The 57,671-nt window shown below is 64.3% G+C and carries 44 protein-coding genes (2 of these 44 running past the window's edge); 24 read left to right on the top strand and 20 right to left on the bottom strand.

Annotated features, from left to right (window positions below; translation table 11 throughout):
* Positions 1–2,030: the 3' portion of a molybdopterin-dependent oxidoreductase gene (locus tag P3T42_RS01230; RefSeq protein WP_429304932.1), read on the top strand. Its footprint begins 2,197 nt before the window's first position; 2,030 of the gene's 4,227 nt are visible here — the last part of the coding sequence; its start codon lies off the left edge, out of view; it ends in the stop codon at positions 2,028–2,030.
* 103 nt (positions 2,031–2,133) lie between these two features.
* Here P3T42_RS01230 and P3T42_RS01235 read toward each other — a convergent pair whose 3' ends face one another.
* Both P3T42_RS01235 and P3T42_RS01240 read right to left on the bottom strand, forming a co-directional pair.
* Positions 2,134–4,068, bottom strand: coding sequence for a tetratricopeptide repeat protein (locus P3T42_RS01235; RefSeq protein WP_429304933.1), 1,935 nt, complete (start codon positions 4,066–4,068; stop codon positions 2,134–2,136).
* Between the two features lie 94 nt (positions 4,069–4,162).
* Positions 4,163–5,389, bottom strand: coding sequence for a hypothetical protein (locus P3T42_RS01240; RefSeq protein ID WP_429304934.1), 1,227 nt, complete (start codon positions 5,387–5,389; stop codon positions 4,163–4,165).
* A 225-nt stretch (positions 5,390–5,614) separates the two neighbouring features.
* Here P3T42_RS01240 and P3T42_RS01245 point away from each other — a divergent pair, with 225 nt between their 5' ends.
* Positions 5,615–7,546 carry an alpha/beta fold hydrolase gene (locus P3T42_RS01245; RefSeq protein WP_429304935.1) on the top strand — a complete coding sequence of 644 codons (1,932 nt, stop codon included), beginning with the start codon at positions 5,615–5,617 and terminating at the stop codon, positions 7,544–7,546.
* A gap of 107 nt (positions 7,547–7,653) precedes the next feature.
* Here the strand turns inward: P3T42_RS01245 and P3T42_RS01250 are convergent, their stop codons facing one another.
* The 4 genes from P3T42_RS01250 to P3T42_RS01265 form a co-directional block, all read right to left on the bottom strand.
* Positions 7,654–9,087, bottom strand: a complete 1,434-nt coding sequence (locus P3T42_RS01250) for a nicotinate phosphoribosyltransferase (protein WP_429304936.1) — start codon at positions 9,085–9,087, stop codon at positions 7,654–7,656.
* A gap of 71 nt (positions 9,088–9,158) precedes the next feature.
* Positions 9,159–10,196 carry a bifunctional nicotinamide-nucleotide adenylyltransferase/Nudix hydroxylase gene (locus P3T42_RS01255; protein ID WP_074299222.1) on the bottom strand — a complete coding sequence of 346 codons (1,038 nt, stop codon included), beginning with the start codon at positions 10,194–10,196 and terminating at the stop codon, positions 9,159–9,161.
* A 167-nt stretch (positions 10,197–10,363) separates the two neighbouring features.
* Entirely contained in the window at positions 10,364–10,522 is a 159-nt protein-coding gene (locus P3T42_RS01260; RefSeq protein ID WP_171991698.1) for a hypothetical protein, read from the bottom strand.
* A gap of 91 nt (positions 10,523–10,613) precedes the next feature.
* The gene (locus tag P3T42_RS01265; RefSeq protein WP_429304937.1) at positions 10,614–10,868 is read right to left on the bottom strand and encodes a DUF4148 domain-containing protein; all 255 of its coding nucleotides are present in this window, start codon (positions 10,866–10,868) and stop codon (positions 10,614–10,616) included.
* Between the two features lie 426 nt (positions 10,869–11,294).
* Here P3T42_RS01265 and P3T42_RS01270 point away from each other — a divergent pair, with 426 nt between their 5' ends.
* Positions 11,295–12,590 carry an MFS transporter gene (locus P3T42_RS01270; RefSeq protein ID WP_074299218.1) on the top strand — a complete coding sequence of 432 codons (1,296 nt, stop codon included), beginning with the start codon at positions 11,295–11,297 and terminating at the stop codon, positions 12,588–12,590.
* A gap of 121 nt (positions 12,591–12,711) precedes the next feature.
* On the opposite strand, the gene P3T42_RS01275 is transcribed toward P3T42_RS01270, so the two are convergent.
* From P3T42_RS01275 to P3T42_RS01290, 4 genes are all read right to left on the bottom strand, one after another.
* Entirely contained in the window at positions 12,712–13,869 is a 1,158-nt protein-coding gene (locus P3T42_RS01275; RefSeq protein ID WP_074299216.1) for a porin, read from the bottom strand.
* Positions 13,870–13,913: 44 nt separating this feature from the next.
* Complete coding sequence (locus P3T42_RS01280) at positions 13,914–15,221, bottom strand: MFS transporter (RefSeq protein ID WP_074299214.1); 1,308 nt, start codon at positions 15,219–15,221, stop codon at positions 13,914–13,916.
* Between the two features lie 58 nt (positions 15,222–15,279).
* Positions 15,280–15,933: a hypothetical protein gene (locus P3T42_RS01285; RefSeq protein WP_429304938.1), complete on the bottom strand. Its 654-nt coding sequence runs from the start codon at positions 15,931–15,933 to the stop codon at positions 15,280–15,282.
* A gap of 104 nt (positions 15,934–16,037) precedes the next feature.
* Positions 16,038–17,018: a LysR family transcriptional regulator gene (locus P3T42_RS01290; protein ID WP_429304939.1), complete on the bottom strand. Its 981-nt coding sequence runs from the start codon at positions 17,016–17,018 to the stop codon at positions 16,038–16,040.
* A gap of 307 nt (positions 17,019–17,325) precedes the next feature.
* Here P3T42_RS01290 and pgm point away from each other — a divergent pair, with 307 nt between their 5' ends.
* From pgm to P3T42_RS01305, 3 genes are all read left to right on the top strand, one after another.
* A complete protein-coding gene (pgm, locus tag P3T42_RS01295; protein WP_429304940.1) occupies positions 17,326–18,993 on the top strand; it encodes a phosphoglucomutase (alpha-D-glucose-1,6-bisphosphate-dependent) in 1,668 nt (555 codons plus the stop codon).
* A gap of 224 nt (positions 18,994–19,217) precedes the next feature.
* The gene (locus P3T42_RS01300) at positions 19,218–19,388 is read left to right on the top strand and encodes a hypothetical protein (protein ID WP_171991697.1); all 171 of its coding nucleotides are present in this window, start codon (positions 19,218–19,220) and stop codon (positions 19,386–19,388) included.
* Between the two features lie 91 nt (positions 19,389–19,479).
* Positions 19,480–28,185, top strand: a complete 8,706-nt coding sequence (locus P3T42_RS01305) for a GH36-type glycosyl hydrolase domain-containing protein (RefSeq protein WP_429304941.1) — start codon at positions 19,480–19,482, stop codon at positions 28,183–28,185.
* Positions 28,186–28,281: 96 nt separating this feature from the next.
* Here the strand turns inward: P3T42_RS01305 and P3T42_RS01310 are convergent, their stop codons facing one another.
* The 8 genes from P3T42_RS01310 to P3T42_RS01345 form a co-directional block, all read right to left on the bottom strand.
* Positions 28,282–28,428, bottom strand: a complete 147-nt coding sequence (locus tag P3T42_RS01310; RefSeq protein ID WP_171991696.1) for a hypothetical protein — start codon at positions 28,426–28,428, stop codon at positions 28,282–28,284.
* 146 nt (positions 28,429–28,574) lie between these two features.
* Positions 28,575–29,048, bottom strand: a complete 474-nt coding sequence (locus tag P3T42_RS01315; protein ID WP_074299205.1) for a hypothetical protein — start codon at positions 29,046–29,048, stop codon at positions 28,575–28,577.
* A 92-nt stretch (positions 29,049–29,140) separates the two neighbouring features.
* Positions 29,141–29,524, bottom strand: a complete 384-nt coding sequence (locus P3T42_RS01320; protein ID WP_253190183.1) for a hypothetical protein — start codon at positions 29,522–29,524, stop codon at positions 29,141–29,143.
* A 99-nt stretch (positions 29,525–29,623) separates the two neighbouring features.
* Complete coding sequence (locus P3T42_RS01325; RefSeq protein WP_074299201.1) at positions 29,624–29,908, bottom strand: gamma-butyrobetaine hydroxylase-like domain-containing protein; 285 nt, start codon at positions 29,906–29,908, stop codon at positions 29,624–29,626.
* Entirely contained in the window at positions 29,905–30,900 is a 996-nt protein-coding gene (locus P3T42_RS01330) for a HEAT repeat domain-containing protein (RefSeq protein ID WP_429304942.1), read from the bottom strand. Before P3T42_RS01330 ends, P3T42_RS01325 begins: the two co-directional genes overlap by 4 nt.
* Before the next feature lie 146 nt (positions 30,901–31,046).
* Positions 31,047–31,292 carry a 4Fe-4S dicluster domain-containing protein gene (locus P3T42_RS01335; protein ID WP_074299197.1) on the bottom strand — a complete coding sequence of 82 codons (246 nt, stop codon included), beginning with the start codon at positions 31,290–31,292 and terminating at the stop codon, positions 31,047–31,049.
* Positions 31,293–31,303: 11 nt separating this feature from the next.
* Complete coding sequence (locus P3T42_RS01340) at positions 31,304–33,043, bottom strand: fumarate reductase/succinate dehydrogenase flavoprotein subunit (RefSeq protein WP_429304943.1); 1,740 nt, start codon at positions 33,041–33,043, stop codon at positions 31,304–31,306.
* The gene (locus P3T42_RS01345) at positions 33,040–33,810 is read right to left on the bottom strand and encodes a GntR family transcriptional regulator (RefSeq protein WP_429304944.1); all 771 of its coding nucleotides are present in this window, start codon (positions 33,808–33,810) and stop codon (positions 33,040–33,042) included. Before P3T42_RS01345 ends, P3T42_RS01340 begins: the two co-directional genes overlap by 4 nt.
* A 277-nt stretch (positions 33,811–34,087) precedes the next feature.
* On the opposite strand from P3T42_RS01345, the gene P3T42_RS01350 reads away from it, so the two are divergent.
* From P3T42_RS01350 to P3T42_RS01360, 3 genes are all read left to right on the top strand, one after another.
* Complete coding sequence (locus P3T42_RS01350; RefSeq protein WP_429304945.1) at positions 34,088–35,128, top strand: ABC transporter permease; 1,041 nt, start codon at positions 34,088–34,090, stop codon at positions 35,126–35,128.
* On the top strand, positions 35,122–35,946 hold the full coding sequence (locus tag P3T42_RS01355) for an ABC transporter ATP-binding protein (RefSeq protein WP_429304946.1): 825 nt from the start codon (positions 35,122–35,124) through the stop codon (positions 35,944–35,946). Before P3T42_RS01350 ends, P3T42_RS01355 begins: the two co-directional genes overlap by 7 nt.
* 86 nt (positions 35,947–36,032) lie before the next feature.
* Positions 36,033–37,067 (top strand): ABC transporter substrate-binding protein, encoded by a 1,035-nt coding sequence (locus P3T42_RS01360; protein ID WP_074299189.1) that lies wholly within the window; start codon positions 36,033–36,035, stop codon positions 37,065–37,067.
* A 100-nt stretch (positions 37,068–37,167) separates the two neighbouring features.
* Here the strand turns inward: P3T42_RS01360 and P3T42_RS01365 are convergent, their stop codons facing one another.
* On the bottom strand, positions 37,168–37,485 hold the full coding sequence (locus tag P3T42_RS01365; protein WP_429304947.1) for a hypothetical protein: 318 nt from the start codon (positions 37,483–37,485) through the stop codon (positions 37,168–37,170).
* Positions 37,486–37,698: 213 nt separating this feature from the next.
* On the opposite strand from P3T42_RS01365, the gene P3T42_RS01370 reads away from it, so the two are divergent.
* From P3T42_RS01370 to P3T42_RS01395, 6 genes are all read left to right on the top strand, one after another.
* Positions 37,699–37,977: a transposase gene (locus P3T42_RS01370; protein WP_074299186.1), complete on the top strand. Its 279-nt coding sequence runs from the start codon at positions 37,699–37,701 to the stop codon at positions 37,975–37,977.
* A 206-nt stretch (positions 37,978–38,183) separates the two neighbouring features.
* On the top strand, positions 38,184–39,041 hold the full coding sequence (locus P3T42_RS01375) for an EAL domain-containing protein (protein ID WP_429304948.1): 858 nt from the start codon (positions 38,184–38,186) through the stop codon (positions 39,039–39,041).
* A gap of 292 nt (positions 39,042–39,333) precedes the next feature.
* Positions 39,334–41,739 carry a YjbH domain-containing protein gene (locus P3T42_RS01380; protein WP_429304949.1) on the top strand — a complete coding sequence of 802 codons (2,406 nt, stop codon included), beginning with the start codon at positions 39,334–39,336 and terminating at the stop codon, positions 41,737–41,739.
* Between the two features lie 20 nt (positions 41,740–41,759).
* Positions 41,760–42,485: a hypothetical protein gene (locus P3T42_RS01385; protein ID WP_074299179.1), complete on the top strand. Its 726-nt coding sequence runs from the start codon at positions 41,760–41,762 to the stop codon at positions 42,483–42,485.
* 385 nt (positions 42,486–42,870) lie between these two features.
* A complete protein-coding gene (locus P3T42_RS01390; RefSeq protein ID WP_429305247.1) occupies positions 42,871–44,397 on the top strand; it encodes a mannose-1-phosphate guanylyltransferase/mannose-6-phosphate isomerase in 1,527 nt (508 codons plus the stop codon).
* A gap of 361 nt (positions 44,398–44,758) precedes the next feature.
* On the top strand, positions 44,759–45,838 hold the full coding sequence (locus P3T42_RS01395; RefSeq protein ID WP_429304950.1) for a sugar transferase: 1,080 nt from the start codon (positions 44,759–44,761) through the stop codon (positions 45,836–45,838).
* Positions 45,839–45,933: 95 nt separating this feature from the next.
* Here P3T42_RS01395 and P3T42_RS01400 read toward each other — a convergent pair whose 3' ends face one another.
* Positions 45,934–46,320, bottom strand: a complete 387-nt coding sequence (locus tag P3T42_RS01400) for a hypothetical protein (RefSeq protein WP_429304951.1) — start codon at positions 46,318–46,320, stop codon at positions 45,934–45,936.
* 164 nt (positions 46,321–46,484) lie between these two features.
* Between P3T42_RS01400 and P3T42_RS01405 the strand changes: the two genes are divergently transcribed.
* From P3T42_RS01405 to P3T42_RS01445, 9 genes are all read left to right on the top strand, one after another.
* Positions 46,485–47,660, top strand: coding sequence for a polysaccharide biosynthesis/export family protein (locus tag P3T42_RS01405; protein WP_253190182.1), 1,176 nt, complete (start codon positions 46,485–46,487; stop codon positions 47,658–47,660).
* Entirely contained in the window at positions 47,660–48,115 is a 456-nt protein-coding gene (locus tag P3T42_RS01410; RefSeq protein ID WP_429304952.1) for a protein-tyrosine-phosphatase, read from the top strand. The genes P3T42_RS01405 and P3T42_RS01410 overlap by 1 nt, the downstream gene beginning before the upstream one ends.
* Positions 48,112–50,328, top strand: a complete 2,217-nt coding sequence (locus P3T42_RS01415; protein ID WP_429304953.1) for a GNVR domain-containing protein — start codon at positions 48,112–48,114, stop codon at positions 50,326–50,328. Before P3T42_RS01410 ends, P3T42_RS01415 begins: the two co-directional genes overlap by 4 nt.
* Before the next feature lie 6 nt (positions 50,329–50,334).
* On the top strand, positions 50,335–51,615 hold the full coding sequence (locus P3T42_RS01420; protein ID WP_083640553.1) for a glycosyltransferase family 4 protein: 1,281 nt from the start codon (positions 50,335–50,337) through the stop codon (positions 51,613–51,615).
* A complete protein-coding gene (locus tag P3T42_RS01425; protein WP_429304954.1) occupies positions 51,591–52,874 on the top strand; it encodes a glycosyltransferase family 4 protein in 1,284 nt (427 codons plus the stop codon). Before P3T42_RS01420 ends, P3T42_RS01425 begins: the two co-directional genes overlap by 25 nt.
* Positions 52,865–54,283: a hypothetical protein gene (locus tag P3T42_RS01430; protein ID WP_429304955.1), complete on the top strand. Its 1,419-nt coding sequence runs from the start codon at positions 52,865–52,867 to the stop codon at positions 54,281–54,283. Before P3T42_RS01425 ends, P3T42_RS01430 begins: the two co-directional genes overlap by 10 nt.
* Positions 54,280–56,235 carry an HAD family hydrolase gene (locus P3T42_RS01435; RefSeq protein ID WP_429304956.1) on the top strand — a complete coding sequence of 652 codons (1,956 nt, stop codon included), beginning with the start codon at positions 54,280–54,282 and terminating at the stop codon, positions 56,233–56,235. Before P3T42_RS01430 ends, P3T42_RS01435 begins: the two co-directional genes overlap by 4 nt.
* Complete coding sequence (locus P3T42_RS01440; RefSeq protein WP_429304957.1) at positions 56,223–57,515, top strand: oligosaccharide flippase family protein; 1,293 nt, start codon at positions 56,223–56,225, stop codon at positions 57,513–57,515. Before P3T42_RS01435 ends, P3T42_RS01440 begins: the two co-directional genes overlap by 13 nt.
* Before the next feature lie 78 nt (positions 57,516–57,593).
* Positions 57,594–57,671, top strand: the start of a protein-coding gene (locus tag P3T42_RS01445) for a glycosyltransferase family 2 protein (protein ID WP_429304958.1). 858 nt of this gene lie beyond the right edge of the window; the window shows 78 of its 936 coding nt (coding positions 1–78); the start codon lies at positions 57,594–57,596; its stop codon lies off the right edge, out of view.

A 57,671-nucleotide genomic window follows, 5' to 3' on the forward strand; every position in this document is an offset into this window, starting at 1 on the left:
CGGACGATTCCAGAGACTCAGACCACATCCACTCCGGCATCGAAACCGCAGCCCCGGCGCTCGCGGACGATGTCAGTTCTCCGAAGGAAAGGGACATGTCCCGAATCGACGCCCTCGTCAACCTGCTCGGTTTGCCGGACATGCCGGCGCCCCGGCTCGACGACGCTCAACGTGCCTACGTCGCCGGCTTTATCGGCGGCTTGCGTGCAAGCCCAGGCGGACTCGCGGACGGCGTGCCGGTGCTGCCGGCCAGCGCGCCGCTGCCGGTGTCGACGCGGCTCTGGTTCGACGGGATGCTCGCGGGTCTCTACAGCCGTGCCGATGCGGGTACACCGTCGCCGGGCGGCGCGCCACTCCTCGCGTCCGACGCAGCCCTGTCTTCATCCGCCGTGCGGATTGCGCGGACGCGGCCGAAGGTGCTGCTGCTGTGGGCCTCGCAAACCGGCAACATCGAATCGCTGACGGAACGGTATGCGACGCAGTTGATGGAGTCGGGCTTTGAGATTCGCACCACCTGTATGGCGGATTACGACGTCGCCGCACTGGCCAAGGCGCAATATGTGCTGTTGATGTCGAGCACGTTCGGCGACGGCGATCCACCCGACAACGGCGCGAGTTTCTGGAGCGCACTGAAGGCCGAGCACGCGCCGCGCCTCGATAATCTGCGCTACGCGGTGCTGGCGTTCGGCGACCGCAACTACGACGCGTTTTGCGGACACGGCATGGCGCTCGATACGCGTCTCGCGGAGCTGGGTGCGGTGCGCCTGCTGCCGCGCGTCGATTGCGACACGGAGTTTCAACCTGCTGCCGACGCGTGGCTCGAACGGATCGTCGCGCGTATCAAGGAGGAAGACGCCGCGCTTCACGACGTGCCGGCAGACGGCATGATCCCGTCGGTCCTGCCCGGCGCGCTGGCTACCAAGGCGCATCCCGCGGCCTCGCGGCTCGTGACGAATTTGCGGCTTAACAAGCAGGGCGCGTCGAAGGACACGCGGTACTTTTCATTGTCGACCGGCGACTCGGGCCTTGAGTACGAAGTCGGCGATGCACTGGGCGTGTGGCCGAGCAACTGCCCGGAACTTGTCGACGAGCTGATTGGCCTGAGCGGGCTCGCGGCGGATACGGCGGTCCATGTCAGCGGCGCCGGGGAGATGCGCCTCGCCGACGCACTCGGCAAGCACTACGAAATTGCCCGTCCCAGTCACGAAGCGCTGGCGTTCATCGCCTCTCGCGATTCGAGCGGCGCACTCGGCGCCTTGCTCGCCGAAGACCGCAAGGCGGATCTGAAGAAATGGTTGTGGGGCCAACAGTTGGCCGACGTGCTGCACGAGTTTCCCGTGACGCTGACGGCGCCGGAGTTGCTCGGCGTGCTTAAGCGCCTGCAGCCGCGCCTCTATTCGATTGCGTCGAGTCCGAAGGCTCATCCGGGCGAAGTCCATCTGACCGTGTCCGCGGTTCGCTACAGCAATGGCCGGCGCCAGCGCAAGGGCGTGTCGTCGACCTTCCTTGCGGATCGCGCAGGCGATGTCAGCGTGCCGGTGTACGTGCAGAAGTCCGCGCATTTTCGTCCACCGCACGACGGCGATACGCCGATGATCATGGTGGGACCGGGCACCGGTGTGGCGCCGTTCCGCGGTTTCCTGCATGAACGGCTGGCGCGCGGCGACACCGGCCGCAACTGGCTGTTCTTCGGCGAGCAGCATGCCGCGACGGACTTCTATTACGGCGACGAGCTGGACACGATGCGCGCGAAGGGCCTGCTGAACCGGCTCGACCTGGCCTTCTCGCGCGACCAGAGCGAGAAGATCTACGTGCAGGACCGGATGCGCGAACACGGTGCGGAGTTGTGGGCGTGGCTCGAGTCTGGCGCGCATTTCTATGTGTGCGGCGACGCCAGCCGGATGGCGAAAGACGTAGATGCGGCCTTGAAGGCGCTGGTGGCCGGACACGGCGGCATGAGCGACGAGAAAGCGCTCGAGTATGTCAACGGGCTGGCGCGGGAGAAGCGCTATGTGCGGGATGTTTATTGAATATTGAAGCGTGCCGCTTGCGCTGTGCCGGCTGCGTGGCATGACATGGCGCCGTGCAGAGCCACGCCACACCGCGCCATGCTAGCCATGGGTGCTTGCGTGGCTAGCGTCCGGGCTCTCCGTCTAACAGACGCTGCAACTCCACACGGACCTGCGCAATCACGCTCTCCCAATCGCCCGCCGCCGGTTGGCGAAAGATCCTCATGCTGGGGTACCACGGACTGTCGTCCCGCTCCGTCATCCAGCGCCAGCAGGTGTCGAAGCGGTTCAGCAGCCATACCGGCTTGCCGAGCGCGCCTGCCAGATGCGCGACGGAGGTATCGACCGAGATCACCAGGTCCAACTGATCGACTAACGCGGCCGTGTCCTCGAAGTCGTTTAGTTCAGCGGTAGGGTCCAGGATGGCGGGCCCACGCCAGCCTGCTGCCTCCAGTTCCCGTAACTGCGAAACGGCCGGCTCGCCTTTCTGCAAGCTGAAAAACGCCGCACCGGGCAGGTTCAGACCGGCGAACTTCGACAGATGAATCGACCGGCGTGCATCGACGGGGCGCTGAATCGCACGCGAACTGTGCGGGCCGCCGGCCCACACCAGACCGATGCGAAGCGCTTGCCTCACGCCCAGACGCCGTTGCCACGCTAGCGTCTTCTGCGCAGAGGGCGCCACGTAGCGCGGCACGAACGGCACTGTATCCAGCGTGGTCCCGAACGCGAGCGGCAGGCTGATAAACGGGCAATGAAGATCGAACTCGGGCAACACCTCGCCTTGCGCGACCACCTGGGCGACGCCGGGCATTGTCCTGATCAGCGGCACGAGCGGTGCCTGAACCTGCACGATCAGCGTGGCGCCGAGTTCGGCGACCATCGGCAGATAGCGGCAAAACTGCAGGCTGTCGCCGAGGCCCTGTTCGGCGTGCACGAGTATCCGTTTGCCGCGCAGCGATTGTTGCCCCAGCCATAGCGGTTTATCCGAAATCAGTTCGGACGACTTGAGTTGTTCCGTCTGCCAGCGCCATTCATGTTCCGGCCATCCTTCGCGGAAGCGCCCCAGTGTGAGATCGCAGAGCGCATGATTGAAATGCGCGGCCGCGTGGTTCGGCGAGAGCGCGATGGCCGCGTCGTAGTGGCCGAGTGCATCCGTATATTGCCCCAACGCTTCCAGCGCCATGCCGCGATTGCAATGGGCGTCCGCGTGGCTGGGATCGAGGCGTATCGCCGTAGCGAAATCCGCTAGCGCTTCGTGGTGCCTGCCCCAGAAATGCAGCAACAAGCCACGATTGTTGTAGATGTACGTGTTGTTGGGTTCAAGGGAAAGTGCCGTGTCGTACGACACCAGTGAGGCTTCGTACGTGCCGGCTGCGCGCAATGCGTCCGCACGGCCCCAGTGAAACGGGCCATGACCCGGCATGAGGCGGATCGCTTCGTCATGGCTCGCGGCAGCATCCTGATAGCGGCGCAGTGCAAACAGCGACAGTCCCAGGTTGAAGTGGGCAAGCGCGTAGTCCGGCTGGAGCGCAATCGCCCGCTGAAAGCAGCCCATCGCAAGCGAATGATCGCCGAGCGCCTTGATCGCGAGGCCCCGGTTGTTATGAAACGAGGCTTTGGCCGGGTTCAGTGCGATGGCTGTGTCGTAGTCCTGCAGTGCGCGCGCATGCTGGAGCAGCGCATGGTAGGCATTGCCGCGGTTGTTCAAGGCGTCCGCATGGTTCGGCTTGCGCTTGAGCACCTCGTCGTAGCTCGCCGTGGCCGCTGCGTGTTGCTGGGCCGTTTGCTGCGCCTCGCCACGCAGAAAATACGCATCCGCGAGTTCGCTGTTCTCTGCGATGGCACGGTTGGCCCAGTCGATCGATTCCTGCGGCTGCCTGGCGTGTAGGGCGATAAACGCCAGCAATAGCAGCACCTCGCAGGCGTGCGGCGCGAGCTGCACGGCCGCCAGACAGACCTCGCGTGCCTGCGCGACCTGTCCGCCTTGAAACAGCGTGGCCGCTTGCAGCGCCATGTGTTGCGCTTGCGCGGTGATGTCAGCCTGGGAGGGTGTCATGCTTGTCGGTTCGGAAGTCACGCCCGCAAGTATACGGCGCTTGAGGCGACGCTCCCGGTTTTTCAGGGCGCAGCCGCAACGCCCCTGGCTATCGTCACTTACCCTTGCTGCTCATCAGATCCGCGCCGCGACACTGCGGATCCGCGGCGGTGTTAAAGCCCACCAGTGTGAAGCCGTTGCGGGCCTGCTGGATCAAGGCGAAGTGAGGCGCGGCTTTAGCGGGCGTGTCGGTATTCAACTGCACGTCCACCTGGTAGCGCGCGGCGTGGTCACTGCAGGCGCGCACGGCGCCGTAGCTCATGCCGAGTTGCGCCTGTTTTGCGGTTGCGTTAAAGCGCGTGCGCTCGGCCAACGCCTGTGCCGCAGTGGCCGGATCGCTCCATTGACGGGCCTGCGCTTCGTCGATCGTCAGCCATTCGTCGACGAAGTCCCTGCCGTTGTTGGCGGCGGGCTGCACGCGCGTCACCTGATCGCCGTCGACACGAAAACGGAAAATGCCGAGGCGCTGCATCAGATCGCCATCGAGCGAAGCGACCTGCGCGCGCATCTCGAAGCCCTCGGCAGTCGGATTGAAGCTGATCTCCGCGTCGCTGAAGTAGCCGTGCTCCATGTGAAAGACGCCGCGCTGGGCGGAAGCGCCTTCGCCGGGCGCGATCACGTCGAGATCGAAGCGGCTCCAGCGCGACGAGCACCACGGCGTACCGTGCACGACGGCCACCTGGCCATCGTGCAGCGGTACGACACCGAAGGGATCGCCATAGGCGTCGGCGATGCTTTTATAGTCGTCGGCTTGCCAGCGCAGCACGCGCTTCCAGTGCACCCCGTCCCAGCGATAAACGAGCAATACATTGTCGTTCCCGCATTCGATGCTGACGCCGGCGCGCACCAGTACGAGCGGCGCCGCCGAGCTTGCACTGGTGAGCCTTGCGTTGAGGTCCAGTCCGCTGCCGTAGGCCGGTCCCCTGGTCAGTTCATTGGGCGTGACGGCTTTGACCTGTAGAGAAGCCGACAGATCGCGATTGAGCGCCGCGATATCGACGCTTTGCGCTGCGCAGGCCATGCGCGCATCCACTGCCTCGGCGAGCGCCTGCTTGAAGCTGTGCAGCGAGCGCTGCACGGCGACGGGTACGTCCGTGTCGCCTTCTTCGCCGACCGGCGTAAATTTCGAGTCGTGCTGCACCTTTTGCTGGGCGCTCAGTGCGGCGCCTGCCGCAGCATCCGCCGCAGGACAACCGGCCGCGAGCGCGATCCCCGTGGTGAAGACGCACGGCAGGCACAGGGAGAGCAGCGTGACACGACGGAGCGCGCGCAGTGGGTTCATGGGTCTGTCTATAACGTAAGTATCGAGCGACGCGAGAGCGTAACGGTTTTTTTCGCTTTTGTTAACGCCGCTGCTGAATTCGCCGTCGCCGGCCCATGCATTCGGCATCGCGCGCATTCGCCTGGCTGCACTTGCGTCCCCTCCGGCAGTTTGCTCGACGGGCAATTCGGGCTATTCTGCTTCAGGCAGTCCCACACGATTCGCATTTCGCATGGAGGGTACCCAGTGACATCGACCGCTGCGAATATTCCGCTCATTCCCCGCGCGCATCTGTTCGGCAATCCGGAGCGCACTTCCGTGCATATCAGTCCGGACGGCCGCTTTCTCTCATGGCTTGCGCCCCTTAACGGTGTGCTGAATATCTGGGTCGCGCCGGTCGACGACCCGACGCGTGCCCGGGTGGTCACGAGCGATACGAAGCGCGGCATCCGCATGCACGGCTGGACCTATGAAGGCCAGCTCTTCTATCAGCAGGACGTGGACGGCAATGAAGACTTTCATCTCTACGTGGTCGATGTGGAAGCCGGGACCGCACGCAATCTGACGCCGTTCAAAGGCGTGACGGTGCACGTCGAGCGCGTGAGCAAAATCGTGCGCGACCGCATTCTGGTGGCGATGAATCAGCGCGACCCGAAGTATTTCGATCTGCACACGCTGGACCTCGCAACCGGCGAACTCATCCTCGTCGAACAGAATACGGATTTCTCGGGCTTTATCACCGACCGCCGCTACCGGACGCACTTCGCGACACGCACGGCAAGCGACGGCACCCTGGAGGTGCACCGGCGCAATGCGGAAGGCGCATGGACGCCATGGACACATTTCGCGCCGGAAGAGGCGTGGACATCTGGGCCACGCCACCTGAACGCGGACGGCACGGCGCTATTCATGTTCGATAGCCGCGGCCGCGACACCGCGGCGCTGACCCGCATCGATCTTGCCAGCGGCGCGACCGGGGTGGTGGCCGCTCACCCGCGCGTCGATCTGTTCGGTTTCATTCTGGATCCCGACACGCTCGAACCGGTGGCTTACTCGGTCTACGTGGAGCGTCCGGAGTATGTTGCGCTCACAACCGATATCCAGCGCGACCTCGATTTCCTCAACGGCAAGCAACTGGGCGACTGGTCCATCGGCGGAAGGACCGAGGACCAGCGGCTGTGGGTCATCAACGCCGCCTCGGATCTCCGGCCGGCGACAACCTATCTGTACGACCGCGAGCAGCAGACGCTGCGCACCTTGTTCGAGCATCGCCCCGAACTGGCCGGTGCGCCGCTCGTGCCCATGCAGCCCGTCGTGATTCCGTCGCGGGACGGCCTCGAGCTGATCTCCTATCTCACGCGGCCGGCAGGCGCGAACCAGCCGGGACCACTCGTGTTGCTGGTGCATGGCGGCCCGTGGGGACGCGACGGCTTTGGCTTCGATGCCGAGCATCAATGGCTGGCAAACCGCGGTTATAGCGTGCTGAGCGTCAATTTTCGCGGCTCGATGGGCTTCGGCAAAACCTTCGTCAATGCCGGCGACGGCGAATGGGGCCGCCGCATGGACGACGACCTGCTCGATGCCGTGGCCTGGGCCGTCGACAAGGGCATCGCGGACCCATCGCGGGTGGCGATCATGGGCGGGAGTTACGGTGGCTACGCGGTGCTCGCCGGCATGACGCGCAACCCCGAGGCCTATGCCTGCGGGGTGGCGATCGTCGGACCGTCGAATCTGGAGACGCTGCTGGCGAGCATTCCACCTTACTGGGAGTCGTTCCGTACCCAGCTGATTCGCGCTATCGGCGATCCGTCGACCGAAGCGGGTCTTGCGCTGCTGCGCGAGCGCTCGCCCGTGCATCGCGCCGACCGTATCCGTCGGCCGCTCCTGATCGGTCAAGGCGCCAACGATCCGCGCGTGAAGCGTGCGGAGAGCGATCAGATGGCGGACGCGATGAAGGCCAACGGCATCCCCGTGACCTACGTTCTGTTCCCGGACGAAGGGCATGGTTTCGCGCGGCCGGAGAACAACATCTCGTTCAATGCGATCACCGAGGCGTTTCTCGAACGGCATCTGGGCGGCCGGGCCGAGCCGATGCGCGAAGCCGAATGGAACGGCTCGACCGCCGAGATCCTGGAGGGCGCGCAGCTATTGGAGTTGCCGGCGCGGCGCGCAGACTAGGGCGTCTGCGTGCCGTTACCCTCAGCTTGTCGCGCGGCGCTCACGTTAGCGTGGTGGTGAGCGCCGCAAGCTGCGTCGCCGCCGCTGGCGTTGCCGCTCCCGGTTGGTCAGACTTCGTCCGCATGGGCGCGCAGCCGGATCGTCGCGAAGCTGTCGTCGACCCGCAGCTTGCCCGATTCGAAAACCGTGGTGAGCGCCTCGTCCCATTCGCCTTCGACGCGATGATCGTCCCACGCCAGCGGCAACTCGACGGTGCGGTATTCGCCGGTGCGGCGGTTGCGCAGCAAGGTGAGGCGTCCTTTCTTCGAGCGCTTGCCGGCGTCCGTCACCGGGTCCTTGCACACGCCTTGCCATGTCGCGCCAATCCGGATGGCCGAGCACTTCATGGCGAAGCGCTGCGTGTCGCGATTGACCTGTTGCAGCAGGGCGCCGCCCATGCCGAACACGAGATTGTCGGCGGCATAGCCGGCGTCGTCGAGCGCGGCGAGAATCGCTTCGATCGATTCGGCGTTGACGCCGTCGCCCTGAATCACGCGCACGTAATTGAGCACGCGACGCCCCTTGCTGTTGACCGTCGAGCCGAACGATTCGTCCAGCGCGCGCAGCGTTTGCAGCACGATGGTGAGCGGGTCGCCCGAATCCGGCCGGATCACGAGCGTGGCGCCCGAGTCGATCACCGCCTGCTTCAATTGCGTGCCCCACACGTCGAGGGCCGCGAACAGGTCGTAGGAATCGGAGACCACCGAGACGATCGCGCCTTCCTTGCCGAACTGCCGCAGCATGTTGCGATAGGCATCCGCTTCGCCGTCGCGGCCCCAGGCCGTGATCGTGCTGTGCTCGGCGGCCGGCACCGAGAACGCCGCCATCGGCTCGTTATAGAACTGGTTGGCCGCCACCACGCCCAGCACCGTATCCGAACCCATGAAGCTGACCAGGTGCGCCGCCCCGCCGATCGCCGCCGACTCCGCGCTCGACACGCCGCGTGCGCCGAAGTCGTGCAGCTTGAACGGCAGTTGCGTCAGGTCGTCGCTGGTCTTCTGCAGATAGTGACGGAGGGTCTGGCGCAGGTGCCAGCTTTGGGTCGCCACGGTGACGGGGTACCAGATGCGCAGCAACATGGTCTCGAGATAGGAGGCGAGCCAGAATACTTCGGGATCCTCACACTCCACGGTGACGAGCACGTTATGCGCCGGCACCACCGAGCCTTCCGCCACGGCGCGAATCCGCACCGGCAGGTAGCCGTCGTACTGATTCACGATGTAGCGCCAGCCGGCCTCGTTGAACGGCTCGCCGTGCGCGGCGAAGAAGGCCTTGGCCTCGTCGATCATCGCGCCGGTAATCGGGCGGCACAGATATTCCTTGAGCAGCATCTGCAGGCCGAAGAACAGCGTGCGTTCATAGCGGCCGCCGCGCGATTCGATGTACGAAAACATCGCGGACGCTTGCGGCGGATATTGCAGGTAATGCGAGGCCTTGTACGAGTCCGTGTTGAGGATCGGATTGGACAGGATGGCGGCGAAACTGCGCGGGGTGGCTTGCATGGCTAGAGCTCCTCTATGCCGTGGAGATGCCGCCGGGTCTATCCCGGCGGGTGGGACGAATCAACGCTGAATCAAAGTTTGCCGAGGAAGTGGTAGGCGATATCGAAGTGGTCTTCGAACATCACCGTGCGCATCTGCGCGAATACGTTCAGGGGCACCCAGCGCGCCTTGTCGGCGTCGTCGCTGCCTTTCACGCGGGGCAGGTCGCCAACCGGGAAATGAAACAGGAAGGCATGCGTGATGGTGCGGCCGCGCGCCGAACGCTGCGGGTGGTCGAACACCTGGCGGTCTTTCAGCGAGCCGCGCATGACCGGCTCGGGCAGCTTGAGGCCGGTTTCCTCGCGCAACTCGCGCAGGCACGCCGCTTCGAGCCGCTCGTCCTGCTCGACGAAGCCGCCGGGCAAGGCCCACAGGCCACGCCCCGGTTCGCTGCGGCGGCGCACCAGCAGAATGTGGCCGGAATGCACGACGAGCGCGTCGACCGTGACGAAGGTGACCGGGTAGGGGGCGGCCGCCCAGGCTTTCTTGTAGCCCGCAATGAACTCCGCTTCGGATTTCAGTTGCAGGAATTCGGGCCGTGTGCGGAACTGCTCGAGCCAGTCGAACACCGGCGCGGGCACGGCCCACGACACGAAGCTGTTGCTGCGTTCGGCAAAGAACTGGTCGCGGATCTCGGTGGCGGAAATGTCTTCGTTGGCGTCCACCTCGACCAGTTCCCACTGCGGGAACATGCGCAGGTAATACGACGAGCTGTCTTTCGCATGGCCGATCAGGCCGATCTTTTTGCCGGCCGTGTCGCCGAGTTCCGCTGCGACCGCGCCCTGGACCCAGCGAACCCAGTCGCTGTCGTTATACGTGGAGTCCTGCAGGGGGGCGATGGCAACGCGCTCGCGCTCGTCGTCCGCCAGCACCGAGCTGATCATCTGACGCCGTTCGTCGAACGAGAACGGGTCTTTGACGGTGCGAGGCCGGTCGGTTGAGCCAATCAGAATGCAGACTTCGGTCGCGAGACTCAACGCGCGCCGCAGCAGTTCCAGGTGACCGCGATGCAGGGGCTGAAAACGACCAATGAAAATGAGCGCATCGAAGCGCCTGGACAACGTGCTCATGAGAATCCCTCAAGAGATTGGCGGCGCTGGGTCTGTCCCTTGGCCATGACGAAATGCTACGTCCGAATCTATTTCGTCGTCAAACCTTTTTGAAGTATGGGCTGCAAAAAGGCGGCAGTCATGCGCGACGCATCCGGGCCCGCGACGCGTCGCGCATCGACGCTCGCCTACGAGCCGAAGAACGGCGTGCAGTAATCCGGCGGACCGACGCAGTCGCCAGGACCGTTAGGGGTGCCATGCAATGAGGCGCACCCGCACAGCGTCGCACCCGCGGCGACGCATACGGCGAGTTTCACGATGCGCAAGTAGAAAGTCCGCAGTTTCATGATGTTCGGTAGTTCGACAGAGACGGGAGAGCGAAGCGGCGCGCCGCTTGAAAGCAGGGCGGCGCGCGATCGCACCAAGGGTTAAATCAACTCAGTGATGCGCGTACAAGGTGCTGTTCAGGTACGCGAGCTGGCCGTCCTGTTCGGCGTGCACCAGGTCCTGGTACACCTCGGCGCGCGTCTTGCCCGCAATGGGTTGACCATCCGGGGGTACCCATTGGCCTTGTTGCTGCTGCGGCTGCTGCTGCGCGTTGGTCGTGGCGTCGTTGCTGCTGGGTTGGGTCTGGGCAAAGGCCGCGCTGGTTACCAGGATTCCGGCAAGGGCGGCAAGGGTCATGCGTTTCATCGATTCATCTCCGTGCGAGTGAGGCCTGAGAGACAACCGGCGCAGTGCCGTGAGTTGTCCGCTGAGATGCAGGATATGACGCGAGGCCTATCGCAACGGGTTCATGAAAGTGAAGAGATATTTAAAGCGGATCGAGGCGTGCGACGGGGGCAGGGCCGAAGCCGCCGGGCGTGGATTGACACGGTAGATGTTACTAGTTGTCGTACAACATGGCGGGTCTTATGCAAGGTGATTGGGAATCGCGCAGGTGCGACAAACCTGGAAATCTTCGGCCTGACAGCGGTTGCGGCCTCTCCGCGGGTAAACACCCGTGATCTCTTTCTTGATCCAGCGATCTTCAAGACATACGATGTCTGCCGAGGCGGCAGCGGTATCGGCTTATACGGAGCGGCTGGAACAACATCCGGATCGGAGAGAGACATCATCATGGGAATCAAGGTAAGAGGGCTGCGCTGGTGGATGATCGCGTTGCTGTCGCTCGGCACGGTCATGAACTATCTGGCGCGCAGTTCGTTGAGCGTCGCCGCGCCGACGGTCATGCAGAGCCTGCACATCTCCACCGCGCAATACGGCTGGATCACCGGCGCGTTTCTGGTCATGTATCCGTTGGGCGGTCCGCTCACGGGCTATCTGATGGACCGCATCGGCCTGCGCTTCGGCTTCCTGCTGTGCGGTCTCGCATGGTCGGCGATCTGCATGGCGCACGGCTTCGCCACCGGCTGGGTGGGCCTGTTCGTGCTGCGCGGCATGCTCGGACTCGTCGAGGCCTCGTTCATTCCGGCCGGCATGCGTCTCGCGGCGTTCTGGTTTCCGCTGCGCGAACGCGCGATTGCGGCGGGCGTGTTCAATATCGGCACGTCGGTCGGCGCCATCGCCGCGCCGCCGCTGATCGCATGGTCGATCCTGCGCTACAACTGGCAGACCGCGTTCGTGATCGCCGGTGGTATCGGCTTCGTATGGGCGGTGTTGTGGATCGCCTTCTATCGTCACCCCAGTGCACACCCTGCACTGAGCGAACGGGAAGCCGCGCATATCGTCGACGGCAAGGCGCTCGGTCTCGCCGAGGACGGTTCGAAGCCGAACCTGCGCGAGATCTTCGGCTCGCGCAACTTCTGGGGCATCGCGCTGCCGCGTTTCTTCGCCGATCCGGTGTGGGGCACACTGGTGTTCTGGATGCCGCTGTATCTGCATCAGGCGCGCGGTTTCGATCTGAAGGCGATTGCGATGACGGCGTGGTTGCCGTTCGTCGCGGCGGATATCGGCTGCCTGATGGGCGGTTCGGTATCGTTCCTGCTGAACAGGCGCTTCAACCTGTCGATCGTCAATGGCAAGCGGGTCGTCGTCACGGGCGCGGCGTTGCTGATGACGGCGATGGCCGGCGTCGGCTATGTGAAGTCGCCGGGTATGGCGATCTTCCTGCTGTGCCTCGGCGGCTTTGCGCACCAGACGCTGTCCGTGACGGTGATTTCGATGTCGGCCGACCTGTTCCCGCGTCATGAAGTGGCCACGGTCACGGGCTTCGCGGCGCTCTCCGCGGGGATCGGCAACCTGGGCTTCACGCTCGTGATGGGCGCGCTGGTGGCGACGATCGGTTATGCGCCGTTCTTTGTTGCGCTCGGCTTGGGCGATCTGATTGGCGCCGCGTTGATCTGGAGTCTGGTGCGCCCGGCGTTGGCCGAGCGTCGCGCGAACGCGCAGTTGGTACGCGCGGCGCGGGCGTAGCCGGCGGAGAAACGTTCGCCGCTCCGCCCATGTGCATCACGCCGCGACTCGCGGCCCGATAGAGCGAAGCGAGGCCTTCGCTCTATCGCACGCCTTGCACGCCTTGTCGCTTCAGAACGCTTCAGAAGCGATGAGTGATCCCCACGAGGGTCGCGAGCTGGTTAGGCGTCGACGACGCGCTCAAGCCGTTGATATTGGCCACGGCCGCCTTGCCGGACGAGTCGGTTCCCGATGCGCGCTGATAGATCTCCACGACGTAAAGCTGGGTGCGCTTCGAAAGAATGTAGGTTGCGCCAAGATCGCCTTGCTGATACGTGACGCTGTTGACGCCGTAGCCCTTGGTGTAGTCATAGGACGCACCAAGCAGGACGAACGGGTTCAACTGATACTTGAAGTTCACCTCGGCGTTATGGAATTTCTCCGAGCCGCTATAGCCTTCCGGGTTCAGGCTCGCGTCGGCGCCCAGTTGCCTGAACTGTGTGTTGCTATAGACGAGGCCGACCGTGGCCGCGCCCAGCGTGTAGTTGCCGCCCGCGGAGAAGATCTGCTCCGACCCCGCCGACGCGTAGCCCGAGTAAACAAGGCTGCCGGTCATGTTGTTGCCCGTCGAACTGGACGTCGAGTTATTGCCGAAGTACGAGAAGTTAGGATTCTTGATGTTCACGTAGGCCGCACCCAGGCTCAAGGGGCCGCGCACATAACCCGCACCCAGCGACCAGATCTGGTTTTCGCTGAATTGCCCCGCCACGCCGCCGAAACTGTACAGGCCGCCAAACCGGAAGCCTGAGTAGTTCGGGCTGGTGTACTTGATCGAGTTGTTCGAGCGGTAGTCGTTGTTGGTGTTGTCCAGATCGCCCGGATGGCCGCCCAGGTAAGTGGCCCATTGTGCGCCGGCGATATACGGCAACACGTAATCGACGACGGCGTCGTACTGGCGACCCAGCGTCACGGTACCCGCGCGGTCGGACGACAGCCCGACATAGGCCTGGCGGCCGAATTCATCGCCGCCTTGCTGAAAGCGCCCCGTGTTCGAAGCGAAGCCATTTTCCAGCAGGAATACCGCCTTGAGGCCCGAGCCAAGATCTTCGCTGCCGCGCAGCCCCCAGCGATTGCCCAGTACGTTGCTGCTGTTCATTTCGTAGAGGCTTTTGCCGCCGCTGTTGTTGGCGTACACCAGCGCGGTGTCGATCACGCCGTACAACGTTACGCTGCTTTGGGCATGGGCGACGCCGGCGGACAGGGCCGGCACCACCGCGAACGAGGCGATGAGTTTTTTCATTGTAATAAGAGAGGGAGAGTTGAGCGAGTGGGTGTAAAGGCCGCTCAGCCTTCGAGCGGCCGCCGCGCTGTTTCACGCGCGACGATGAGCGAAATGCCGGTGACCACCAGGGCGATCGAGACATACAGCGACACCGCGACCGTATTGCCCCAGTACTTGTAGAGACTCACGATGATGAGCGGCGCGAAGCCGCCGCCGAGGATGCCCGCCAGCGTGTAGGCGAGCGACGAGCCGGCATAGCGCACGCGGGTCGGAAACTGTTCGGTGACGAAAGCGGCCTGGGGTCCATACATGGCGGCATGAATCACGAGGCCAACCACCACCGCGAGCACGATCAGCAACGGCTGGGCGCTGTCGAGCAGCACAAAGAAGGTAAAGGCCCAGACGATCGCCGCGAGTGTGCCGGCCAGATAGACGGGCCGCCGGCCGAAGCGATCCGATAGCGCGCCGAACAACGGCACAGTGGCCGCATTGCAGGCGGTGCCGATGAGCACCGCGGTGAGCGCCGTCGTGCGGGACAGGTGCAGCACGGTCGTCACATAGGTGAGCGTGAAGACCACGAGCAGCGCATACAGCACGTCCGAGCCGATCCGCGAGCCACCGGCTACCAGCAGGCGGCGCCAGTGTTGCGTCAGCACTTCGGCAACCGGCACCTTGGCCGTTGCGTGGGCCTGGCTCAATTGTTCGAACTGCGGCGTTTCTTCGACGCCTCGCCGGACCCACAAGCCGAAGCCGACCAGCAGCACGCTGGCGATGAACGGCACGCGCCATCCCCAGGCGAGAAAGTCGTCGGACGATAGCGCGAGCGTGATCAACGCGATAAAGCCGGTGCCGAGCAGCGTGCCGAGCGAGGGCCCCACCTGGGTCCACGAGGCATTGAAGCCGCGCCGCTTCTGATCGCCGTGTTCGACGGAGAGCAGCACCGCGCCGGCCCATTCGCCGCCCAGTGCAATGCCTTGCACGAAACGCAGCGCGACCAGCAGCAGTGGGCTCGCGATACCCGCCGACGCGTAGGTGGGCAGCACGCCCATCAACGCGGTGGTCACGCCCATCAGGAGCAGGGTGAGCATCAGCACCGCGCGCCGGCCGATCCGGTCGCCGAGGTTGCCGAACACGAAGCCGCCGAGCGGCCGCGACACATAGCCGACGGCGTAGGTGGACAGCGCGAGAATGGTCCCCGCGAGCGGATCGACCGAGGGGAAGAACAGGCGGTTGAACACCAGCGCGGCGAGCGTGTTGTAGACGGTGAAGTCGTACCATTCGAGCGAGGTGCCAACCATGCTGGCGGCCGCGAGCCGGCCACGTCGTGGTTGCGGGTGATCGAGCGGGGAGTGCTGGGCAAGCGTGTTCATGGAAACCTCGTGCGTAGGCGGAAGGAAGCCGGTCGGATGCGCGGGTGCGCCGGCTGCGTCAGGCAGCGATGCGCCAGAGCAGATCGAAGGTGCGCACGTCGCTACGCGACACGCCTGCCTCAGCGGCCAGCTCTTCGGCGAGCGCGCGCGTGGCGGCCGCGTTGCTGCCCTCGACGAGGATCAGCGCGTCGGCGGCGGGCAGTGCGGTGGCGGGATCCGGTGACGTGTTGAGCGGAACCGAAAGTGCGGGCGTCGTGCAGAAGAGCCGCGCCCCGTGAATGCCGGGAATGGTCACGCCCGTTTCGAGCTGCGGCCGCAACGACGCGGCGTCGACGCGCTCAGGCGGCAGCACGACGAGCGCAAGGTGAGCGCCTTCGCCGTCGCCGGTCTCGAGCGTGAGTTCGCCGACGCGCCGCTGCGTGTCCACCATGCGCGCGAAGTTGTCCAGCGACCACTGCGTCTGCACCGTGAACGCCTGCCGGTAAGCGGCGCTGCGGAACACTTCGAGGGTGTCGGTCACGTACAGCGCGAGATAGCGGCGCGGGCCGCCGTCATTGGACTTGAACCGGCGCGCGTAGCGAAACCCGGGAATCGCGACACGCTCCTGCATGTGTTCGCGGTCGTACCAGGCGTTGAAATCGGCTTCCAGAGCCGGAGTGGGGTTGGTGTCAGTCCAGATGCAAAGCTGGCCGCGCGGCGGGGTCATGCTCATCAGTCGGTCCCTGCGAAAGTGAAAGAGATTCGTCAGGGCACAGTGTCGCGACCGTCAGCCATTGCGGTCCAACAAGAAAATAAATTCCCAGTGAAAAGGTTTTCTTATGAGCCGCGTTTCGCGGCCGGTTGCTTGCCGCTGCGCGCAGGCGTGGCGGCCCGCGTGACGCGCGCCGGGCGGCGCGGCGGTTCGCTTGCCAGCGTGCGATCGAATTCGCCGGCGGCCTGGCGGGCCAGTTCCGCGATGCGCGCGGCGAGCGGATGGCTTTGCGCGCGGTGTACGGCAACGAGCGGCATGGCGGGAAATTCCGAGCTGACGTCGAGCACCTCGAGCACCCCTTCGCGCAGTTCGCGTTGCACGACCGCCGGCGGCAGCGCGGCCACGCCGAAGCCGTCGGCGACGAGCCGGATCATCGCCGCGACCGAGGTGATGCAGTTGATGCGGGCGGGCCGTTCGACAGCCGTGCTTAACAATTGTTCGAGCGTCGCGTGCGGACCGGAGTGACGCGAGAAACTGACGATCGGGAATTCCGCGAGCTGCGCCAGATCGAGTTTCCTGCCGGCCAGACCGAGCGTGGGACTCGCTACCCAGCGCACCGGAAACTCGGCGAGCGGCAGGTTGGTGAAATCGGGGCCGCTCAGTATGTCGGTCTGCAGGATCAGCTCGACGGCGTCGGTGCGCAGCAGATGCGCGAGGTGGATAGTGGTGTCGCCCGTCACCTCGATTTCGAGCCGCGGATAGCGTTCCCGCACGAGCGCCATCAGCGCGGGAAACCAGCTATGCACGATCGACTCGATCACGCCAATACGAATCAGGCCCGAGTCCGCATCCGCATCGTCGACTTCGCGGCGCATCTCTTCACCGAGGCGCACGATACGCTCCGCGTACGCGAGCATCTTGCGGCCGGCCGGTGTGAGCGTTGCCGAACGCGAGTTGCGCTCGAACAGCCGGATGCCGAAGCTCTCTTCGAGCGACGCGATCCGGCTCGAGACAGCGGCTTGCGTGGTATGCAACTGTTCGGCAGTGAGGCGGAAATTTTGCAGCTTGGCGAGCCAGACGAAGGTTTCGAGGAAGCGGATGTTCATGATGAGAGGCCCGTTCGAGCAACGTTAAGCGGCGCAGAAGGCGCTTATGGTAGAGGTTTCCGGGCGGGGAGCAAAAAAGAAGCGGGGCGAGCGGCGAGGGCGCCCGCCCATGAAGGCACATTGCGGGCGAAGCGATTCACGGCAGACGCTGGCTGCCTGAAGACGGGAGTATGCTGGCGTAATCCAGACGCTCCGGGCGCTCAGACAAGCGGTGAAATGAACGATCGCCGAACGATCGCCGCCCGCTTTGTCCGCAGCGGTCCCCACGCGTTTCAACGTTTTGCGAAGCACAACTGGAGGGACATCCATGAACATCAGTCCTCTCGCCGGCAAGCTCCCGTCGCACCGCATGCTGGTCAATGTCCCCCGCCTCATTTCGGCGTACTACTCGGACACGCCGGACCCGGCGATTGCCGCGGAACGGGTCGCTTTCGGCACCTCGGGGCATCGTGGCTCGCCGTTCGAGCGCAGCTTCAACGAATGGCATGTGCTCGCCATCACCCAGGCCATTTGTCACTATCGAAAGCAGCAGGGTATCGATGGGCCGCTCTTTCTCGGCATCGACACGCACGCGCTCTCGGAACCCGCCAACGCCAGCGCACTCGAAGTGCTGGCCGCCAACGGCGTCGATGTGATGATCGCGGCGGACGGCGAGTACACGCCCACGCCGGCGGTGTCGCGCGCGATCCTCGTGTATAACCGCGGCCGCACCACCGGCCTCGCCGACGGCATCGTGGTGACGCCGTCGCACAACCCGCCCGAAAGCGGCGGCTTCAAGTACAACCCACCCAACGGCGGCCCCGCCGACGGCAGCGTCACCGGCTGGATCGAGAAGTCTGCCAACGCCTTGCTCGAGAGCGGGCTCGACGGCCTGCTGCGCGTCTCGCTGGCGCGCGCGCTGGCCTCGTCGAGCACGCATCGGCACGACTACCTCAACGCGTATGTCGACGACCTCGCCAATGTGATCGACATGGACGTGATACGCGGTGCGCCGATCCGCCTTGGTGTCGATCCGCTAGGCGGCGCGGGCGTGCACTACTGGGGGCCTATTGCGGAGCGCTACGGGCTGAACCTGAGCGTCATTAACGATGAGGTCGATCCCACCTTCCGCTTCATGAGCCTCGACTGGGACGGGCGGATCCGCATGGACCCGTCCTCGCCTTATGCGATGCAGCCGCTGCTCGCGCAGAGGGATCACTTCGACGTGGCCTTCGCCTGCGATACCGATCACGACCGCCACGGCATCGTCACGCGCGCGGCGGGTCTGTTGCCGCCCAATCATTACCTCAGCGTGCTGGTCGATTATCTGTTCGCGCATCGGCCGAACTGGTCCGCTCGCGCGGCGGTGGGCAAGACCATTGTCAGCAGCCAGATGATCGATCGGGTGGCCGGCAAGCTGGGCCGCACGCTTTACGAGGTGCCGGTCGGCTTCAAGTGGTTCGTCGACGGCCTCGTCGACGGGTCATTGGGCTTCGGCGGCGAGGAGAGCGCGGGAGCGAGCTGTCTGCGCCTCGACGGCACGGCGTGGACCACCGACAAGGATGGCATCGTGCCGGCCTTGCTGTCGGCGGAGATCACCACACGTATCGGCCGCGACCCCGCCGAAATCTATCGCGACCTGACCCAGCGCCTCGGCGAGCCGGCCGAGCGCCGCGTGCAGGCCGCCGCCACGGCGGCGCAGCGGGCGCAACTGGGCAAGCTGTCGCCCGCGCAGTTTCCGCACACCGAACTGGCCGGCGAGAAGATCGAGCAGGTGCTCGACCGCGCGCCGGGCAATGGGGCGGCCATCGGCGGCATCAAGGTGATCACGAAGAGCGGCTGGTTCGCCGCGCGCCCGTCGGGGACCGAGGACATCTACAAGATCTATGCGGAGAGTTTTCTCGGCGAGGACCACCTGACCCGCATCGTTGAGGAGGCCCAGGCGATGGTGGACAGCACGCTGGCGCAACAGGGGACAACGCCCGGCGGCGCTTAGCCCAAAGCCCGCAGCATCTGGACGTCGCACAGCGCCACGCCTTCTTCCGGCGGCGCTTTCAACCCGAAAAGTCCTGCACCGTACAGACTCGCGCCGGAGCGCAGGTCATCCTATCCGGATGACGTTGCGCTGCGGCTGCGCGTCGGCGCCTGGCGATCCTGAGCGTTCCGATGCCGACTGAGCGAACAGTCTGGTCCACATGATCACAGAAAACAGAAGGTTTTATGCCATTCCTACCCGATGCCAATAACCCCACCCGCGATAGGCGCGCCGAATTCGGCCTCGCCGATGCCGCACGGGCCGAGCAACGCCAGCAGGACGCCGCACGTATCGATCCGGCGGCGAGCAAGTGGCGCTATCAGCCGGCCCCGCGCGTAGCGAAGGCCGCGAAGTAAAGAGCTGTAAAAGGGACGCTTTCCGCTGGCCTCGGCGCAGCCATCTGGCGAGCGTCGACGATCACGCTGTCCCTGGCAGGAAGGTATTTCAATGATTTTATTCTCGCGTGTTCTGCGCGGAGGCAACTCGCCTTCGCCATGGAACAGCACCGAGCCGGTCCGCGAGGAACTTTTTGGCGAGGAACGACTGGCGCAGCATGCGCACAGCCTTGCCCGAGCCCAGCTTGTCTCGAAGCGCGCCTCGGCCCGCCCCGCGCTTGCGACGCGTCTGAAAGACAACGCACAGCACCTGTTGCTGGCGTACCAGGCAACCGTCGCCGCGGCCGCTCACGATGAAGCGATCACGCCGGCGGCCGAATGGCTGCTCGACAACTACTATCTGGTCGAAGAGCAGGTTCGGCAGATTCGCGACGACCTGCCGCGCAGCTACTACCGTCAGCTACCCAAACTCAGCAGCGGTCCGTTTGCCGGTTATCCGCGCGTGTTCGGTTTGGCCTGGGCGTTCGTCGCACATACGGATAGCCGCTTCGATCCCGACCTGCTGTGCCGCTTCGTACGCGACTATCAGACCGTGCAGCCGCTGACGATCGGCGAACTCTGGGCGGTGGCGATCACGCTGCGCATTGTGCTGATCGAAAATCTGCGCCGTCTCGCGGATCAGATCACCGCCGGCAGAACCGCGCGTCTGGACGCCGACGCAATGGCCGACCGCCTGCTCGGCGTCGGCGAGCATACGCCCGAGGCGGTGGCTGCGCTGGTTGCGCGCTATGGGCGTTCCGCCTTGCGCGACACGTTCGCGGTGCAACTGCTGCAGCGGCTGCACGACCAGGACCCGGATGTCACGCCGGCGGTCAATTGGCTGCACGAGCGGCTCGCCGCCCAGGACACCACGGCGGACCGCATCGTCGCGGCGGTGCATCAGCAGCAGGGCGCCGCGAGCCTGACCGTGCGCAACGTGATCACCAGCATGCGGCTGATCTCCGACGTCGACTGGACCGAACTGTTCGAACGGATCAGCCCCGTCGACGAGATCCTGCGCACGCACAGCGGTTTCGTCGAGATGGACTTCTCCACGCGCAATCTGTATCGCGGGGCGATCGAAGCCCTGGCGCGCGGTTCGTCGGTGAGCGAGACGGAGATCGCGCGCCGCGCGGTCTCCGCCGCCGGAGCCGGGCAGCGGCGCGCAGGCGACCCCGGCTATCACCTGCTGGCGGGCGGCCGCCCGGCACTCGAGGCGGCGCTCGGCTATCGTCCGCCGGCTGCCGAGTGGCTGCATCGGATTACGCGCCGCGCCGGCCTGGGCGGATACGTCGGCCGCATCGTGTTGCTGGCGGCGCTGCTGCTGGCAGGCGTGCTGGTCCTCGCGAGCGGTCTCGCGCCTCACACACGGTGGTTGATCTGGCTGGGCCTCGCAGGCGTGCTGCCCGCGCTGGACCTGGCGGTGGCGGTGGTCAATCGCGGCGTGATGCGGGATGTCGGCGCCATCGTGCTGCCGGGTCTCGCACTGCGCAACGGGATTCCCTCCACCTTGCGCACGGTGGTCGCCGTGCCCACGATGCTGACCACGACGGCCGCGCTGGCCGCGCAGATCGAGCGGCTGGAGATTCATCATCTGGCGAGCCCCGGAGGCGAGCTTTACTACGTGCTGCTATCCGACTGGACGGATTCCTCCACGGCTCAAACCGAGGGCGACAGCCGTCTGCTGGAGGCCGCGACCCAGGGCATTGCCCGGCTGAACCGTCTCTACCCGGGCGCAGCGGACGGCGAGCGCTTCCTCCTGCTGCACCGGCGCCGCACGTGGAACGACGAAGAGGCGCAGTGGATGGGCTGGGAGCGCAAGCGCGGCAAACTGCACGAGTTGAACCGCTTGCTGCGCGGTGCGCTGGATACCTCGTTCGTGGCCAGCGACGGTGTGCCGCTCGCGGTGCCGTCGCAGGTGCGCTACGTCATCACGCTCGACGCCGACACCCGCCTGCCGCGCGATACCGTGCGCCGTCTGATCGGCAAGATGGCGCATCCGCTCAATCGCGCGGTGTTCGATCCGGTGAGCCAGCGGATCGTCGAGGGCTATGGGGTGTTGCAACCGCGCGTGACGCCGTCGTTGCCGGTGGGCGCGGAGGGCTCGCTGTTTCAGCGTATCTCGTCGAGCCCGAGCGGCATCGATCCGTATGTGGCCGCGGTATCGGACGTCTATCAGGATCTCTTCGACGAGGGCTCGTACGCCGGCAAGGGCATCTACGACGTGGATGCCTTCGAGACCGCGTTGGCGGGCCGGGTGCCCGACAACACCCTGTTGAGCCACGATCTCTTCGAAGGGATTTTTGCGCGAGCCGGACTTGCTTCGGACATCGAAGTGGTCGAAGCGTTTCCAGCCCGTTACGACGTTTCCACGGCGCGCCAGCATCGCTGGGCGCGCGGCGACTGGCAACTGCTGCCGTGGCTCATGACGCTGCACCGGCGCGCCGACCTGACGCTGCATGCCACCGCCCGCTGGAAAATGCTGGACAACCTGCGTCGCACGCTCACTGCGCCCGCTGCATTCGTCGCGTTGCTGGTGGGCTGGACCTTGCCGTTTTCGGTCGCGCTGCTGTGGACGATCTTCGTGATGGCGACGATCGTGCTGCCGGTGCTGCTGCCGACCCTCAGCGCGCTGATCCCGCGCTGGCAGCGCCCTCACGTGAAGATGACCTTGAGCAGCCGCTTGCGCGTCTGGCTGGACGACCTGTGGCTCGCGCTCGGCAAATGCGGCATGTCGATTGCCTTTCTCGCCGAAGAAACCTGGTCGATGAGCGATGCGATCGCCTGCACGCTGTTTCGTGTGGTGGTCAGTCACCGCCATCTGCTCGAATGGACGACGGCCGCCGAAGCCGGTGCCCGCGAACGGCTGACGCTGGCTGCGACTTTCGTGCGCATGCGCGCCGGCGTGGCGCTTGCGCTGCTCGGCGCGGCAACCAGCGCGGTGGTGGCGTGGCGCTTCGGCCATCACGGCGCGTGGCTTGGGGTGCCGTTCGTGGCCGGCTGGCTCGCCTCGCCCGCGCTCGCTTACTGGTCGAGTCGCGCACCGCGGGCGGCCGGCGATCTGGTCGTCAGCCCTGAGAACGCCCAGCAACTGCGACACCATGCCCGTCGCACGTGGCGCTTCTTCGAGACCTTCGTCACGCCTGCCGACCAGATGCTGCCGCCGGACAATTTCCAGGAGGATCCACGCCCGGTCGTCGCGCATCGGACCTCGCCGACCAACCTCGGGCTCTATCTGCTCGCCACCGTCAGCGCGCGCGAATTCGGCTGGGCCAGCACGCTGGACAGCGTGGCGCGGCTGGAGACGACGCTCGCCGCGATGCAGCGCCTCGCACGCTTTCGCGGCCATTTCTATAACTGGTACGACACCCAGGATTTGCGGCCGCTGGAGCCGAAGTACGTGTCGTCCGTCGATAGCGGCAATCTCGCCGGTCATCTGATTGCGCTGGGTAATGCCTGCCGCGCATGGGCGGCACAGCCCGCGCAAAGCCGTTGCAACGTGGCGTTGGCGGGCATCCGCGACAACCTGGGTTTGTTGTGCGACGCGCTGCGCGAGAGCCAGGGTCACGTCGATCGCACGCGCCTCGCGTTGCACGACGAGTTCGATCAGGCTGTGGCGGCACTGCGGGCCGCGCTTGCCGATGTGCCTGCCGACGAACCGCCTGTGATCGCGGCAGCAGCAGCCGCGCCGGTGGCAGGCGGTTTCGGCGCGCAAGGCGTCGTAGCGCTGCCGGCATGGCCGGCCATCACGCTGCTTGCCGCCACGGTGGCTGATATTGCGCGTGCACTCGTCGATGAAGTCCGCCCGGATCAGAACCCTTCCGCCGACGACGTGCGGTTCTGGGTCGACGCGCTGGAGCAGGCAATCCACAGCCACAGCAAGGAACAATGCGGACAGGACGCGAACGCTGCGAACCATTCTGCGAGCTTGCGCGAGCGGCTGACGGTCCTGGCCGATACGGCGTTGACGATGGCCAATGCGATGGAATTCGGCTTTCTGCTGGACCCCGTGCGCAATCTGCTTTCGATTGGCTACGCGGTCGCCGATGGCCGGCTCGATCCGAGCAGCTACGACCTGCTGGCCTCGGAGGCAAGGCTCGCCAGCTTCGTGGCGATCGCCAAGGGCGATATCCCCGCGCGTCACTGGTTCCGCCTCGGCCGTATTGCGACGCCGGTACCTGGCGGCGCCGCGCTGATTTCGTGGTCCGGTTCGATGTTCGAATACCTGATGCCGTCGCTGGTGATGCGTGCGCCGGCCAGCAGCCTGATTGCGCGAACCAACAGGCTCGTGGTGCACAGGCAGATGGGTTACGGCCGCGCGCTCGGCTTGCCGTGGGGCATCTCGGAGTCGGCCTACAACGCACGCGATCTTGAGTTCACCTATCAATACTCGAGCTTCGGCATTCCCGATCTCGGCCTGAAGCGCGGCCTTGGTCACGATGCGGTGATTGCCCCCTATGCGACCGCATTGGCCGCGATGGTGGATCCCGCTGCGGCCACCGATAACCTGAAGCGTCTCTGCGCGGCAGGCGCCTGCGGACGTTTCGGCTTTTACGAGGCGCTCGATTACACGCCCTCCCGGGTGCCCGAGGGGCAGACGGTGGCGGTGGTGCGAGCGTTCATGGCGCATCATCAGGGCATGACGATTGTCTCGATCGCCAACGCGCTGCTGGGCGGTTGCATCCGCGAATTCTTCCATGCCGAGCCGGCCATTCAGGCCACCGAACTGTTGTTGCAGGAGCGCATGCCGGGCAGGGTGGCGGTCGCCCATCTGCGGGTCGACGAGAACCGCACGACCGGACCGCTGCGCGGCGTCGAGCCGGCGGCGGCGCGACGCCTGACCTCGGCCAGCGAGCCGCCGCCTGCCACCCATCTGCTCTGCAACGGCCGTTACGCGGTGATGATCACCTCGGCCGGCTCCGGTTACAGCCGCCGTGGCGATCTGGCGGTAACCCGCTGGCGCGAGGATGCGACCTGCGACGACTGGGGCAGCTACCTGTATCTGCGCGACGTCGAAAGCGGCGAGTTCTGGTCAGCCGCGTGGCAACCGACGGGCGTGGTGCCCGACAGCTACGAGGTGATCTTCACCGAAGATCGCGCCGAGTTCGTGCGGCGCGACGGCACGCTGACCACCTTGCTCGACGTGGTGGTGTCCGCCGAAGACGATGCCGAAGTGCGACGGGTCTCGGTGGCCAATTCGGGGCCACGGGCTCGGGTGATCGAGTTCACCTCCTATGCGGAGATCGTGCTGGCGCCGCCCGCCGCCGATCAGGCGCATCCGGCTTTCTCCAAACTCTTCGTCGAGACGGAGTATCTGGCGCAGAGCGGGGTGATCCTCGCGACCCGGCGCCGCCGCGCGCCGGACGAACCCGAGGTGTGGGCTGCGCATCTGGCGGTGATCGAGGGCAAGACCGTCGGCGCGCTCGAAGTGGAAACGGACCGCGCGCGGTTTATCGGCCGTGGCCGTAGCGTGCGTTCGCCGCTAGGTCTCGCGGATGAGCGCGCGCTCGGCAACTCGGCAGGGGTCGTGCTCGACGCGGCTTTCGCGATGCGCCAGCGGTTGCGTATCGAACCGGGCGCGACGGCACGAGTGGCCTTCTGGACCATCGTCGCCGATTCGCGCGCACAACTGCTGGATCTGGTGGACAAGCATCGCGACGGCGCCTCGTTTGCACGCGCGGCGATGCTCGCATGGACCCAGGCGCAGGTGCAGTTGCGCCACAACGGCGTGAGTGCCGATGAGGCAGGACTGTTCCAGCGCATGGCCGGTCACATGCTGTACAGCGACCCGTCGTTGCGGCCGGGTTCGCTCGCGCTGCAGCGGGGTGTCGCCGCGGTGGCGGCAGCGGGCGGCGTGGGCGCCGCGCCGCTCTGGGCGCATGGCGTGTCGGGCGATCTGCCGATCCTGCTGGTGCGCATCGACGACATCGAGCACATGGCGCTGGTGCGGCAACTGGTGCATGCGCACGAGTACTGGCATATGAAGCGGCTGGCGGTGGATCTCGTCATCATCAACGAACGCGCCGCGTCGTATGTGCAGGATTTGCAGGCTGCGCTCGAAACGCTCGTGCGTTCCGGCGAGGCGCAACCGTCCCAGCAGGCGGGCGGCGCCGCGCGCGGCAGCATTTTTGTGCTGCGCGCCGATCTCATGTCCGCCGACGCGCGGGCGCTGTTTCCGGTTGCCGCGCGTGCCGTGCTGGCCGCGCGCAACGGGCGCCTGCTGGATCAGTTGAGGCGCCTCGTCAGCACGCCGCCGCCTGGCCAGCCGCGCGCGCGGCGTTTGCTAAGCGCGCTGCCGCTGCCCGCTGCCGTGAAAACCGCAGCGCCCGGTGCAGGGCTGGAGTGCTTCAACGGCTTGGGCGGCTTTGCGGACGACGGCCGCGAATACGTCACCATTCTCGCGGCCGGCCAATGCACGCCGATGCCGTGGGTCAACGTGATCGCCAATCCGGTCTGCGGCTTCCTGGTGTCGGCCGAGGGCAGCGGCTACACGTGGGCGTCGAACAGCCGCGAGCATCAATTGACACCATGGTCGAACGATCCGGTCGGCGATCCACCAGCCGAGGCGTTTTACGTGCGCGACGACGATACGGGCGCGCTGTGGGGACCGCAGGCCAACCCTGTGCGCGACAACGCTCCGGGTGCCGCACCCTACATCGCGCGTCACGGCCAGGGGTACAGCCGCTTCACGCACACCGCGGAAGACATCGCGCTCGACCTGCTGCAATTCGTGCCGCTCGACGACCCGCTGAAGATTTCGCGTCTGACGTTGCGCAATCTGTCCGGGCGCACGCGCCGGCTTTCGGTGACGGCGTACGTCGAATGGGCGCTGGGGGCGTCGCGCAGTACGGCAGCGCCTTACACCATCAGCGAAATCGACGTGCAGACGCGGGCCATGTTCGTCCGCAACGGCTGGGCCGAAGCGTATCGAGGGCGCGTGGCCTTTGCGGACCTGGGCGGCAAGCAGACCACCTGGAGCGCGGACCGGTGCGAGTTCATCGGCCGTAACGGCAGCTTGCATTATCCCGCCGGACTGGCCGCCGCCGATGACGACGCGCCATTGTCAGGCAAGGTCGGAGCGGGACTCGATCCGTGCGCGGCCTTGCAGACCACGCTCGAACTGGAACCGGGCGGCATCGCCGAAGTGGTGTTCGTGCTGGGCGAAGCGGCCTCGACCGAGGCCGCCCGGCAGTTGGTCGAGCGCTATCGCGACGCCGACCTCGACGCGGTACTCGCGGCGGTGACGGCGTTCTGGGACGACACGCTCGGCGCGGTCCAGGTCGTGACGCCCGATCGGACCATGGACCTGATGCTCAACCGCTGGTTGTTGTACCAGACGCTCGTGTGCCGGATCTGGGCGCGTGCGGGCTTTTATCAGGCCAGCGGCGCGTACGGCTTCCGCGATCAGTTGCAGGACGGCATGGCGCTCGTCGTGGCGCGTCCCGAGCTGACTCGCGAGCATCTGTTGCGGGCGGCCGCCCGGCAGTTTCCGGAGGGCGACGTGCAGCACTGGTGGCTGCCGCAAGGCGGCGCGGGCGTGCGCACCCACATTTCCGACGACCGCGCGTGGCTGGCCCATACGGTGGCGCACTATGTGGATGCAAGCGGCGACGCGGCGATTCTGGACGTGGACGTGCCGTTTCTCGACGGCCGTCCGCTGAGCGACGGCGAGCATGATGCCTACTTCGTGCCGGCCGTTTCGGAGAGCAGCGCGTCGCTCTTCGAGCATGGCGTGCGTGCGCTTGAGCAGAGCCTTGCGCTATTCGGCGAGCGCGGCCTGCCGTTGATGGGCACGGGCGACTGGAACGACGGCATGAACCGGGTGGGCGAGGCGGGCCGTGGCGAGAGCGTCTGGCTCGGCTGGTTGCTGTGCGCCACGCTGGCGGCATGGGCGCCGCTCGCGCGAGCGCGTGGCGACGGCGCGAGGGCCGAACGCTGGCTGCTGCGTGCCGAGGCGCTGCGCACAGCACTCGAAACGGCGGGATGGGACGGCGAATGGTATCGACGCGCCTATTTCGACGACGGTACGCCGCTCGGATCCGCCTTGAGCGAGGAATGCAAAATCGACGCGATTGCCCAGTCGTGGAGCGTGTTGTCGGGCGTGGCGAATACTGCACGGGCCGCACAGGCGATGGCTGCGCTCGATACCCGGCTGATTCGCCGCGACGACGGCCTCGCGTTGCTGTTCACGCCGCCGTTCGATCGCTCGCCGCTCGATCCGGGGTACATCAAGGGCTACCCGCCGGGCATTCGCGAGAATGGCGGCCAGTACACGCATGCCGCCATGTGGTCGGTGCTGGCGCTGGCGCAAATGGGCGATGGCGACCGCGCCGCCGAACTGTTTGCGATGCTCAATCCGGTCAATCGCAGCCGCACGCGCAGCGGGGCGAACCGCTACAAGGTCGAACCTTATGTGGTCGCTGCCGACGTGTACTCGGTCGCGCCGCACGTCGGACGCGGCGGGTGGACCTGGTATACGGGTTCGGCGGGATGGATGTATCGCGCCGGAATCGAAGGTGTGCTCGGCATGCGCAAGCACGGCAACGCACTGTCGATCGACCCCTGTGTGCCGCGTGCCTGGCCCGGCTTTAGCGCCGTATTCCGCCATGGGGCTTCACGCTACGACATCGTCGTGAACAATCCGCATGGAGCAGGTCGGGGTGTGAGCGAGATGATCGTGGACGGTAGAGCGCTTGAAGCTGGGGAGCACTCGGTGCAACTGATAGACGACGGTGCGCATCACAGCGTCACGGTGACGCTCGGGCAGCCGGGCGGCTAGCGTTTCATGGCATGAGCGAGGGAGCGAGCGACGCCCATTCCGTCTGGCGTCGCTCGCTCCAAAACCTGGCGCGAGGTGCGAGGTGGATGCTCGTAATCAGTACTGGCCATGATCGGCGTGATAGTCGCCGTGATAATCGCCGCCATGATGATCGCCGTCGCCGACCGGGACCAGAATGCACGCGCTCAGGCTGACGATCAGCGACAGCGCGATCAGGATCCATACCCGTGGATGGTCTTTCATGTGAGTTCCCCTTTCTTTTGCAGAAGAGACGCGCTCGGGCTTGAAGTGACCAGAGCCGCTCTTCCAAAGGGTGCTCGCAGCGCCGCGGGAAGTCGGTACGGTTGCGTACCGGCAAGCAGGCCGTTTACCGGTGCCGTAGCCTGAGGTTACGTGGTGTTCTTCGCAGGATCTTTATCGCGTAACGCCGCGACATGCTGCTTCGCGGCCTCGTTGCCGTGAAACAGGCCGCGTAACGCAAGCGAGAGCGCCAGTTGGGTGTCGTGAGCGACCGCACCGCGGTCTTCATCGAAGTGCTTGACGGCGTTACGCAGATGCCGGGCGGCCTGCTCATGCAACTCGGCTGCGATGGCGTGATGCTGGGCGGCGCCGGCGTGGCTGTCGGCAGGGCCGTCCGCTGTCGGCACGGCAAGCGGTGCGCCCGCGTGATGTTTGAGCGCCTCGTTGGCGCGGTCGATGGCATGCAAGGTGTGACCGTGCGCCAGCATCGCCTGATGGGCGGCGTGGGCGAAGTCTTTACCGTCCTCGAAATGCCGCGACGCTTCGCGGTGCAATCGTCCCGCCTGCTCGTGATGCGATGCGGCCGCTTCCAGATGTTCCTTTTTGCTGTGCTTGGTGTTCATGGATGCTCCTGTGCGCTTGTCTGATCATTGCTGATGAGTGAGCGGAGCGCACCTGCACCGTTCGCGGCCGGAGGCATTCGCAATCGCGCGCTCTACTGGGTGCTGCGTTGAGCCTTCGATTCCTTGGCGCTGTCGTCGGTCGCGCGCAGCGCGGCGTTGGCGGTGACCAGCAATCCCGCATCGTGGTCGCGCAGGGCGGCGTCGACCGTTTCGAACGCTTTCTCCAGGGCTTTGCGCTCGGGTTTCGTCGCATTGCCGCTTTCCGAAACCGCTTCCGCTTCTTTTTTCAGGCGTTTGATGAGTTTCGCTGCACAGCGGCTGTCGAGCGTTCTCGCGACGACGAACAGGCCAATTTGCGTGGTCAAGGCCAGCAGGGTGGCTTCGGTTGTTTCATTCGAGTCGCCGGCATCTTCAGCGTACGGTTTCTTGCTCATCAGGGTGCTCCAGGGTGGGTTGGGCCGCGGGGGAGCAATCAAGCCCACGCAAGGCGGTGACGCTTGCTTGAAAGTAACACTAAACGGGGCCGTTGGCGACTGTTCGCTTCGAACTCCTGCAAAACCCTTGCCCGATGCCGCTTACGTCCCGGCAAGCTCCGCAAGATAGCGCCACGGATAGATGCCGCGCGCGTGGCCGTCGCTGAAGACGAGCTGCACGCCATAACCCATCGGCTGCACGTCCGTCAGGGTCAGGTCGGGCGACGCCTGCACCGTGCCGCCGTCGAGCCGGACGCGGCGGCATTCGGCACACGCACAGGCGCGCCGCAACTGAGCATGCGCGATCTGCTGCTGTCGGCCATCGGACCATTGCAGCGTCAGCGTACGCGCGACGGCGTCCGTGGCGATCTGCTGCGGCGCGTTCATGCGGCTGCGCCTTCGATCTGCTGCAAGGCGATCCGGACGGCCTTGCGCACATCGGGGTCGCGATCCTGCAGGGCCTCGCGCAGCGCGGGCAGCGTCTGCGGATCGCGCAGTTCGCCGAGCGCCAGCGCGGCTTCCTTGCGCAGGTTGCTGACCGTGTGCGTGAGCAGGGCGGCGACCGCAGGCGCGGCGCTGACGTCGCCGGTCTGGCCGAGCGCGCGCACCGCACGCAGGCGGACCTGCCAGTAGTCGTCGTCGAGCGCTGCGATCAGCGGATCGCGAGCGGTGGATGCGCGCAGCTTGCCAAGTGTCGTGGCAGCTTCTTCGCGGACCTGCCAGGCGGTGTCGCGCAACGCGTCGAGTAGCGCGGCGGTGACCACGGCATCCGTGGCGGGCGCAAAGCCCAGTGCGCCGACGGCGGCGCGGCGCACGTCCGTCTCGGCATCGTGGGTGGCGAGAGCGGCGAGCGGCGTCAAGGCGCTCGAGTCCTTCAACCAGCCGAGCACGCCGACTGCTTCCAGCCGGACGGCGGAGGTGACATCCGCGAGCGCGTGCAGAGCCGGGTCGAAGGCCGCGCCAAAGCGCAGTTCACGCAGCCCTCGCAGGGCCGCGGCCCGCACGAATGGCTCGGGGTGTTCGACCCAGCCTCTTAGTGCTACGCCCGATGCAGGATCCTTCAATTCGGTGAGACTTTGCGCAGCGGCGGCACGCACTGCTTCGTCCGTATCGAGCAACGCACTGCACAGGGCTTCGACAGTTTCTTCCTGTTCCCACGACGCCAACACGCGCGCCGCTTCGAGCCGCACTTCCGGTGCGGGATCGTTACGCAAGGCGTTAACCAGCGCCGGGACCAGTTCGATGTCTTCGAGATCCGCGATGTCGAGTAGCGCGATGCGGCGCACGGCGGCGTCGTGATCGGCAAGACGCGCGAGCAGCGCGGCACTCTCCGGGTCAAGTGCGTCGAGGTGAAGAGCGGTGATGGACGGCACGGTCATGGCTTAGGGAATCGAACAGAGGGGTTGATCTGGGCGTCAGGGCTATATATAAGTCTGTTGACGGTGCGCTCGCCATGCCGGGGTTCGCTTAGGATTCCGAGGCAAGCACGCAAGAAGGCAAGCCGCCGCATGACAACGCGCCTGGCCTAGCGCAGCAGGTAAGGAATCTCCACCTTGACTGCGCCGGTTGGGCAATCGCGCTCGCAGGGCATGCAGTACCAGCATTCGTCGAACTGCATATAGGCTTTTCCCTTGCTCAGATCGATGGCGAGCAGGTCGAGCGGGCAGACGTCGACGCAAACCGTGCAGCCCTTGTCGGCGATGCAAAGGTCTTCGTCGATCGTCACCGGGGCGCTGCTGCGCTGAAGAATGTCGTGCGGGGTATAGGACATGGCGGTCTCTGTCAGGTCGTGGCGGCGAGCGCGGCGGACTCGCGGATGCGGAGTTTCTGGTAAGCGCTGCGCTCATCATCGGCAAGCGGCACGACATAAGGCTCGACGGCGCGCTTCTCGCTCGTCATGCGGCCGTGCTCGTCTTTGCGCAGATGCGTGTGGCAGAACCACTGCGCGTCGTCGCGCTGCGGATAATCGACGCGATGGTGATACAGCCCCCAGCGGCTTTCGGTGCGAAACAGCGAGGCGCGTGCCGCCATTTCCGCGCAATCGCGGATCGCGCGCACTTCGGCCGCGCGCATCAGCTCATGCGGATTGAGCGCGCGGATCGAGTCGATGTCCTCGGCGATCTCTGCAAAGCGTTGCAGGCCGATCTCCATCTTGCGCGTCACCTTGGGCGGCTGCAGATAGTCGTTCACCATGCGCCGCAGCTTGTATTCGACCTGCGAAGGCGCGTGTCCATGCTCGCGTTCGAGCGGCGCATAGACGCGCGCACGTTCGGCGGCCACCTGATGTTCGTCCACCGGCGCATGCTCGCGACCGGCCACATAGTCCGCGGCATTCTGGCCGGCAAACCAGCCATAGGTGAAGGCGCCCAGCATGTAGTTGTGCGGTACCGCCGCCATGTCGCCCGCCGCGTACAGTCCCGGCACCGTGGTTTCGGCGCGCGCGTTGACATAGACGCCGGAGGCGCTGTGCCCGCTGCAAAAGCCGATCTCCGAGATATGCATTTCCACCATCTGCTGACGGTAATCGGTGCCGCGCCCCGCATGAAAGCGGCCGCGGCTCGGCCGTTCGTTGGTGTGCAGGATCTGCTCGATGGTCTGGATCGTTTCCTCGGCGAGATGGTCGAGCTTCAGGAACACCGGGCCATTGCCGCTTTGCAGTTCCTGATAGAACTCCCACATCATCTGACCGCTCCAGTAATCGCATTCGATGAAGCGTTCGCCTTTGCCGTTGGCCGTAAAACCGCCCAGCGGTCCGGTGACGTAGGCGCAGGCGGGTCCGTTGTAGTCCTTGATCAGCGGGTTGATCTGGAAGCACTCGAGGTTCGCGAGCGCGGCGCCCGCGTGATAGGCCATGGCGTAGCCGTCGCCGGCATTGGTGGGGTTTTCGTAGGTGCCCATCAGATAGCCCGACGAGGGCAGGCCGAGGCGTCCCGCCGCGCCACAGCAGAGAATCACCGCTTTGGCGCGCACCACGTAGAAATCCGCCGTGCGGCAGTCGAAACCGAGCACGCCGCAGACGCGCCCTTGCGCATCCGTCAACAGGCGCGTGGCGACAATGCGGTTGGTCAGCGCAATGCGCGCGCGCTTCAACTGGCGGTACAGCACCTTCTTGATGTCGTGACCCTCGGGCATCGGCAGCACATACGAGCCCATGTGATGCACTTTCTTGACCGCATAGTCGCCGGTGCCGTCCTTCTCGAACTTCACGCCCCAGCGGTCGAGCTGCTCGATCGTCGTGAAGCTGTGCTTCGCGTAGGCGTAGACGGCTTCCTGATCGACGATGCCGTCGTTGGCGATGGTGATCTCGCGCGTGTACTGTTCGGGCGTCGCATGGCCCGGAATCACCGCGTTGTTCAGTCCATCCATGCCCATCGAAATCGCGCCGCTGCGCTTGACGTTGGCCTTTTCCAGCACCAGTACCTTCAGCTCGGGATTGCGTTCCTTCGCCTTGATGGCCGCCATCGGTCCGGCCGTGCCGCCGCCCACCACCACAATGTCGTATTCCAGAACATGCGTATTCATGATGCTTTCCTCGCGTTGCGGCGCGGCTTGCGACGATCGGTGCGCAGCCGGTATTGGAACGCGTCGCCGCGGAAGTAGAGATATTCGTAATCGATGGGGGCGCCCGCCGCATCGTGCGTGAGACGCTCGATGCGCAGCACCGGGCTGCCTTCCTGCACCGGCAGGGCCGCTGCGATCTCGTCGTCGGCGAGAATGGCGTCGATGGCGACGTCGGCATGGCCGAGCGACACGCCGCAGTCGTTCTCCAGGATCAGAAAGATGTCGCGCGTGGCGAGGTCCGCATTGCCGAGGCGTTTGCCGAACACTTCGGGCAGCCAGGTGATTTCGAGCGAAACGGCCTCGCGATTGAGCAGCCGCACGCGATGGATTTCGGCCACCGGCGCGCCTTCCGGCAAGTTGAGTTTGGCGGCGACATGGCGGCTCGCCTCGACGATCCGGAAACTGCGCAACTGGTTGACGATTTCGTAGCCCATCGACGACATGGCTTCGCCGAAACCCTGCAGCGAGGTGACGTTCTGAAAGGCCTTCGGTTTGGAGACGAAGGTGCCTTTGCCGTGCAGCTTGAACAGCAGCCCCTCTTTCTGGAGATCGCCGAGCGCCTGACGCACGGTGATGCGGCTCACGCCGAACAGGGCGCACAGTTCGTGTTCCGAGGGCATCTGGCTGTGCGGCGCGTAGGTGCCGTCGAGAATCCGGCCGCGCAGCGTGTCCTTGATCTGCGCATACAGCGGCTGCGGCGAGAACGGCACGAGATTGGTTTGGGGCATGAGCAACTTGTTATGACAAGATGGAAACGCAGTGTAGTCAGCGGCCCGGTGGCGTCAAACGAAGCATTTGCGATATCTATTGATCGTTTTGCTGATAAGCGCGGAATGTCTGCGATAGCGCTTGAAGGGACGCCCGAGCGAACATGCAAACCATAAATGTCGGATTCGAATAACCATATACAAATCGAATAATTCTCAAGCTTGTTTCGGACCGTTACGCTCTGCGTTGAATCTGTCCGCGAGGACGTGTGCCGGCCTGACGGAGCGAGCTACCACCGTGTCTACCCAATCTGAAACGATCCCCTCGAGCAGTGCGCGAGTGGGCCGATCCACGCCGCGGCATCCTGTGTCGCGACGGGTTGTGATCGCCGGCCTTGCCGCGTCGGCATGGCTGGGCGGCGCGGCGCTCACGCAGTGGTGGCCCAATCTCGACGACTGGCCGTATACGAACGAGCTCGTCGCACTCAAGCTCGCGCTGGCGGCGCTTGCCGCGTTGCTCGGCATTGCCTGCTGGCGCAAGCAGCGCACGAGCGACACGGCCACGCCGTCGCGCATCGACCGCTGGCTCGGCGCGATGCCGTGGCTGCTCGCGCTGGCGCTCGGCGTGACGGTGTGGGAGGCGCTGACGGCCAAGCTCGAATGGTTGCCGCGGCCGTTCTTCGCGCCACCCCAGGCGCTGATCGCCGTATACGTCGAGGACTTTCCGCGTCTCGGCTCGAGCGTCGTGCATTCGCTGGGCCTGCTGGCGTATGGCTACATTCTGGGCGCCGTGACGGGCTTCGTGATCGGCGTGAGCATCGGCTGGTCGCGCGCGGTCAGTTACTGGCTGCATCCGGTGCTGCGGCTGCTTGGGCCGCTGCCGCCTACCGCATGGTTGCCGCTCGCATTCTTTTTCTTTCCCTCCAGCTTCAGCGCGAGCGTGTTCCTGATCGCGCTGGCGACGGCATTCCCGGTGGCGGTACTGACGTGGTCCGGCGTTGCCGGCGTGAATGCCGCCTACTACGACATCGCCCGCACGCTCGGCGCACGGCCGAGCTTCCTGATCCTGCGAGTCGCGATACCGGCTGCGCTGCCGTCGGTGTTTGTGGGCCTGTTCATGGGACTCGGCGTGTCGTTCTCGGTCCTGATCGTGGCGGAGATGATGGGCGTGAAGGCGGGGCTCGGCTGGTATCTGCAATGGGCCCAGGGTTGGGCCGCGTATTCGAACATGTATGCGGCGCTGCTGGTCATGGCATTGATGTGCTCGGGCCTGATTACGCTGCTGTTCCGCTTCCGTGACCGCTTGCTCGCGTGGCAGAAAGGATTGCTCAAATGGTAGCCGTACCTGCAGTGAGCGCCGCCTCGGCGTCTACGCCACAAGGCGGCGCGCGCATCGACGTGCGCAACGTCAGTCATCAATTCAGCTTTCAGGGCGCGGCGTTGCCGGTGCTGCAGGACGTCGACTTCACGGTCGAGCCGGGCGAGTTCGTCGCCCTGCTGGGACCGAGCGGCTGCGGCAAGTCGACCTTGCTGCGACTCGTCGCGGGCCTCGATGCGCCCGTACAGGGCAGCGTGCAAGCAGACGGCGCCGCGATCGCTGGGCCTGACCCGTCGCGCGTGGTGGTGTTCCAGGACCCGACGCTGTTTCCATGGCGCACGGTGCGCGCCAACGTTGGGCTCGGTCCGCAGGCGCAGCGTCATAAGCGCCGCTGGTGGACGAGGGCGGAACCCGACAGCACCACTCGACGTATCGACGCCGCCCTGCAACTGGTGGGCCTGAGCGAGTTTGCCGACGCCTTCCCGCATCAGTTGTCCGGCGGCATGGCGCAGCGCGTTGCGCTGGCGCGCGCGCTCGTCAACGATCCCGCCTTGCTGGTGCTGGACGAACCGTTCGGCAAGCTGGATTCGCTCACTCGCATCCGCATGCAGGGCGAACTCGTGCGCCTGTGGCAAGACGCGCGGTTTTCGGTCCTGCTCGTCACGCACGACGTGGAGGAGGCATTGTTTCTCGCGAATCGCGTGATTGTGTTCAGCGAGCGTCCTGCGCGGATCGTCGCCGAGGTGCATAACGACGCGCCGTATCCACGGCATCGGGACGATCCGAAGCTGGTCGCGTTGCGCCGCGAGGTGCTCGCGCAACTCGGGCTCGAGGCTTGACGCCTAACGCTTGATTCGACTGCCGCCATCCGGGCTGCCTGACCACGCAGTACAAAACCAATAACGACTTGAGGAAACCGCACACCATGACATCCTTCGACGACACTTCTCCCGCCAGCCTGTCGCGCCGCGCCTGGTTGCGCAAGACCGCCTGGAGCGCGGGCGCGGCGGCGCTGGGCGGCGCATCGCTTGGCCTGTCCAGCTCGCTCGCCTTCGCGGACGGCCCGCTCACGCCGCTCAAGCTTTCGTGGAATGCGGGCGCGATCTGTACCGCGCCGGTACCGGTGGCGGTCAAGCAGGGCTTTTTCAAGCAGCGCGGCCTGGAGGTGGAGTTGATCAACTTCGCCGGCTCGACCGACCAGTTGCTCGAAGCCATCGCGACCGGCAAGTCGGACGCGGGCGTCGGCATGGCGCTGCGCTGGATCAAGCCGCTGGAGCAGGGCTTCGACGTGAAGCTGACCGCGGGCATCCACGGCGGCTGCATGCGCCTGCTCGCCACGCGCACGTCGGGGATCGTCGACTTGCCGGGTCTCAAGGGACACACGATCGGCGTCAGCGATATGGCCAGCCCCACCAAGAACTTCTTTGCGATCACGCTCAAGAAGCTGGGTATCGATCCGGACAGCCAGGTGCAATGGCGTCAGTATCCGGCGAACCTGCTCGGCGAAGCGCTGAAGAAGGGCGAGGTGCAGGCGATTGCGGATGGCGACCCGATCATCTGGAGCATCCGCGAATCGGATCACCTGGTAGAGGTATCGAACAACCTGTGCGGCGAATACCAGAACCGCGTGTGCTGCGTGCTCGGCGTACGAGGGACGCTGGTGCGCAAGGATCGCGCGACGGCGCAGGCCCTGACCCAGGCCTTGCTCGACGCCACCGAGTGGACCGCCAATCATCCGGCCGATGCGGCGGCGATTTTTGCCGAGCACGCGCCGCAGGCGGATGTCGCGCAACTGACGGCGATGCTGAAGAGCCACACGGATCACCATCATCCGGTGGGCGATGCGTTCAAGAAGGAAATCGCGCTCTATGCGGACGATCTGAAAACCGTGGGCGTGTTGAACAACAGCACGGATTCGACCCACTTCGCTAACCGGGTGTTTGCGGACGTGCTGGTTTAGGCGGGTTTGGGCTGCGGCGGGCGCGGGCGGCGACCGGTTCGGCCGTCACCGCCCGTGCAGTCATGGGCCCGCACCGCCCGGCGTGGGTACTGCGTAACCGTTAGCGTCTGGGGCCTTTCATCGCCTCGGCTTCCATTGCGGCGGTTCGTTCTTCGCTCGCCTCAATGGGTTCCATGGCTTCGTCGATCGAAGCGGCCGCGCGTTCGGTGGCCGCTTCCGTTTCGTCGGCGATGGAACCCGATTCCTCTTCGTCGTTACCCGGCGGCTCCAGCATGTCTCTTAGCATGGCTGATAACTCCGGTGTGTCCCACGGCGCGCCATGCTGTTTTTTCTGCTTGATATAGTGCCTGACTTCGGCGTCCTGCTCAGGCGTCAAGGGGAGTCCACGAAACGTGTTCTGGGGGGTAGCGTCGACCATGATGCTGCTCCTTGCTTGTCGTATCCCAAGTGTATTCCCATTGCGAGCGGAATCCGTGACTATCGGGTTTGCGCCGGCCGGCCGCGCCGCGATCGGGACAGCTCGCATCCCGCGGGACTTTTCAACTTTCTATTTCGCTGGCTTTAGAAATCCGGGTGCGATATTTATAGGGGCGCATTGAGTCTGCACCATCTATTTCATTCGCCGAATCCCGTGATCAAAATTCCCTTGTCCGATGACGCATGGATGCACGTCGAGCATCTGTTTCGCGAGCCTCAGTCACCGCGTGGGAGACCTCGCCGCGCGCCGCGCGAGATTCTCGATGCCATTCTCTGGATCCAGCAGAGCGGCGAAAAATGGCACCGTCTTCCCGCCAGTTTCCCGCCGCAGCAGACCTGCTACGCCCGCTACATCGCGTGGCGCCGTTCGGGCGCACTAGAGCGGGCGATCGAACTTCTCGGCACCCGCCAGTGCGGCGACGGGCGAGCGTAACGCACGTAACGTGCGCGACGTAACAGCGCCCTCTGGCGGGTCCTTCGACGCGCTCGACCCGTCCCCGGTCATGCCCGTGCGAGAACGCTAAGCCCCTGTCCGGAAAAGGCTTTGGGCGATCGACGAACCCTGTGATCCGGCCGCCCGACACACTGGCACGCAATTCGCTTTCAGACGTCTGTTTGGCATTGTGAGAAGGCAGACCCATGCAGGCTAATCAGATCTGGAACCAGCCGGAGCGTCAGCGCAATGGCGTCTTTGCAATCGCAGTCTTAGGTGAGCAGAAGAGTCAGATGACCGATGGACACATAGGCGACGGTCTGGGCGATCGCATCTCTCAAGGGCTGCACGCAGGCGAGTTTCATGTGATGTTCCAAGGTGTCTATCAGGTCGGCACGGGACGCTTGTCGCGGGCCGAAGCGCAGGTGCGCTGGATGCATCCGCAGTATGGGCTGTTGCTGCCCGGCGTTTTTATGCCGCAACTCGAGCAGTCCGAGGTGGCGTATCACATGAGTGTCTTCGTGGTTGAGCGCGCGTGTCACGAGTTGAGTGTGTGCCTTGGGCAAGGACTGGAGCCGTGCCCGGTGTCGATCGGCGTGTGTCCTTCTGTGGCGATGTCCGAGGGTTTCGCGCGGGACGTCCGGGAGATCGCGCAGTCTTATGGCGTCGCACCGAATCTGCTCGAGCTGGAGCTACCTGAAAGCGAGGATGCGGCGCGCGTGCTGTCGGTTCGCTCGCTCACCGAGGGTCTCAGGGATCTGGGCGTGGGGATGTCGTATGGCGAGTTCGGCGCGGGACAGGCTTCGCTCGCTGGCCTGGGGACGCTTCATATCGACACGGTCAAGCTGGCGCGCGAACTGTTGGCGGCCGTACCCGGCGATCTGCGTTCGTGCAAGGTTGTAGAAGGCTTGCTGGCGTTGTTTGAGGCATTGGATGTGAGGGTGGTGGTGAGCGGAGTCGAGACCGGGGAGCAGGCGCAGTGGCTGCGGCAGTGGCACGGGGTGCTGGCGCAGGGGAGTTTCTATTCGCGGGCGGTGCGGACGTTAGGTGGCTTACTGGGGTGACGCCACCGCGTCGAGAGTCGTTCCCGTCTCTATCTGTTACGGACGGCGTTACGTAACGGGGCAGTGCAATTTTCGCGTGATCAGGCGTGGTTCGGCCACACGGTAGACGTGTGTGGGTGGCGTGCGTCGTTTTAAAAGGCCTTTTGAAGCGCGGAACTCGCTTTGTGCAGAAGCGGGGTGCCTGGCACACTTGCTGCTTTGAAAATGGCGCGCTGCACCATGGGTTATAAAAAGAAGGACTACGAACGATTGTCCTACGGCAACGTGCCACGACGCACTCGACATTAGAAAAATGCTCAGAAAACTGCCTGCACAACAACCACAGTTATCACCCGGGGCGATCGCGCTAGGCGTGGCCTTAGTCTTCTCCGCCTCGGCACACGCAGTGGACCCGGCGCTCAACGCACTCGGTCAGGCTGGCGGTCTGGTCATTCCGTACGGCTTCACGTTGCCGTCCGGTGTCGGGGAAGTGCAGTACAACGACTACCTCGATCCCCGCTATGGGAAAGAGGCAACGGGCTCGCAGATCTACTGGGGGGCGTTTGGCCTGTTTCCCTATGTGGAGGTGTCGGGCGGCCTCGCGAATTACCCGGGCAATGTGCCGGCGCCGTTTACCGGCGCCGATCACTTCATCTTTCGTCACCTGATGGCCGACGTCAAAGTCGAGGTGCCGCAGTTCTTCCAGTATCAGCCGGATATTGCCTTCGGCGTGACGGACGTGGGCGGGCAGTCGCATTTCTTTCGTTCGAAGTACGGCGTGGTATCGCAGGCATTCGGGCCGGCCACACTGACGGTGGGGTACGGGCAAGGCGATCGCCTGGACGGGGTGTTTGGCGGCGCGCAGTTGGCTCTCTGGAATACGGGGCTGTCGCTGCTGGCCGAAGACGATGCGAAGACGCCTTATGCGGGCGTTCGCTACCAGTCCCCGGCAATCAGTTGGCTCGCCGACGCGAGCTTCGTGGGTACCTTGATGGGATCGGTGCGGAAGACGGACGGCGTGTCGCCGCGTGCGTCCGTTTCGATTGGCGTGCAGATTCCGTTGGGCAAGCGGTTCAGTCCGCAGCGTTGTGCGGACCCGCTGTGCAAGGACAATTCAAGCGGCGCGGCGGCGACTGCAAGCGATGGGAGCGACGTGCACGCCATTGCGCTGCGCAACCTGCCGCCGGTCTACATGACGAGTACGGATGCCGCCGCCGACGACGACGCTGCCGACGGCAAGGGCCTCGCAGGCGCAGCGATTACCTATGTGCCCGCGCTGCAGTCGTACGCCTCGGTGGTGGTCAGCGAGGCGCCGCCCGCGGTGCCGGGCGCGGCTACGCCGGCCGTACCGCAAGCGCTGGATACGTCCGCGCTGGAGAGCATTGCGCACCAACTGGTGGGTGCTGGACTCGAGCGCGTTCGGGTCGGCGTCAGCGGGCGCGATCTGATCGTCGAATACGAAAACCACCGCTATAACCAGAACGAAGCGGACGCGCTCGGCATTGTGCTGGGCGTCGCAAGCGTCAACGCGCCGCACGGCATCGAGCGGATTCGCGCGGTGATCAAGAAGGCGGACCTGCCGATTGCGGAAGTCAGCGTCGATCGCGAAGCGTACGCGCAATTCATGGCGGGTGGTGCGTCCGGCCTTGCCAGTGGATCGTTGACGATGCACTTACGTCCCACCTACGACGCCGATTCGATCGCCTGGTACGGCGATGAGCGAAGCCATGGCCTCTCGCGCATCCAGATCAAGCCGGTGACAAGCTACCTGTACGGCACCGAGTACGGCAATTTCGACTTTTCGCTCGGCGCAGCCATCGAAGGCTTCGTACCGCTTTGGCGCGGCGCGGAACTGTACGGCAGTTATATCGCACCGGTCTACAACACGAAGAACATGGACGACGGCCGCGTCTTTAGCGAATACCGCCTGCGCGGCGGCTTGTCGAGCGCAGCGCTGGCCCAGAGCTTCTGGATCATGCCGCAAGTGTTCAACGTCGCAGCGGTGGGGAAATTCGATTACGACTACCTCGGCATCGAGAACGAGACCACCGTCTTCGTCCCCGGACGGCCTGACCTGGTGCGGTTGCAGCTCGCCTATCTGCATCAGGAGCCGGGCCACGAGGCGTTGCCGAACGAGAAGAATGCGGTGCTGACGTACCGGTGGGTTCAGCCTGCCTGGAATATGTGGGTCGAGGCGGGCGTCGCGCGGTATGTCGACGGCGACAAGGGACCGTTGATTACGCTGACGCGCTGGTTCGACGACGTGTCGGTGAGCGTGTCGGCCGAGCATAGCGGCGAAGGCAGCTTCGTCGGCGCGGCCATCAGCTTCCCGCTTACGCCGCGCCAGGGCATGAAGCCGGGCATCACTCAGCTGGATGGAACGGGGCAGTTTGCGCTCGACTTCCGCACGCGTGTCAATTCGCGGAACTATCTGAATACCGTCGCGGCGGAGAACGTCGATTTCCCGTATAGCACGCAAGAAAATGTCCTGAACCAGGGCCGCTTTAGCGCGGAGTACTTCGCCACGCAGCTCTACAGGATGCGCGACGCCTATGTGCGTTACGCGCGGCCTGACGATGAAGCGCCGCCACCACAGCCACAACCCCATGCGCAGACGCTCGATCCGACGATATCCGCGGCGCGCGAGCCGGCTGCCTGCGATACCCGTTCACAAGGTGTAAGCGAGGGACAGGCACGTCCGCCTGTCAATTGTCAGTGACGTCCTCCAGGAGAAAATCGATGAAGCTTCTTAATACTGCCTCGCTGCGCAGCTTGCAGCTGGGATCCGTTGCGCTCGCAACCAGTGCGCTGATGGCGTGTGGCGGCGGTGGCGGGTTGGCGACGGGTACCGTTAGCGGCACCGCGGCGGTCGGCGCCGCACTGGCCAATGCGTCCATCCAGCTGACTTGCAAGAACGGCTCGGGCAGCACCACGGCCAATGCCAACGGCGCGTATACGGCCTCGTTCAAGTTTGACGGCCCGTGTTCGATCACTGCCACGAACGGCTCGATCACCATCAATTCGTTTGCCTCCGGTTCGGGAACGTTCAATGTGACGCCGCTGACGCAGTTGCTGTTGAGCTATCTGGCCGGCGAACTGGGCACCACGGTGGACGGCCTGATCGCCGGCATTGCCACGAACGCGACGTACCAGAACGCGGTGACCAACAGCACGCTGATCGCCAACGCCGAGAACGGTGTCGCGAAGCTGCTGCAGAGCATGTACGGCGTGACGCTTTCGACGAACGCGTTTCTGACGACTTCGTTTACGCCAGGACAGCCTGGCGCGGATGCGGATCTGGACGCGCTGCTGGCAGCAGGGGCGATCGGCAGCAATGGTCAGCCGTCGACGGCGCTGGTTAACGCTGCCATTGCCGCGGGGGCTGCAGTGGGCAATCCATCGAGCAGCGGATCCAGCGGAACAGGGGCTGCGACTGGCGGTACCGGCGGGACGAGCGGCACCTAGCCTCATTCGGGCAACGGGGGTCGGTCTTTAGGGGAATGGCGGGCGTCGTGCCGCGGCCAGGCGTTCACTCGCCTGTACGCGATGTGCGGCGCCTGCGGCGAGCGTGTTTTCGGTGTTCCTATTGTGCGTAACACCATAGGCCACGCTACGTAACATCCTGGCTTCCCGAGGCTTGACCCGCAGTCATTTGCGCGTGCCGAGAGGTCCCTGGAAAAGCGGAAATACTTGTTTGGAAAGGCTTTTTTGTTGCGCCGCGAAAAAGCTCCGCGTCGAGGGCCCGATTGGCACGGGATGTGCAATGACGTTGCGCAGACGGGAAGCACTATAAACACGGGGAAGCGTGATCATGGATCTCAAAGACCAAAGCGTGATTGACGGCGACGTCATGGATGCGCCATGGAGTAGCGCCGAAGCGACGGCATACGCTCCGGCGGTAGACGATGGACAGCCCGCATCCACTGAACTCGACACCGACGTCTGTGCCGTGATCCTTGCCGGCGGATCGGGTACCCGCCTGTGGCCGTTGTCCCGTGAACAGTACCCGAAGCAGTTGATTGGACTGCTAAAGACCGAGTCCCTTCTGCAACAAACGGTCTCCCACGTCGAGGGGCTCGACACCGGTTTTCCGGCTGCGAAGCGCATGCTGGTGGTATGCGGAGAAGCGCAGCGTTTCATCACCGCCCATCAGTTGCGCGATGTGGGCGTGGCGGCGCAAATCGTCCTTGAACCGGCGCGCCGCGATACCGCCGCGGCGCTGACGGCAGCGGCGCTCATGCTCAGGCACGAGGGACGCGATTCGATCATGGTGGTGATGCCGGCCGATCACGCCGTGGGCGACGCAGCCGCGTTTCGTCGTGCGCTAAGCGCGGCGACCCACTATGCGGCGCAAGGCAGCATCGCGACGCTGGGCGTAGTGCCGACGCATGCCGAGACCGCTTACGGCTACCTGAAGATCGGCGAGCCCATGAGCGCGTTCGGTGGTTTCAGGCTCGGCGGCTTTGTCGAAAAACCGGGCATCGAACTGGCGCAACGCTATGTGGCGAGCGGCACGCATTGGTGGAACAGCGGCATCTATGTTGTCCGGGCAACCACCTGGCTCGCTGCGATCGGTGAACTCCAGCCTGCCATCTTCGCTGCGTGCAGGCAGGCAGTCGAAGGCCTGACCATGGATGGCGAGTTTTGCCGGCTCGACCCGCTTGCCTTCGCCGCCTCGCCGGCCGATTCGATTGACTACGCCGTCATGGAAAAGATCGGCAATCTGAAGAACGATGTGCCCACTGTTGTGATTCCGCTCGATGCCGGCTGGTCCGATGTCGGCTCGTGGGATGCGGTGGCGAATGCGCTGCCCAAAGACGCAGCCGGCAACGGGACCCGTGGTCAGGTGGTGATGGAGCGCGCGGCATCGACGTTCGTTCATGCCGAAGGGCGGCTCGTGGCCTGTGTGGGGACGCGCGATCTGGTGGTGGTCGAAACCGCGGACGCTGTGCTGGTAGTGGCGAGAGACGCCGTGCAGCACGTCAAGGGCCTCGTTGCGCAACTGAAGGCGAAGCAATGTCCGGAGGCCGACACGCATCGCAAGGTCCATCGGCCGTGGGGCACGTATGAGTCGGTGGATAACGGCGAGCGCTATCAGGTCAAACGGATCGTCGTTCGTCCAGGCGCCTCGCTGTCCCTGCAAATGCATCATCACCGCGCGGAACACTGGATCGTCGTGCGCGGGACAGCGCTCGTCACGCGCGGTGAAGAGACGTTCCTGTTGAGCGAGAACGAATCCACCTACATCCCGCTTGGCGTCAGGCATCGACTGGTCAACCCGGGGAAGCTGTCGCTCGAGCTGATCGAAATTCAGTCGGGTTCCTATCTGGGCGAAGACGACATCCAACGTTTCGAAGATCACTACGGCCGTTCATAGCATCCCGCTGGCTTGTTCTTTGCTTAATAGTGCGGTGGACCTGGCGGCACACCGTTGCAACAACACGCAAGATAGCGCTGAAGCCCACGCCAGAGGGTGTTCCCAGTGGTTCTTCCAGGCGTAGTGGACGATGCGGTGGAACGTGACGCGTCATGCGTGTTACGTAACGCGCAACCGTGCGGAACGGCACGCTCAGATGGGCTTTGAAGACAATGAAAACGCCGCGCTGGCGACGCTTGATCGTTAAAGCAGCGGCCGCATAGCTGAAGAATAAAACGACTGATCAAAACAATGCATGACCAGATAAGGACTACTCATTGAGTAGTCAATCGGATTGAGTTGCGGACCGGGGGTAGAAAAAATGTCGGGGATCATCACACGCGTACTGGACGGCGTGCTTATTGTGTTGGGCGCCTTGGGGGCGCTTCATCTCAACGATGCAAACACTGGGAGGCTGCTGGGCTTCGACGGCTCACTCGTGGCGTTCGCCGTCGCGCTGGCCTTATCGGTCTTTCCCGCCTGCGGTACCTATCGGCCGCCGCGCACGCAGTCGCTTCTGAACATGATGAGCCGTACGATTCTCGCGTGGCTGCTGGTTCAGGCCTGCGGTTTCGTGCTGCTGTATGTCCTGCATCGTGCGCATCTCGTCTCGCGCCTGTGGTTCCTTTACTGGACCATTACCAGCGGACTCGGCCTGCTGATCGCCCGCACGCTCGCCCTCGCGGTACTTACCTTGTTCTGGCGTATCGGCAAGCGCGCGCACCGTGCCGCGTTGCAGGGCATCGGCGCGCACACCGCATCGCTCGCCGACGATTCGACCGCCGCGGGTTCGGTTCGACGCGCGGTGAAGCGCGGTTTCGACGTGCTCTGCGCCGTGTCGCTGCTGCTGGCGTTGTCGCCGCTGTTTGCGGTCATTGCCTTGCAGGTGCGGCGCGACGGCGGTCCGATCACCTTCGGGCATGAGCGCATCGGTCGGCACGGGCGCAAATTCCGCTGTTTGAAATTCAGAACGATGGTGGTGAATGCGGACGTCGTCCTGAAGGAATTGCTCGCCAACGACCCGGAGGCCCGCGCCGAGTGGGCGCAAGACTTCAAGCTGAGAAACGACATCCGCGTGACCGCGATCGGCCGCTTTTTGCGGCGCACGAGTCTCGACGAACTGCCGCAGCTCTGGAACGTCCTGCGCGGCGAAATGAGCCTCGTCGGCCCGCGTCCGGTCGTGGAGCAGGAACTGGAGCGCTACGGCCACGACGTTCGCTATTACCTGATGGCGAAGCCGGGCATCACGGGTTTATGGCAGGTGAGCGGACGCAACGATGTGGACTACGCAAAGCGTGTGTCGCTCGACGTGTCGTATGTGCAGCGCTGGTCGCTCTCGCAGGATGTGGCGATTCTGGTGAAGACGGTCGGCGTCGTGATGCGGCGTGAAGGGGCTTACTGAACCGTTGGCGCCGTTGTGAGCCGATACCCGCGTCCATTCGGGCGCTAACGGTTCGACCGGCAAGCGGCGCTGCCGATCGACCGGTTAGTGAGCGGTTAGTGAGCGGTGGTCGAATCGGGCGAGGCAGGGCTGGTGTAGATCGCCTTGCTGTCCCACCCGTTGTATTGGTAGGGATCGTCGCTGTTCTTTGCTGCGGTGCTGTCGGTGTGTGTGTTGCGGAAGCGGGCGAGCTTCTGGCGGTTGGTGAGTACCTTACCTGAACTGACCGCATACGGATCGCGTGGTTTGGCGGCGACGCCCGAAGCGGCAGCGGCGTGATCCGCGCCTGAAGCGGGATGCGGCGTCATGGCTTCGATCTGGGAGCGTGCCTCGGTATGACTGGCCGCGTCCGGATGAGCAGCGCCGGATTGCGGGGATTGTGCAGTGGCAGTGAAAGCCGTGAACGAAGCCAGGACGGCGGTGAGGCGAGCAAGTCTTCTCATGTCGAGGCGAAGAAGTTGGGAGTACGGAGCGGCCGGCAAGCCAACGGAAGTGTGGTGACCGGAAGAGCGTTTAAAAAGGCGGGGTCGGCAGTGCCTGTTGATGTCCCGCCACTGATACTAATGGGCCAGAAGCGATGTTACGTAAACAATCCGAATTGCGAAAGATGCGATTTTCAGCTTTCGTGCTACTCGCCGCGCTGTTGTCCGGCTGCACGTTCGCGCCCGGCATGACCTTCAGGGCAGCGGGCGGCGATGGGCAGGCCGCGGCGGCGCTGGCTCACGGCACGTCCGGCAGAACCTCCGCCACCACGGGTGCGAGCGCCGATACGACGGCCGCGAGCGACGCACCGCCCGCCGGCGCGATGGTTGAAATCAACAGCAACCTGATTGCGGACGAGCAGGCCGCGGCGGTGCCAGGCATTCCGAAGGATGTGCAGGACCTGTTTGCCAAGCCGGGTCCGTATGCCCTTGGCCCCGGCGACGTGCTGAGCATCATCGTCTGGGACCACCCGGAACTCAATATGCCTACGGTCAGCACCCCCACGGGGATCGACACATCCGGCTCCAACGCGGTGGTCTCGGGCTACACGATCGATTCGAGCGGCTTTGTGCAATTCGCGTATGTCGGCGCGCTCAAACTCAGCGGCCTGACGGAAATGGAGGCGCGCGACCTGCTGGCGAAGCAGCTCGGACGATACATCCGCAATCCGCAAGTGACGCTGCGCATTCAGGCCTACCGCAGCAAGCGCATCTACCTGGACGGCGAGATTCGGGTCCCGGGATTGCAGGTCATGAACGACCTCCCCATGAGCTTGCCCGAGGCGATCAACCGCGCGGGCGGCTTCACGCCGCAAGGCGATCGCTCCGTCGTGGCCGTGACGCGCGGCGACAAGACGGTCGTGGTCAACCTCGCGAGCATGATCGAGCAGGGCATCAATCCCGACAACATCATCCTGCGCGACGGCGATCTGGTGCGGGTTTTCTCCCAGAACGACAGCAAGGTATTCGTGCTCGGCGAAGTGGGGCATACCTCGACGCTCACGTTGAACAACGGCCGCCTCACGCTCAACGAGGCGCTGGGCGACGCCGGCGGCATCAGCCCCTACTCGGGCGATGCGAGCCAGGTGTACGTCGTGCGCAGCCCGAAAGCGGGCAAGCCAACCGTGTTTCATCTGGATGCCACCTCGCCGGCGGCCATGGCGCTGGCGAATAACTTCGAATTACAGGCGAACGATGTGGTGTTCGTCGACGCCTCATCCCTTGTTCGCTGGAGCCGGGTGGTCGGCATGTTCTTGCCGAGCGCCCAGACCCTGGCTACCGGCCGGAGCATAGCTTACTGATGAATACCATTCTGGTGATTTGTACTGCGAACGTGTGCCGCAGCCCGATGGCCGAGGCGCTGTTCAAGCAGGCGCTCCCCGAGGCGCGGGTGCTGTCCGCGGGGATCGACGCCGTACACGGCATGCGAGCGGACCCTCGGGTGGTCGAATTGCTGCAGTCCGAGGGGATCCATGTCGGCGAGCACCGCTCGCAGCCGCTTTTCTCGTGGATGATCGAAGCGTCCTGGCCGGTACTCGTGATGAGTGAGAGGCAAAAGCGGGTGATCGAGCACCGCCATCCCGCGGCGCGCGGCCGGGTGTTCCGTCTGCTCAAGGAGTCCGACATCGGCGATCCGTACAGGAAGGGGGCCGAGGCCTATCGGGTCACGCACCGCAGCATCAGCGAAGGGGTCGAGCGCTGGTCATGGCATCTGTCCCGTATCGATGCCGAAGCGAAGTTAGGAGTCTGCGCATGAGCCAGTTCAATGGACCGATCGATTACGTGGACGCCGACGAGCGGCCGCCGGAACATCTCGGCAAATATCTGGACGCGCTGTACGACAGCCGCAAGCTGATTGCCGTGGTGACGGGATGCGTGCTGCTGATCGGCATTGCGTACGCCGTGCTCGCGGAGCCGGTGTACCGGGCCGACATCCTGATCCAGGTCGAGGAAAATCCGAGTTCGACGAAAAACCTGTTCGGCGACGCGGGATCCATGTTCGATGTCAAGACTGCTGCGTCCGCTGAAATTGAAGTGCTTCGCTCGCGCACGGTGGTCAGCCGGGCCGTGGATAACCTCGCCCTGTTCATTCACGCGTCGCCGCGTTACGTTCCGCTGATCGGGCGCTGGGTAGGGGATCATTCGGACGGTTTGTCGACGCCGTTGCCCGGTGGGTTCGTATGGGGCCGGGAGCACATCGACGTGCCGGTGTTCGATGTGCCGTCGAATCTCTACGGCCGCAAATTCATCCTGAAGAAGGGTACGGGGCGCGACTACGAGCTCGTCTACGACGATATCAGGCTGCGCGGCGAAGTCGGGCAAACCTTGCGTGCCACGACGTCGTCCGGCCCGCTTCAATTACTGGTGGAAGACATCCAGGGCAACCCAGGCGCCACCTTCGAGCTGCGCAGGTCGTCGCGCCTCGCGACGATCGAGAAACTGCAAGAGGACCTGACGATTGCGGAAAAGGGCAAGCAATCCGATGTGATCGGTGCGACGCTCGACGGTACGGATCCCCGACGGACAAGCGACATCCTCAACGCGATCGGCGCGGAGTATGTGCGGCAGAACGTGCAGCGCAAGTCGGCGGAGGCGGAGCATTCCATCCACTTCCTCGAAGCGCAACTGCCGGAACTGAAGACGCAACTGGAGACCTCGGAGAGCCGTTTCAACACGTATCGCGCAAGCCACGGCACGGTCGACCTGAGTGAGGAGGCGACATCCTTGCTGCAGCGTTCGGTGGAGGCGCAATCCCGGCGCGCGGATCTCGAGCAGAAGCGCGAGGATCTGCTGGCGCGCTATACCTCGGAGCATCCGGCGGTACTCGCGGTCGACTCCCAACTGCAGACGGCTCAAGCGGAAATCGAGCGGATTGCCGGCGAGACGCGCGCCTTGCCGCCTCTGGAGCAGGACGTGTTGCGCCTGCAGCGCGATGTGCAGGTCAACACGGACCTGTACACGAGCCTGCTCAATACGCAGGAGCAGTTGCGGCTCGTCAAGGCGGGCAAGGTCGGCAATGTGCGGCTGGTCGACACGGCCGCGGTGCCGGAGGATCCGATCAGACCGAAACGGCCGCTCGTCATTGCGGGCGCGCTGCTCATGGGGCTCTTCATTGGCGTGAGTGTTGCGCTGACGCGCCGCAAGCTTTTCGACGCCATCGACGATCCGCACGAGATCGAGCGGCTGACCGGCCTGTCCGTCTACGCAACCGTGCCGCACAGCCGCCACGAGGAACTGCTGACGCGCACGCGCCGGGCGTCGCCCGCAAAAGGTCTGGTGCTCGCCGGCTCGGCGAATGCCGATCCGGCTATTGAAAGCCTGCGCAGCTTCCGCACCGCGCTCGAATTCACGATGCACGAAGCGCGCAACCGCCTCGTGCTGATTACCGGACCGACACCCGGCATCGGCAAGTCGTTCATCTCGCTCAATCTGGCGGCCGTGGTCGGCGCTTCGGGCAAGCGGGTGCTGCTGGTGGATGCCGACCTGCGCAAGGGGTTCCTGCATCGCCACATCGGCGTCGAACGCGGACCGGGTTTGTCGGAGCTCGTCCTTGGCACGCATCGCGCCGACGAGGTGGTGCAGACGAATGTATTGCCAGGGGTCGATTTCATCTCGCGGGGCAGCTATGTGCCGAATCCGAGCGAGGTGCTGTCGCACGCCAATCTGCATGTGTTGTTCACGCGTCTGGCCGCAGGCTACGAAGTGGTGCTGTGCGATGCCCCTCCGATCCTGCCGGTTGCCGAGACCACCGAACTGGCGCGTCTGGCAGGCACGATGTTCCTCGTGGCACGACAAGGCGTGACGGGTATCGGCGAAATCCGCGAGTCCGCACGCCGGCTTTCGCAGATCGGGGTGGAGATTCGCGGCGTCATCTTCAACGGTCTGCGGCTGCGACCGGGACGGTATGGTTACGGCTACGGGCGATATCGGTACTCGAGCTACAACTACGAACCCTACGCGCAGGACTGAGACGTCATGAAAACGTCGACGACCGTGAATGGCCCGCTCAATCACGAACGCAATCTGCCGGAGGCGATCGCTTCCGCGCTCGCGCCGGAGGACGGTGCGGCTCGCCGCGTCTCCGCGCGCCGCGCGTGGGAGGGACCTGCGTGGTGGGCAGCCCGCAAAGACGCGTTGAGGACGCCGCCGGCGGCGACGCGAATTGCCATCAACGGACGCTTCCTGTTGCGGCCGGCCACGGGCGTCGACCGCTTCGCGTTCGAAGTGGTGCGCAGTCTCGACGTGTTGCTGGGCGTTCGACATCCGGCCGCGTCCGCACTGGCTGTCGAGATTCTGTTGCCGGAAAGCGAGAGGCCGGTGTCGAAGCCGTTCGCGCACATCGGCATGCGGGTGGTGCCCGGCGCTCAGGGTCAGCTCTGGGAGCAGTTGCACTTGCCGCGCGCGGCGCAGGGCGCCTTGCTGCTGAACCTGTGCAACACGGCGCCGCTGTTTCTGCGCCACCAGGTGGTTGTGCTGCACGACGCGGCGCCGATGCGCGTGCCGGACAGCTACAGCCGGACGTTTCGCACGTGGTACCGCCTGATGGCGCCCATGATCGGCTGGTCGTGCCGGCGCATCGTGACGGTTTCGCAGTTTTCGAGCCGCGAATTGCGCGACATTTACCGCATACCCGCCGAGAAGATCGGCGTCGTGTCGGAGAGCGGCGAACACATGCTGCGACCCGACGAGGACGCCGGTGTCCTGCGCAAGCATGGTCTTGGACAGCGACCGTTCGTACTCGCTGTGAGCAGCCTGACGCGCCACAAGAACTTTGGCCTCGTGGTCGAGGCGCTGCGCCTGATGCCGGACGCGAAGTTCGACGTCGTGGTTGCGGGCGGCACCGACCCGGCCGTGTACGCGTCGAACGCCACACCGTTGCCGGCCAGCATCAGGCATATCGGCTTCGTCTCGGACGGCGAGCTCAAGGCGCTGTTTCGCCATGCCGTGTGCTTCGTGCATCCGTCACGCTACGAGGGCTTCGGCCTGCCGCCGGTGGAGGCCATGACGCTCGGCTGTCCCGTGATTGCAGCGGACTTGCCGTCCGTGCGCGAGGCATGCGGCGACGCCGCGATCTACATTTCTCCCGACGACCCGGCGGGGCTGGCCAGCGCGATCGGCCGCGTGACCGGCAATGGCACGCTGCGCGCGAGTCTGCGGGAACGTGGCCTCGCGCGGGCCGGGCAATTGACGTGGTTGGCGACCGCCGAACAACTCCTGCACGAGATCTCTCCATGGACCGCACGCCCGTCGATCTAGAACACCCGGTGCGTTCGCGCACCGCCTCGCCGTCACCCGGCAATCGTCGCCATGATTTTGGCCGCGTAGCCGTGGTGCACGAATGGCTGACCACCTACGCCGGCTCCGAGAAGGTGCTCGCGCAGATCCTGCAGATATGGCCGGACGCCGACCTCTTCGCGGTGGTCGATTTCCTGCCGGACGAAGAGCGCGCCAAACTGCTCGGCAAGCGCGCGACGACCTCGTTCATCCAGCGGCTGCCGCGCGCGCGAGCCGCCTACCGTAGCTACCTGCCTTTGATGCCGCTCGCGATCGAGCAACTCGACATGTCCGGCTACGATCTGGTGATTTCCTCGAGCCACGCGGTCGCCAAAGGCATCCTCACCGGACCCGACCAGGTGCATATCAGCTACGTGCATTCGCCGATCCGTTACGCGTGGGATCTGCAGCACCGCTACCTGAGCGAATCCAGGTTGACGTCGGGCGTCAAAGGCGCGATGGCGCGCCTGATCTTGCATTACATCCGGATCTGGGACCAGCGCACCGCGCATGGGGTCGATGCGTTCATTGCGAATTCCAGCTTCATCGCGCGACGCATCCGTAAAGCGTACGGCTGCGATGCCAGCGTCGTTTATCCACCCGTCGATATCGAGAGTTTCGCGCTGTGCACGCAGAAGGAAGATTTCTACCTGACGGCGTCGCGGATGGTGCCGTACAAGCGCGTGCCGTTGATTGTCGAGGCGTTCGCGAACATGCCGCAGCGCAGGCTCGTTGTGATCGGCGACGGACCGGACTTCGCGCGGGCGAAGGCCGCCGCGACGCCTAACGTCACGCTGCTCGGCTATCAGTCGGATCGCGAACTCATCGATTACATGCGGCGTGCCAAAGCCTTCGTGTTCGCCGCCGAAGAGGACTTCGGCATTGCACCGGTCGAGGCGCAGGCATGCGGGACGCCGGTTATCGCGTACGGTCGTGGCGGCTCGCTCGAGACGGTGATCGCGTCCGACGACGTGCTCACCCGCACCGGCCTGTTCTTCGCGCGGCAGTCGGTCCCGGACGTCATCGAGGCGGTGGAGCGTTTCGAGGCGATGGGCGCATTCGATCCGCTCGCCTGCCGGGCGAACGCCATGCGCTTCACCGCCGAACGCTTTCGCGACGAACTGCTGGAGATCGTCGCGCAGGCAGTTGGGCAGCGCATGTCGAAAGCGGTATCGCGAGCGGCGGCGGGTAGCACTGCTGCTGCGGGCATCGCCGAGCGGAGCGAGACGTCATGGATCTGAGCCTGGCGGGCGGCGTCGTGATCGGGCTGGGGGTGCTGGCGCTCCTGCTGCCGTATCAGTGGGCTGTCTACGTGATGGTGGCAAGCACGCTGTTCGGCGCGACGGAGGCGGTGGCGTTCGGCGGTATCGGCGTGTTGCCGGCGAGTCTGTTCATGCTGTTTTTCATTCTGCGAACCCTGCTGCGCGAGGATTCACGCGCCATCTGGGCCAGCATCAGCATCGGCTCGCCTGGATTCTGGCTGCTGCTGCTGGTCGCCTACGGGTGCGTATCGGCGGTGGTGTTCCCGCGCGTTCTATCGGATTCGACCTTCGTTTACGCCATCGATCGTACCGATACCAGTACCGCGCAACTCACCTTGCAGCCGCTCGGCCCGGTATCCGGCAATCTCAGCCAAGCCGTTTATCTGGTGGGAGAGTGCTTCCTGTACATCGCCGTATCGATGACGATGCGCCGCCGCGGCGCGAGCCACACGATCGCCGATGCGTTTCTGTTTCTGTCGGTGCTGAACGTCGCGGCAGGGGCCGTCGACCTGCTCGGCGGAGCGGCGGGCGTGGATCTGCTGGATGCGATCAAGACGGCGCAGTACTCGATCATCGACGATGCCTCGATTGGCAGTGTGCGACGGATCAGCGGCACCTTCTCCGAGTCGTCCGCGTTCGCCGGATTTTCGTTGCCGTTGTTTGCGTTCACCGCCAATCTCTGGCTGCTCGGGTACCGCCGCACGCTGTGCGGATTGCTCTCCTTGCTGACGGCCGGCTTCATCCTGCTGTCGACGTCGAGTACCGGGTACGTTGGGCTCGCCATGTATCTGATCGCGTTTATGTCGAGCCGTACCGGGGCCATCACGCGCGCGAGTCGGGCAAGAAAACTCCAGGTGATCGCGATAGGGTGCGTTCTGGTGGTGCTCGCCGCCGGCGTGCTGGTTGCGATCGATTCGCCCATCGTCGCCACGGTAGCCGATGTCGTCGACCATACCCTGACGAACAAGATGGACAGCGATTCGGGCGTCGAGCGGAGCGCGTGGAACATGCAGTCGCTGGTGAACTTTGTCGACACCTTCGGACTAGGCGCGGGACTTGGCAGCGCGCGGGCCTCGAGCTTCATCGCCGTGACGATTGGCAACCTGGGCATGCCTGGTTTCGTGTTGTTCGGAGCATTCGTCTGGCGATCGATCCGGCAGCCGCGCATGCGGGCGTTAGTGATGGAGAACCGGATCGTGGGACATGCCACCGCTCAGGCGATGATGGCTGCGTTAATCGGCTCGGCGATTTCGGGGACCGTATTTGATTTGGGGCCTTGTTTTTATATGTTTTCCGCCGCGACCTTCAGTTTGTTGAGCACGAGCGTAGTACGACCCGATCGGCAATTACGGAGCGCGGTCCGACCGTCTGGAGGGGTATTCCGGTGAACCCATTACTCTCCCTTCTTGAGAAAAGAGAATGCCTGCTCCTGTCGATTGACGCATTCGACACGTTGCTGCTTCGAAAGCCACTGTCACTCGATCGGCGCCTGCTGAGGATTGCGCGTTTGTTTTGTAGCCGACTCGGCGACGTGACAAGCCATATTGATCCCCGTGACGTGGCGAAGCGCCGGCGGGAGGTGGAACGGCTTGCGTTTCGCGCTCGTGATGTCGCTGCACGGGGAGAGGTGCGCCTCACGGACATCGCCGCGACGCTGTTGCAACACATCGGCATTGATGAGGTCTTCGTGCCGGATTGGATTGCCTGTGAAATGGCCGTCGAACGCGCGTCGCTCTTTCCGAACCGCTCGCTGATTCGCACGCTCAGGCAGGTCGTGGAGCGTGGCATACCGGTTCGTGTCGTCAGCGATACGACACTGGGTCAACATGAATTGAGCCGACTCATATCGGATGTGTGTCCTGACATTCCTCATCTGGACGACATCCATACCAGTGCCGACATGCAGCTAACCAAGCGTGACGGAACGATCTTCGCTTCGGTAGCAAGTGCAGCAGGTGTTCCAGCGTCCAGGATTGTTCATCTGGGCGACGATCTGCTTGCCGATTGCACCATGCCGCGCCGTTGTGGGCTGACAGCAGTGCACCGTCCCCGCCACGCAGCGCACGTGGTCATCCGGCGAGCGGACGCGGCGATTGCGCGCGCGTTTTCGGGTTGGCACGCGTCTCGTAGCCAACGCGTTCGTCGCAATGTACCGGCCCAGCTCAAGGCCGGTACCGCGCTGGGAAGCCAGGTGCTCGGTCCAATTTTTGCGGAATATTGCCGAAGACTACATGTTTATCTAAAACATGCCGCGTTGGTTGAGGGGCCGATCGTTGCACTGTTCTGCGCGCGTGGAGGGCTTGGGCTGGAGCGCTTGTACCGGGAGTTCGCAAGCCAGTTTCCGCTTAGCGAAAACATTACCCTTGCGCCCTTGATGGTCTCGCGGCTGATCGCTGCGCGCGATGCGTTGGTATTTGGCGGTGAAGATGTTGTCGCAGAACTGGAATACGAATTCGGAAGCCGTGCTGTGAAAGCGGTTGCCCAAGCCTTGAGCGCAACGGATCAGGCACCCAGCGGACACTACACCAGCCTGAGGGAGCTTATTCATGCGCTGCGTAACGGTGCCGAGCCGGACCTCTGGGATTCGATTGCCGAACAGGCTGCGTTGTTCAGAGAAATGTGGCGCACGCTCGCCGACGGAAAGAGCGTCGTGCTGTGCGATACCGGACTATACGGAAGCACCTACAAGCTGCTTGAGCAAAGCGGTCTGGCGAGCGACGCTCATTGCGTGCTGTTAGCGCGTAGCGACTACAAAGGCCTTGGCCGGCAGCATTTTTCCCGTGTGACCGGACTCTTGACGGAGCGAAACGGCTACAGACCGGGTGACTCAATCTCATCCATTCTCGCATTCTGGCATCTGATCGAAAGCATCGTTGAACCGGATCTGCAGAGTGTGCGCCGATTCAGTCGAGGCGATGGCGGAAGCATTGTGTCGAATCTGGAGACGGAGGGATGGCGAAACCGTGTCGAAGCGATGCCGCATGAGCAATTTGCGGAGGTTAAAGCGTATATCCGCAATATCTCGACCGAGAACAGTTCAGCCTCAAGCGTGTCGCAATTCCAGCTCTCGGCCCGCTTGCTGGAGCAGGTCGTCATGTTTCCGGACATCGACACCGTGAATAGACTCGGAATGCGAAACCGGTCGATCGACTTTGGCCGTGAAGCAACGTTGTCGATTACCCATCCAGACTGCGAACAAGGCCGCCCGGGCGCGCGGCTTGTAGCCGTACGCAGATCGCTTTGGCCGAGCGGCGCCGCTGTAAAGGCGTTTCCGCAGGGTGGGCAATTTGTGCAATTTGCAATCAGGCTCGGCTACTCGGTGCGACCATGGATCAAGTAAAGTCAATCTTTCCGCGGGCAGAGTTGATGGCGGTATATGTCGCGTACGCATTTCGCTACTTATATCCGTTACTGCTGTTGCCATACTATGGAAGAGTACTCGGGGCCGGAGGCTATGGTGTGGTCCTCGCGGGGATGTCCCTGTCAAATTCGATATGGCTGTTTGTCAACTTCGGATTTTCGACGGTGGGCGCTCGCGATGCGGTCCAGGCGCGAGATGCGGGTACGCGTGCGTCTATATTGAGCGATCATCTGACCGCGAGGCTGGTGCTCAGCTTGCCCGGTTTGATTGTGGGCCTAATCGCGATTCATTTCTCGCTTGTTTTCCTGCATCGGCCGGCTGTCGGCTGTGTGGTGGTTTTCCTGGGACTGCTCGCAGCATTCAATCTGGGCTGGTACTTCACGAGCACTGGTCGAGCAAGGACAAGTGTACTCATCGAGGTGGCCGGCTTTTCAACCTCGCTGGCGTTAATTTTCGGTTTTGTGCACCGACCATCGGATCTGGCATATGTATTCCCCTTGTTGCTGATCTCATGTGCCACTCAGTTGATCATTGCTTACTGGCTAGTGCGAAAGGAATTTTCGCATCTGTTTTCCAGACTTAAAGATGCGATAAATTTAATCCGGAAATCCACAACAATCTTTATATATGGCGGAACGTCTGTGCTTCTGATTGGCGCGTCCACATATATTCTATCGATGCTGGCGCGCGAATCCGAGGTAAGTGCATTCGGCGTGGCAGAGCGCCTGATCGCCGCCGGACTAAGCCTGATGGCGCCGGCCGCTCAAATCCTCGTACCGCGCGTGACGCATCTGGTCGTGACCGATCCTTCGCGGGCGAACAGACTTACGCGTCAGATATTCGCCTGGTTTTTTGCCGGGGCCGTGTGCGCAACACTGCTGACGCTGACGTTTGCCGACTGGTTTATACCGCTGGTGTTCGGGCACGGTTTCCAGCAGACGGCAGGGGTACTCAAGCTCATGGTCTTTGTGTTCCCGGTCAGCGTCTGCACGCAAGTGCTGGGCATGTACTTCCTCATTCCGCGCAAGCTCGAACGTCTGCTTGCGCGTGCCGGCGTTGTCAGTGCAGTCGTGAACATTGCCGTCGCTGTGCCGCTTGCGACCCATTGGGGGGCAATGGGAATGGCGACGGCCCGACTGGTCGGCGAACTGACGATGCTGACGGTATTGGTGGCGGGCATGCATCGTTCGAACCTGCTGAGCGAACTGTTCAGTGTCGAGCCGGTGGGCGTGCCTGTTCATGAATTCGGTGAGGGCTGAACCCATGCGAGCGAATGCCGTAGGGGATCGCGCGTCGGGCAGGGCCAAGCCGGTTTTTCTTCCTAGACTGGAACCAGCATGAATCACGACAATTCCATCTTCAATACGACTCACGGCGCTTTCGGGCGCCCGGGCTCGAACGAAGCGCCGCACATC

The sequence above is a fragment of the Paraburkholderia sp. GAS38 genome (assembly GCF_050434965.1).
GTDB lineage: Bacteria > Pseudomonadota > Gammaproteobacteria > Burkholderiales > Burkholderiaceae > Paraburkholderia > Paraburkholderia phenazinium_A.

Bases quoted from the DNA above. Each gene is read 5' to 3' on its own strand.
- P3T42_RS01250 (WP_429304936.1), bottom strand. From the start codon at position 9,087: ATGCAAGCCACCCCGCGCAGTTTCGCCGCCATCCTGTCCAATCCGATC.
- P3T42_RS01310 (WP_171991696.1), bottom strand. From the start codon at position 28,428: ATGAAAGACCATCCACGGGTATGGATCCTGATCGCGCTGTCGCTGATC.
- P3T42_RS01340 (WP_429304943.1), bottom strand. From the start codon at position 33,043: ATGAATACGCATGTTCTGGAATACGACATTGTGGTGGTGGGCGGCGGC.
- P3T42_RS01380 (WP_429304949.1), top strand. From the start codon at position 39,334: ATGCTCAGAAAACTGCCTGCACAACAACCACAGTTATCACCCGGGGCG.
- pgm (WP_429304940.1), top strand. From the start codon at position 17,326: ATGAACATCAGTCCTCTCGCCGGCAAGCTCCCGTCGCACCGCATGCTG.
- P3T42_RS01240 (WP_429304934.1), bottom strand. From the start codon at position 5,389: ATGAACCCACTGCGCGCGCTCCGTCGTGTCACGCTGCTCTCCCTGTGC.
- P3T42_RS01440 (WP_429304957.1), top strand. From the start codon at position 56,223: ATGGATCAAGTAAAGTCAATCTTTCCGCGGGCAGAGTTGATGGCGGTA.
- P3T42_RS01290 (WP_429304939.1), bottom strand. From the start codon at position 17,018: ATGAACATCCGCTTCCTCGAAACCTTCGTCTGGCTCGCCAAGCTGCAA.
- P3T42_RS01360 (WP_074299189.1), top strand. From the start codon at position 36,033: ATGACATCCTTCGACGACACTTCTCCCGCCAGCCTGTCGCGCCGCGCC.
- P3T42_RS01335 (WP_074299197.1), bottom strand. From the start codon at position 31,292: ATGTCCTATACCCCGCACGACATTCTTCAGCGCAGCAGCGCCCCGGTG.
- P3T42_RS01405 (WP_253190182.1), top strand. From the start codon at position 46,485: ATGCGATTTTCAGCTTTCGTGCTACTCGCCGCGCTGTTGTCCGGCTGC.
- P3T42_RS01315 (WP_074299205.1), bottom strand. From the start codon at position 29,048: ATGAACACCAAGCACAGCAAAAAGGAACATCTGGAAGCGGCCGCATCG.
- P3T42_RS01415 (WP_429304953.1), top strand. From the start codon at position 48,112: ATGAGCCAGTTCAATGGACCGATCGATTACGTGGACGCCGACGAGCGG.
- P3T42_RS01275 (WP_074299216.1), bottom strand. From the start codon at position 13,869: ATGAAAAAACTCATCGCCTCGTTCGCGGTGGTGCCGGCCCTGTCCGCC.
- P3T42_RS01410 (WP_429304952.1), top strand. From the start codon at position 47,660: ATGAATACCATTCTGGTGATTTGTACTGCGAACGTGTGCCGCAGCCCG.
- P3T42_RS01235 (WP_429304933.1), bottom strand. From the start codon at position 4,068: ATGACACCCTCCCAGGCTGACATCACCGCGCAAGCGCAACACATGGCG.
- P3T42_RS01330 (WP_429304942.1), bottom strand. From the start codon at position 30,900: ATGACCGTGCCGTCCATCACCGCTCTTCACCTCGACGCACTTGACCCG.
- P3T42_RS01365 (WP_429304947.1), bottom strand. From the start codon at position 37,485: ATGGTCGACGCTACCCCCCAGAACACGTTTCGTGGACTCCCCTTGACG.
- P3T42_RS01305 (WP_429304941.1), top strand. From the start codon at position 19,480: ATGATTTTATTCTCGCGTGTTCTGCGCGGAGGCAACTCGCCTTCGCCA.
- P3T42_RS01395 (WP_429304950.1), top strand. From the start codon at position 44,759: ATGTCGGGGATCATCACACGCGTACTGGACGGCGTGCTTATTGTGTTG.
- P3T42_RS01430 (WP_429304955.1), top strand. From the start codon at position 52,865: ATGGATCTGAGCCTGGCGGGCGGCGTCGTGATCGGGCTGGGGGTGCTG.
- P3T42_RS01400 (WP_429304951.1), bottom strand. From the start codon at position 46,320: ATGAGAAGACTTGCTCGCCTCACCGCCGTCCTGGCTTCGTTCACGGCT.
- P3T42_RS01345 (WP_429304944.1), bottom strand. From the start codon at position 33,810: ATGCCCCAAACCAATCTCGTGCCGTTCTCGCCGCAGCCGCTGTATGCG.
- P3T42_RS01325 (WP_074299201.1), bottom strand. From the start codon at position 29,908: ATGAACGCGCCGCAGCAGATCGCCACGGACGCCGTCGCGCGTACGCTG.
- P3T42_RS01425 (WP_429304954.1), top strand. From the start codon at position 51,591: ATGGACCGCACGCCCGTCGATCTAGAACACCCGGTGCGTTCGCGCACC.
- P3T42_RS01265 (WP_429304937.1), bottom strand. From the start codon at position 10,868: ATGAAACGCATGACCCTTGCCGCCCTTGCCGGAATCCTGGTAACCAGC.
- P3T42_RS01390 (WP_429305247.1), top strand. From the start codon at position 42,871: ATGGATGCGCCATGGAGTAGCGCCGAAGCGACGGCATACGCTCCGGCG.
- P3T42_RS01285 (WP_429304938.1), bottom strand. From the start codon at position 15,933: ATGAGCATGACCCCGCCGCGCGGCCAGCTTTGCATCTGGACTGACACC.
- P3T42_RS01260 (WP_171991698.1), bottom strand. From the start codon at position 10,522: ATGAAACTGCGGACTTTCTACTTGCGCATCGTGAAACTCGCCGTATGC.
- P3T42_RS01280 (WP_074299214.1), bottom strand. From the start codon at position 15,221: ATGAACACGCTTGCCCAGCACTCCCCGCTCGATCACCCGCAACCACGA.
- P3T42_RS01385 (WP_074299179.1), top strand. From the start codon at position 41,760: ATGAAGCTTCTTAATACTGCCTCGCTGCGCAGCTTGCAGCTGGGATCC.
- P3T42_RS01375 (WP_429304948.1), top strand. From the start codon at position 38,184: ATGCAGGCTAATCAGATCTGGAACCAGCCGGAGCGTCAGCGCAATGGC.
- P3T42_RS01270 (WP_074299218.1), top strand. From the start codon at position 11,295: ATGGGAATCAAGGTAAGAGGGCTGCGCTGGTGGATGATCGCGTTGCTG.
- P3T42_RS01255 (WP_074299222.1), bottom strand. From the start codon at position 10,196: ATGAGCACGTTGTCCAGGCGCTTCGATGCGCTCATTTTCATTGGTCGT.
- P3T42_RS01300 (WP_171991697.1), top strand. From the start codon at position 19,218: ATGCCATTCCTACCCGATGCCAATAACCCCACCCGCGATAGGCGCGCC.
- P3T42_RS01420 (WP_083640553.1), top strand. From the start codon at position 50,335: ATGAAAACGTCGACGACCGTGAATGGCCCGCTCAATCACGAACGCAAT.
- P3T42_RS01355 (WP_429304946.1), top strand. From the start codon at position 35,122: ATGGTAGCCGTACCTGCAGTGAGCGCCGCCTCGGCGTCTACGCCACAA.